Origin of the sequence: Kitasatospora sp. NPDC005748, from assembly GCF_040630735.1 — a bacterium.
GTDB lineage: Bacteria > Actinomycetota > Actinomycetes > Streptomycetales > Streptomycetaceae > Kitasatospora.
This window is the reverse complement of record NZ_JBEXYD010000005.1, coordinates 112990-170660: the sequence shown is the minus strand read 5'-3', so window position 1 is coordinate 170660 and position 57671 is coordinate 112990. Positions and strand designations below refer to the sequence as shown.

Here is a 57671-nt window from a genome sequence, read left to right as displayed (position 1 = left end):
CTGGATCGGCCCGCCCGGGGACCTCTTCCAGACCGTGACGAACTGGCCGGCCTTGGTGGGGGTCGTCCTGGCCGCGCGGAAGCGGACCGGGCGGCCGTCCAGGGTGAAGGCGTGGGCGGCGTAGTCGGCGCTCTCGGCCTCGGGGACCGGCCGGGTGCAGGTGAACCCGCAGGGGTCGTAGACGAGCGCCTTCGCCGCACGGAGATCGCCGTGGAGATCGCCGGGGACCTGGTCGGTGTCCGACCACGGTTCGAGGCGGCCCGCGCGGGGACCGGCCGGGTGCTCGTCGTTCGTCGCCATGGCTTCACCCTGTCACAGCCGCCCGGCCCGCCCGGACCGGGCAGGCGACCGCTCAGGTCTCGCGCCGGGGGTGGTACTCCGCCTCGGGTATGCCGAAGGTCCAGGCGACCCCGGCCCGGGCCGTGCGGGTGCTCGGCGGGACCCGCAGCCAGTAGGTGCGGAAGGTGCCGTCCGGCTCGGCGGTGGAGTTGACCACCTCGACCATCACCACCGCCTCGTCGTCCGGGAGTTGGATCCGCCAGAGCACACCGGTCTCGTCGCGGTGCAGCGGCTCGGCGCCGGAGTCCGCCAGGTACCGCTCGTAGCCGTAGTGCTCCAGCAGGACGCGGCGCAGCTCGGCGTTCTCCTCCGTCCGGATCCGCTCGACCGTGACGCCGCCGAGGCCGGACAGGAAGTCGGCCGGGACGGGCATGCCGCGCCAGGCGTGCAGGGCGAAGCCGTCGGCGAAGCCCAGGGCCGGGCCGTCGGCCCGGTCGAGCCGACCCGCCTCGTCGCGGTGCAGCGCGACCGGCCGCTCGCTGACCAGGGCCACGCCCTCGTACGGCCACCACCAGCCGGCCTCGCCCGCGACCTCGGCCAGCGCGTCGATCCCGGCCGGCGCGTCGATCCCGGCCCGCTCCGCCGGTGCACCGGCGAGCACGCCGGCCGCCTCGAAGGCGGCGAACCACGGCGCGTCGTGCTGGCCCCGGACGGCGTCCAGCAGCGCCAGCCGGACGGCGGTGCGACGGGCGCGGGCCACGTCGGCCTCAGGCTGGTCGACCTCGTCGAGGTCGGGCTCGGGGGCGAGCCGGTCGAGCACCGCGTCGCGGATCCGCCCGGCCAGCGCGTTGGTCACCGGGCCGATCTCCCCACCGGTCAGGGACCAGAGCGGCGCCCACCCGGCCGGCCCGACCCGCTCCACGGCCCGCCGCCTGGCGGCCTCCCACGGCAGCGTCCGCACGGCCTCGCGGACGCTCACCGCGCCGGCGGCCCGCAGCTCCAGGGCCGCCTGCGCCGCCGCCGGCGGCGAGCCGAACCAGCGGACCTCGGCCGGCTCGGCCAGCCCGGCCGCCCGGTAGGCGGCCCGCACCGCGCGCTCGACCGCGACCCGGTCGGCCGCCCCGGTGGCCGCCGCGCACGCCCGCCAGCGGGCCGTCACCCCGGCCGGCCCGACCGTCTGCTCCGTCACCATCACCTGCTCCTGTCCCGGCCGGGCCCGTGCCCGGCCGACCCACTCGTTCCGTCCACCGCCACCACCCCGGGAGCCGCCGGCCCCCGGCCCGCCTCGCCGCCCGCGGGCCCCGCCCGCCCGGACCTCGTCAGTCCGCGACGACGCGCACCGCGCCCGGCACGTACTCGCGCTGGCGCACCACCCGGTACCAGCCCTTGGGCAGCGGTATCGCGGCGTGCTCCTCGTGCACCACCCGACCGCCCTCGGGCAGGTGCAGCCAGGCGGCGCCGAACGGCCCGGCCTCCCGGCGCAGCTCCCCCGGGCCGACCACAGCGTGCGCGTGGCCGGTGACCTCGCCGAGCGCCAGCACCAGCCGGCCCCGCGCGTCCCGGGGCTGCGCGGCCAGCGCCGCCACCCGCGGGGGCACCGCGGCCTCCGCCGTCGGCACGATCAGCACGTCACCCTGGCGATACATCAGTCCTCCCTGACCGACCCGACGGGCGTCGGAATCTCACGGTCCGAAACGTAGAACAGGGGTCCGACAAACGCGCCCGGGTCCGCCCCGGCGACCGGTTTGTCGGACCCGGCTGGTAGACAGTTGTTCGGCCCGCATCCCGGAGGAGCAGCGCATGACGGTCGGCAAGCACATCGAAGAGTTCCACGGCCTCCCGGTCCTCGACTTCGTCCAGGCGGTCGAGGACGGCACCGCCCTGCCCGAGGCGGCGGCGGTCGCCTGGAAGGTCGGCATCGAGTTCGACTCGCCCACGTCGTTCGTCGAGCGCTGGCAGCAGTTCCTCGACGCGGTCGACACCGAGCGGGTCACCGCCGTGGTGGTCGGCGAGTGGTCCTCCGACGGGCCGGAGAGCTTCACCGGGCCGCTGGCCGCGATCCTCGCCGCCGCCGACCGGCTGCCGGCCCTGCGCGCCCTGTTCATCGGCGACATCACGTACGAGGAGAACGAGATCTCCTGGATCAACATGGTCGACGTGACGCCGGTGCTGACGACGTACCCGCTGCTCGCCGAGCTGGTGGTGCGCGGCGCCGCGGGCTCCATGGTCGAGGACGACGGGATCGCCCTCCAGGCGCTGCGTCACGAGCACCTGAAGGCCCTGCGGTTCGAGTCGGGCGGTCTGCCCGCCGCGGTGCTGCGGGCGGTCGCGTCCAGCGACTTCCCCGCGCTGGAGCGGCTGGAGTTCTGGCTCGGGGTCGAGAACTACGGCGGCGACTCCTCCCTCGACGACCTGGCGCCCTTCCTCGACGGCGCCCGGTTCCCGGCGCTGCGCCACCTCGGCCTGCAGAACAGCGAGATCCAGGACGAGATCGCCGCCGCCGTCGCGCACGCCCCGGTCGTCGCCCGGCTCGACTCGCTCAACCTCTCGATGGGCGTCCTGACCGACCAGGGCGCCACCGCCCTGCTGGAGGGCCAGCCGCTCACCCATCTGCGGGCCCTCGACCTGCACCACCACTACCTCACCGACGCGCTCCAGGAACGGCTCCGGGAGGCCCTGCCCGGGGTGGCCCTCGACCTCTCCGAGGCCGGGAGCCCGGACGACCGGTGGCGCTACGTCGCGGTCGCCGAATAGCCGGGCACCGCCCCGCCACACCTTCACCGCTCACCGCTCGCCGCTCGCCGCCCACCACTCACCACCTGCCGCTCACCGGCAGCGCACGCAGCACAGGGGACCGTATGCACGCCTACCAGCACCAGCGGGAGTTCCACGGGCTCCCCGTGGTGGAGTTCTCCGGCGAGGCCGGTGCCACGGGCGACCGGCCGGCGCCGGGCGCCGCCGCGTGGCGGCTCGCCGTGCCCTACGGCGCGGACACCGGCTTCGACGCGCTCTGGAACACCTTCCTCGACACGGTGGACCCGGACGAGGTCCGGGCGCTGCTGATCGGCCCCTGGTGGACGGACGGCTACGGGCCGGTGACCGACGCCCTGGCCCGGCTCGTCGGTGACGCCGCGCGGCTCCCCGCCCTCGAAGCGCTCTTCGTCGCCGACGTGACGTCCGAGGAGTGCGAGATCTCCTGGCTGGAGATGTCCGACGTCACCGTGGTGGCGGCGGCCTTCCCCCGGCTCACCGAGCTGGTGGTGCGCGGTGGCGGCGGGCTGGCGCTCGCGCCGTTCCGGCACGACCGGCTGAAGGCCCTGCGGTTCGAGGCCGGCGGGCTGCCCGGCACGGTGGTGCGGGCCGTGGCCGGCTCCGAACTGCCCGCCCTGGAGCGGCTGGAGCTCTGGCTCGGGGTGGACGAGTACGGCGGCGACTCGACCGTGGACGACCTGGCGCCCCTCCTCGACGGCGCCCGGCTCCCGGCCCTGCGCCACCTCGCCCTGGCCAACAGCGAGTACCAGGACGAGATCGCCGCCGCCGTCGCGCACGCGCCGGTCGTGGCGCAGCTGGAGGTGCTCGACCTCTCGATGGGCGTGCTGTCCGACGAGGGCGCCGCCGCCCTGCTGGAGGGCCAGCCGCTGACCCATCTTCGGCTGCTCGACCTGCACCACCACTACCTCTCCGAGGAGCTCCGGCAGCGGCTGCGCGAAGCCCTGCCGGGGGTGGAGCTCGACCTCGACGAGGCCGAGGCGGAGTACGAGGACGACCCCGAGGACCGCTACGTCGCGGTCGCCGAGTAGCCCGGCGCGGTCCGGATGAGCACCCCCCAGACGGCCTCCCCGCAGCCGGCCTCCCGCTTGGCGGCCACCCCGCAGGCGCCCATGCCTCAGGCGACCACCCCGCAGGCGCCCAGGCCTCAGGCGCTCCGGCCGGCCGCGCCCCCGGCCGGTGCCGGGGAGGACGCGCCGCTGGCCGTCCTCGGCAATCCCGGGCACCGGCGGGTGGCGCTGTTCGCCGCCGCCGCCCGCGCGGCCGGCCTGCCCGAGCCGGTCGTGCTGCCCTGGATCGACGTCCTGCGCGGCCGGTTCGTCGTGCCCGCGGGGAGCCTGCTGCGGATCGAGTCGCCCGGCGAGGACCCGGCCGTGGACGAGCTGCTGCGCGGCCCGGCCCTCGGCCCCTCGTACGCGCCGACCAGGGTGGAGGGCGGCGCGGCCTGGTACACGGGGGTGGTGGACGCCCTGCGCGCGGTGGCCCGGGTGCCGGGGGTGCGGCTGCTCGGCGATCCTGAGGAGATCGCCGTGATGTTCGACAAACGGCGGGCGCACGCACTGCTGGCGGGCGCCGGGGTGCCGGTGCCGCGCGCGCTCGACGGCGCCGGGATCACCGGCTGGGCGGACCTCCGGGAGCGGCTGCGGGCCGCCGGGCTGCGGCGGGTCTTCGTCAAACCCGCGCACGGCTCCTCCGCGTCCGGCGTGGTGGCGCTGGAGTTCGGCCCGCGCGGGCAGGTGCTCGCCACCACCTCGGTCGAGCTGGCCGGCGGGCAGCTGCACAATTCGCTGCGGGTCCGCCGCTACCGGGACGAGCGGGAGGCGGCCGAGCTGGTCGACCGCCTGGCACCGGACGGGCTGCACGTCGAGCAGTGGATCCCGAAGGCCGCCCAGGCGGGCCGCTCGGCCGACCTCAGGGTGGTGGTGATCGCCGGGCGGGCCACCCACGTGGTGGTGCGCACCAGCGCACAGCCGATGACCAACCTCCACCTCGGCGGCGCCCGCGGCAGCCTCGCCGTGGCGCAGCAGGCCGCCGGCCGCGCCTGGCCGGGCCTGCTGGAGACGGCCGAGCGGGCGGCGGCCTGCTTCCCCGGTTCACCGATGGTCGGCGTCGACGTCCTGCCCACCGCCGGGTGGCGCCGGGCCGTGGTCGGCGAGGTGAACGCCTTCGGCGACCTCCTGCCGAACCTGACCGGCCTGCCCGGCGGCCCGGCCGAGGGCCTGGACACCTACGCCGCCCAGATCTCCGCGCTACGACACCCGGGCCACCGGCCCGGGCCCAGGAACGACGCACCGACGACGGAACCGATGGAACCCACGCGATGAACCACCAGCACGACCACCGGGCGCCCGCGCCGGCCGCGCCGCCGACACCGCCGACACCGCCGACGGCCGCCGCCGCGCCCGACATGAACGCCGTCGTGGGCACCCACGACCTGCTCCTCGTCACCCTGGACACCCTGCGGTTCGACGTCGCCGAGGAGCTGGCCGCGGCCGGCCGGATCCCGCACCTCGCCGCCGTCCTCCCCGGTGGCCGCTGGGAGCGCCGACACTCCCCGGGCAGCTTCACCTACGCCGCGCACCAGGCGATCCTGGCCGGTTTCCTGCCCACCCCCGCCGCTCCGGGCGGTCCGCACCCGCGGCTGTTCGCCGCCCGCTTCGCCGGGTCGGAGAGCACCGCTCCGCGCACCTGGGTGTTCGACGCGCCCGACCTGCCGGGCGCGCTCGCCGGGCACGGGTACCGGACGGTCTGCATCGGCGGCGTCGGCTTCTTCAACAAGCAGGGCCCGCTCGGCTCGGTGCTGCCCGGGCTGTTCCAGGAGAGCCACTGGTCGCCGGAGATGGGCGTCCCCTCCCCCACCTCCTTCGAGGCGCAGGTCGCCAGGGCCGAGCAGGTCGCCGCCGAACAGCCGGCCGGGCAGCCGCTGTTCCTGTTCCTCAACGTCTCGGCGCTGCACCAGCCCAACTGGTTCCACCTGCCGGGCGGTACCCGCGAGGACGGGGACTCCCGGGAGAGCCACGCCGCCGCCCTGGAGTACGTGGACGCCCACATCGGCCGGCTCTTCGCGGCGATGAGCGCCCGCCGGCCGTGCTTCGCGATCGTCTGCTCCGACCACGGCACGGCGTACGGCGAGGACGGATACACCGGCCACCGGATCGGCCACGAGGTGGTCTGGACGGTGCCGTACGCGCACTTCACCCTCCCGGCCCGCCCGGCACCCGCCCCGACCGCAGCCACCCGCCCGACAGCCACTGCCACCGCCACCGCCACCGCCACCGCCACCGCCACCGCCGAGGAGACCGCATGACCACGGCCGCGGCCCCCACGACCGATTCGCCCTACCGGTCGTACGTCTACGCCTACCCGCACAAGACCGCCTACCGGCGGCTGCCGGAGCGTCCCGCGCTGCGCGAGCTGTGGGCCGGCGAGCCGCAGCACGCGCTCTCGCTCTACCTGCACATCCCGTTCTGCGAGGTCCGCTGCGGCTTCTGCAACCTGTTCACCCGGATCGGCAGCCCCGAAGGGCTGACCACCGCCTACCTGGACGCGCTCGACCGCCAGGCCGCCACCGTCCGCGAGGCCCTGGACGACGGCGCCCGGTTCGCGCTGGCGGCGTTCGGCGGCGGCACACCCACCTACCTCACCGCCGGCGAGCTGGAGCGGCTCTGCGACATCGCCGAGCGGCGGACGGGCGTCGACCTGCGGGCGGTCCCGCTCTCCGTCGAGGCCTCCCCCGCCACCGCCACGGCCGACCGCCTGGAGGTGCTGGCCGCCCGCGGCGCCACCCGGCTGAGCCTGGGCGTGCAGTCGTTCCTCGACGAGGAGGCCCGCTCCGCCGTCCGCCCGCAGAAGCGCGCGGAGGTCGAGGCCGCCCTGGGGCGGATCCGCGCCGCCGGGTTCCCCGTCCTCAACATCGACCTCATCTACGGCATCGACGGCCAGACCGAGACCGGCTGGCTGCGCTCGCTGGACGCCGCGCTGGCCTGGGAGCCCGAGGAGCTGTACCTCTACCCGCTGTACGTCCGGCCGCTGACCGGCCTGGCCCGGCGCGGCGAGCAGGAGAGCCCGGCCGCCTGGGACGCCCGCCGGCTCGCGCTCTACCGGGCCGGCCGGGACCACCTGCTCGCCCGGGGCTATCAGCAGGTGTCGATGCGGATGTTCCGCCGCGCCGCCTCCCCGCAGGCCGGGAGCGGCGAGTACGCCTGCCAGACCGACGGCATGGTCGGCCTCGGCTGCGGGGCCCGCTCCTACACCTCGCGGCTGCACTACTCCTTCGACTACGCGGTGAACGCCACCGAGGTGCGCGGCATCATCGACGACTACGTGGCCACCACCGACTTCCGGCACGCCGAGGTCGGCCGGTACATGACGCCGGAGGAGGCCCGCCGGCGTCACCTCGTCCAGTCGCTTCTCCAGGCCGAGGGCATGCCGCTGGCGGACTACCGCGCCCGGTTCGGCAGCACGCCCCTCGAGGACTTCCCGGCCGAGCTGGCCGCGTTCGAGGCCCGGGGCTGGCTGGCGCGGGACGAGCTGCGCCTGATGCTCTCGCCGGAGGGGCTGGCGCACTCGGACGCGGCCGGTCCGATGCTGTTCTCGCCCGAGGTCCACCGGCTGATGGCCGAGTACGAGGCGAAATGACCTTCCTCGGCATGCCCGCGCCCCGGCCGGCCACCGGCGACGCCCGGTCCGGCCCCGACCTCGTACCGGCGGCGGCCTCCCGGCCCGCGCCGGACGACGGCGGGGTCGACCTCACCCTGCTCTACCGGGGCCCGCTGTCCTCCTGCGACTACGACTGCCCGTACTGCCCGTTCGCCAAGCGGCGTGACACGCCGGAGCAGTTGCGGGCCGACCGGGCGGCGCTGGAGCGGTTCACCGGCTGGGCCGCCGGACGGGCCGGTACCGGCGACACGCTGTCCGTGCTCTTCACGCCCTGGGGCGAGGGCCTGGTGCGGTCCTGGTACCGGCGGGCGCTGGTCGAGTTGAGCCGGCTGCCGCACGTGCGCCGGGTGGCGATCCAGACCAACCTCAGCTGCCGAACCGGCTGGCTCGCCGAGGCCGACCCCGACACGCTGGCCCTCTGGGTGACGTACCACCCCGGACAGGTCGACCACCGGCGGTTCCTCGCCAAGTGCCGCGAGCTCGACGCGCTCGGTGTGCGGTACAGCGTCGGCGTGGTCGGCCAACCCGGGCACCTCGGGGAGGCCCGCCGGCTCCGCGCCGCGCTGGACCCGGCGGTCTACCTCTGGATCAACGCCGCCGAGGGGCTCACCTACAGCGACGCCGAGGCCGCCGACTGGACGGCGCTCGACCCGTATTTCGGCTACAGCCGGCACCCCCACCCCAGCGCCGGTCGCCCCTGCCGCACCGGGGAGTCCGTGCTCTCGGTGGACGGCGACGGCACCGTCCGCCGCTGCCACTTCGTCCGGGGCGTTCTGGGCAACCTCTACGACGGCTCGTACCGGCGCCAACTGCGCTCCCGGCCCTGCCCGTTGCCGGTCTGCGACTGCCACATCGGCTATGTGCACCTGGAGACCCTGCCGCTCTACGACCTCTTCGCCGGAGGCGTCCTGGAACGGGTGCCGCACGCCTGGTGACGCGGCGCACCCGGCCGCTCACCGCCCGCGCGGTAGCGGCCCGCCACCCTCCGGGCACACCGGGCTTCCGGCGCCGCCGGCCCTGGGCAGATCGGCCCCGGCGTATCTAGCCTGGAGGGAGGAGGCGATGGCAATGCTTGGAGACGCACCGATGGTGGCCATCATCCCGGCGGCGGATCTCGCCCGGGCGAAGCGCTTCTACACCGACACCCTCGGCCTGAAGCTCACCGATGAGAACGAGCAGGACGTCAGCTTCGAGTGCGGCGGCACGGAGTTCGGCATGTACGAGACGCCGAGCGCCGGGCAGGCCGCGCACACGCTGGCCAGCTTCAAGGTCCCCGACCTCGACGGCGAGATGGCGACGCTGCGCGGCCGCGGGGTCACCTTCGAGGAGTACGACATGCCAGGTCTGAAGACCGTCGACGGCGTCGTGGAGGCCGAGGGCATGCGCGCGGCCTGGTTCAAGGACAGCGAAGGGAACATCATCTGCCTGAACGAGCGGACCGCGTGAGCGCACGGGCCGCCGGGTAGCACCCGCCCCCCGGCCCGCACCGTCGGCTCGTACCACCGTGCCGGGCACTACCGCCACGGTGGCGCGGGTGTCGGCATGCCGCAGCCGCCTCGCCGGTGGACCGGCTCCGGCGAGGCGGCCGGGCCCGTGCCATGGCGCCGGTACCGCCGACTGCCGGCACCGGGGCCACGAGGTCCGGCGTACCCGCCCGGGCGGACCCGGGCGGACCCGGCGCGCCGCCCCGGGCGCACGGGGGACCGCACCGGTGCTACCTACCGGCCGCCCATTCCTGCGCCAGGCGCTGCTTCCACCCCTTCGGGGCCGGCCAGGCCACTCCCCAGGCGGCGAGCTGGGCCCGGGTCCAGCCGCCTGCCGCCGTTCGGGCCGCCTCGACCTCCGCCGGGGAGGGCACGACCCTCGGCTGTGGGGACACCTCCGGAAAGAGGGGGATCGGCTCCGTCCCCGGCGACGGCGGCGAAGGCGCGGGGGCGTCCGGGGCGGGGGCGTCCGGGGCGGGGGCGGACACCGGAGTGAAATCCGATGCCGGAGCCGGATCCGACAGCGGGGCGGGAACGCTCGCCGGTGCGCCGCCCCGCAGCCGGTAGGGGTGGGTGCGCCAGACCCAGCCGCGCCGGAGCACCAGCGCGGCGAGGTCCAGCGACTTCAGTGGCAGGGCCCCTGCGGCAGCCCTGACCTGATGCCAGGTCAGTTCGCCGCCCCTCGCCAGCGCTTCGTCCAGCGCGGCCTCCAACCGGCCGTCGACCGGGCGGTCCTCCAGGAGTCTGCGGGTCCTCCAGCCGTCGGTGGCCACCAGACCCCACCCGCGGGCCCGGCAGAGTGCCTCCACCGCACGGTACTTGGCGACGTTGACGGCGGTCGCCATCTCGTAGACCGGTTTGACCTCGATCAGGACGCAGCGCCCGTCGGTGGTGGCCACGAGGAGGTCCGGGTAGTAGGTGCGCCGGCGACCGTCGAAATCGTAGCCGATGGCCAGGGGCTGTTCCTGGTAGTACGCGATCTGCGGGGCGAAGCTGAGCAGTTGGACGACCCGCCACTCGGTCTCCGACTCGTAGGCGACCTCGCGGCCCAGCTTGGGGCAGTGCCAGGACCCGGAGCGCCCGTCCTCCCCGGCCGTGTCCCGCAGGGCCGCCAGCTCCCCGCGCGGCGGGGCGGGCTGGGGCGCCCCGAACCAGCTGACTTCGGCCTCCAGTGCGGCCCAGCGTCGGGCGGCGCGTTCGATCCGCCCCTGCCGTGACAGTTCGCGACGCGCGGCGTCGTGGCGAAGGGCGCGCACGGTCACGGCCTCGGCTGCCAGGTTCTCCGCGCGCAGCTTCCGAGCGCCGGCCAGTTGGGCGATCACCAGCGCGGCCTGCCGCACCGGGACCGCCGGCAGCAGCACCTCCGCGAGGTCGAGCAGTCGGGCCGACGCCGGGGGGTCCGCCACCGCTGCACCGGCGGTCCGGGAGCCGTCGAGCGGATCCGGCCCGTCCCCGGCGGGCGAACCGTCGGGGCACGGTGGATCATCGACCCGGCTCAGCCCGGCGAGCAGGGTCCGCAGGCTCCGGGTCGCCGGCGCGGCGGTGCTCGCCATGCCGCGCACCGCCTTCACCTGGAGCTGGCGGACCCGCTCCCGCGAGATCCCGAACACCTCCCCCACCGCCGCCAACGACTCGGCCGGTCCGTCGTGCAGCCCGAGGCGGCGGCAGACGATCTCGCGGCTCCGCCCTGCGGGTATCTCCGCCGCCGCGGCGGCGGCCAGCTCGCGGAGCAGCAGCACCGTGTCGGGGTCGCGCTCGGCGATCGGCGCCCAGTCGGTCGTCAGCCTCGACGCCCCGGGGCAGAGGCACTCCAGGAGCCAGTCGTCCAGCAGCAGACGCGCCTCGCCCTCCCACAGCCGTCGGGCGGCCGCCTGCCGCAGCGGGGCGGCTACGACCGCCAGGTCCGCCACGACCGGACGCGCGACGAACTCCGCCCGGCGCTCGGCCCGCAGCCGGTGCCCGATCGTCCGCTCCCACTCGGCCCGCACGTCATCGAGCCGGGCCGACCACTGCGGCCCGGCGGCGGGCTCGCCGCGCGTGGGCCCGGCCGGGGCCGGCTCCCCGGGGGTGGCCGCCGGAGCGTGACCGGCGGCCCGTCGCCGGCGCAGCCCGCGTGGGGGACGGCGGCGCGCGTCGAACACGCTCCGCCACGGATAGTCCGGGTCGGCGGCCAGGCGCGCTCGGAGCCACTCCAGCTCGGCGCTGCCGACCAGCGCGACACCGGAGGCCGGTCCGCCGCCGGAAGCCGGACTGTCCTCGACCAGCTCGGCCTCGGGCACGAGGCGGGCCAGCCGGGCGCCGATGGCCCCGGTCGTCCGGCCGTGCCGCCCGGCCAGTTCGGACAGGTCGAAACCCTCCCGAACGCCGTCGACAAGCCGCCCGGTCTCCTCGTCGCTCCACGCGCGGCCCTGCCGCGACGCGGGTGCCGGACCCTCCACGTTCCCCCCCCGGGTTCGTTCACGAGGGATCCAGTATGCCCGCCGCCACCGACTGGACGCCGCCGCACCGGCGGGCCCGGCCGGTCAGCCTTCGGCGCCGTCGGCGTCAGCCTTCGGCGCCGTCGGCCAGGAGCGCGGAGTCGAGCGCGCCGGTCACCCGGTTGAGCAGGGCTCGCAGGTCGGCGAGGTCCTCGACCGGCAGGCCGGTGGCGGCGAGCAGCCTACGTGGCACCTGCCCGGCGCGGTCGCGCAGCTCGCGCCCGGCGTCGGTGAGGCTGACGGTGACGGAGCGCTCGTCCTCGGGGCTGCGCTCCCGGCGGACCAGGCCGGCCGCCTCCAGCCGCTTGAGCAGCGGCGAGAGGGTCCCGGAGTCCAGGCGCAGGTGCTCGCCGATCCGCTTCACGGGCAACTCGCGGTGCTCCCAGAGCACCAGCATGACCAGGTACTGGGGGTAGGTGAGCCCCAGGTCCTTGAGCAGGACGCGGTAGACGCCGCCGAACGCGCGCGAGGCGGCGTTCAGCGAGAAGCAGATCTGCTGGTCGAGCCGGAGCAGGTCCTCGTCGCGGAGCGGCTGCTCGCCGTGGAGCAGGTCCGCGACGGGCGCTCCGGAGCGGGCGGCATCGGCGGAAGCGGTATCGACGGAAGCGGCGTGGACGGGCAGGGCGTCGACGGACGGCGCGTCGGCGGCGGCGGTCTCGGGGGGTGTTGCCATGACTCAATGATAGCGGCCGTGCGCACCATTGAGTTGTGCGCAATTGAATTGCGTGCTCTACTTGTACCCGGAAGGCGGCCCCACCGGCCGCCGGGGACAGAAGCAGTACGGACGCAGGACGAAAGGGACCCGACCCATGGACGCGATCTACACCGCTGTGGCCACCGCGAACGGCCGAGAGGGCCGCGCCGTCAGCTCCGACGGACAGCTGGACCTCGCGCTGGCGATGCCGCCCGCCCTCGGCGGCAGCGGCCAGGGCACCAACCCCGAGCAGCTGTTCGCGGCCGGCTACGCGGCGTGCTTCGCCAGCGCGCTGAGCCTGGTCGGCCGACAGGCCCGCGTCGACACCAGCGAGGTCTCGGTCACGGCCGAGGTCTCGATCGGCAAGGACGGCGCCGGCTTCGGCCTCGCGGTCGTCCTGCGGGTCGAGCTGCCGGACGCGCTGGCCGGCGAGGGCGGCGAACTCCTGGTCAAGCAGGCGCACGAGGTCTGCCCCTACTCCCGCGCCACCCGGGGCAACATCCCGGTGGAGCTCGTCGTCGAGTAGCAGCACCCGCCCCCCGGCACGTCAGGGCCCCGCCGCGCCGTCGGCGGGGCCCGCGGCGTCATCCGCCGCCGGGCGGCTCCCCGGCGGCGGCCTCACCCGGTCCGCCGGCGTCCCGCAGGACGTCCAGGCGGTGCCGGTACTCCTCCGTGTCGATCTCGCCGCGCGCGAACCGCTCGGCGAGCAGCTGCTCGGCCGTCGGCGAGACCGCCCGGCGCGGCGGCCCGGCCGGCCCGGTCGCGGCCCACGGGCCCGGCGGCACCGGCCGCGCGCCCCGCGAGGTTCGCGACAGGTGGCGGACCAGCGCGACGGCCGCCAGGACGAGGACCGCCAGGACCAGTAGCAGCAGGAGGGCCAGCAGGCCGTAGCCCCAGCCGCCCAGGACGTGACCGTGGCCGTGCCCGTGGCGCGGCCCGTTCCAGTGCCCCATCACGGCCTCCTCCTCCGGCCCCGCAGGGCCCATCGAGGTGATCGGCGCCTCATCACCATCCTGCGCCCGCAGGTGCTCCGGCGGACCTGAGGATTGTCTGAGAAACGCTCGCGACGCGCCGATCGTGCCCGTCGGGGTAGCGTTGCGGCCCATGGACCACCACCCGCCGGCCGACGACCGCGAGCGGCTCGTCGCGGCCGGGGTGCTCCGCCGCTACGAGGACCGACGCCTGCATCCGGCCCTGCGCCACTCGCCGATCTTCTACGTCTCCAGCCGGCTCTGGGCGGAGCTCACCGCGCTCGCCATCGCCCCGGAAGCGGCCGCCGCCACGGCGCACGCGCTGCTGGCCACCATCGCCGACCAGGCCGTCGACGCCGCCCTCGCCCCCGGCAACGAAGGCGCCCCGCGCGACGACCTGTACGTGACGCACCCCGCCCACATCGGCCCGTACCGCCGGGTGGTCTGGTTCCAGCGCACCGGCCCGCGCGGCCTGATCACGGCGACGTTCCCGCCGGACCGGTGAACCGCGCTGCCCCCGGGCCGACGACTCCGACCCGGGGGCAGCCGCGCGGCCTTCGTCAGCGCTCAATCCGCAGGCTGTGGCAGGTCCAGCTCAGCCGGTCCGGACCCGTGGCCGGGGGCCGGTCGTGGTACGTGCCGTCCGCCACCGAGAGGTTGACGATCAGGTAGGCGTGGAAGTCCGGCCCGACCCCGCGCCGGTCCGCGTGCACGAGCGTGTCGCCGACGAACCAGTCCACCGAGCGCGCGCCCAGCACCGCCCGCAGGTCGAAGGTGGCGCCGGGGGCTATCCCGGCGTCGGCGCCGTGCCAGTACCGGGAGCCGCCGCGAACGTGGTTCGAGACCTCCAGCAGGTCCGGATGGTCGGGGTGGTACTCGAAGACGTCCACCTCGTTGCCGCCGTCCCGCCAGGTCCAGATGGCCGGCCAGGCGCCCGTCTCGACGGGGAGCGTGACCCGCGCCGTGAGCACGTCGCCGGTGCGCACCTGGAACGCCTCCGGGCTGCCCTCGGTGGTGAGCAGGCTGCACGTCCACAGGTCGCCGCCGTGCCGCCGGACGGCGGCGAACACGCCACCGGGGCAGTAGGAGCGGCTCAGGAAGTCCAGCTTGTGATCGCCCCGGTTGGTCGGCCCCATTCGGGGATAGGCGCTGCTGCGGCCCGCCACCCACTGCCTGGTCGAAGTGAAATCCGCGTCGAACACGACTGCCACGGCCGCCTCCCGGGTCACCCGGCGCGTGCGGCGGCCCGCTGCCGCCGCACACAAGGAGTGACTTACCCGATACTCTCCGCAGTATGCGAAGCGGACGCTCCGGGTCCGTGGTCAGGACGGCGGGACGCGACGGGACGCCACGGGACAGCGCCCGGCCCGGGCCGGAGTCAGCCGACGACGGCGGCCTCGTCGCTGCTGCCGAGGCGGTCCGTCACCGACACCACGCCGTCCACCGAGCGGCAGAGGCTCAGCACGATCGGCACCAGGTGCGGCGCCGGCACGCTGCCGCTGAGCACCACCCGGCCCTGGTCGACCTCCACGCCCACCTCCGCCGGGCTCACGCCCTCGATCCGGCCGAGCACCTCCTCGACGATCTCGCGGCGGATCACCCGGTCCTCGCGCAGGAAGACGCGCAGCAGGTCGCCCCGGCTGACCATGCCGAACACCCGGCCGTCCTCGTCCAGCACGGGCAGTCGCTTCACCCCGTGCCGGCTCATCAGCCGCGCGGCCGCCACCACACTGGTGCCGGGGGTGACGCAGACGGCGGGGCCGGTCATCAGGTCCGCGGCGGTGACGGCCCCGCCCGGCCCCGTCCGGGTCAGCTCGGGCGGCGGCACCAGGCTTCCCGGGTCCTCCTGAGCGGCCAGGGTGAGCAGCAGGTCCGCCTCGGAGACGATGCCGAGGGGCCGCCCGTCGGGGTCCACCACCGGGACACCCGTGATGTCGTACTCGGTCAGCACGGCGACGATCTCCCGGAACCCGGTCTCGGGCGCGACCCGCACCACGGGACTGGTCATCACTGATTCGACGGTGGCATGCAGCACGCCGGTCACCTCGTCCACGAGCGATGTCGGCCGGACGACCGCCGTCCGGCCGGATATCTGGAGCATCCCTCCCGGCCGCGCCCCCGGCCAGGGGCCGAAGGGGCTGACATCCCGGGACCAACGGCACTGCCGTCCGACGCTCCCCTCACAGCGTACGGCGGTGCGGTCCGCTCGCCCGGCCGTCGAGCCCGGCCCGCTCCGGACGGCGGCCCGCGCGGGCGGGTGCCGGGCCGGTGCTGTGGCGGCCCGGACGGCGGGCGGCGAAGCTGGCGGAGGGCGCGTGCGGCCCGCCCGCCGGCGCCGCCGCGCCGAACCCCGCACCCCTGACGCGGCTTTCTGGGAGGCACCATGGCCGGACCGAGCACCCCCGACGCCCCGCTGCGCTGCCTGGTCACGGGCGCCACCGGCTACATCGGCGGCCGGCTCGTCCCCGAGCTGCTGGCCGCCGGGCACTCCGTCCGCTGCCTGGTCCGCGACCCGGGCCGGCTGCGCGACCACCCCTGGCGGGCCTCGGTCGAGGCCAGCGCCGGGGACGTCACCCGGCCGGAGTCGCTGACCGGGGCCTTCGCCGGCATCGACGTCGCCTACTACCTGGTCCACTCGCTGGGCACCGGCCGTGACTTCGAGGCGACCGACCGGGCCGCCGCCCGGGCCTTCGGCGAGGCGGCGGCCCGGGAGGGGGTCCGCCGGATCGTCTACCTCGGCGGTATCAACCCCGCCGGGGTGCCGGCCGCCGAGCTGTCCCCGCACCTGCGCTCGCGCGCCGAGGTCGGCCGCCGGCTGCGGGCGAGCGGGGTGCCGACCGCCGAACTCCGGGCCGCGGTGATCATCGGATCCGGTTCGGCCTCGTTCGAGATGCTGCGCTACCTCACCGAGCGGCTGCCCGTGATGGTGACCCCGAACTGGGTCGACACCAGGATCCAGCCGATCGCCGTCCGGGACGTCCTGTACTACCTCACCGCGGCGGCCCGGCTGCCGCCGGAGGTGGACCGGGCCTTCGACATCGGCGGCCCGGACGTCCTCACCTACCGCGAGATGATGATGCGCTACGCCGCCGTCGCCGAGCTGCCGCGCCGGCTGATCGTCCCGGTGCCGGTGCTCACCCCCCGGCTCTCCAGCCACTGGGTCGGCCTGGTGACGCCCGTCCCCAACTCGCTCGCCCGCCCGCTGGTGGAGTCGCTGCGGCACGAGGTGGTCCGCGGCGAGGACGACCTCGCCGAGTACGTGCCCGACCCGCCCGGGGGCCCGACCGGCTTCGACGAGGCGGTCCGGCTGGCACTGCGGCGGATCAGGGACGCCGAAGTGGCCACCCGGTGGTCCTCCGCCACCCTGCCCGGCGCGCCGAGCGACCCGCTGCCCACCGACCCGGACTGGGCCGGCGGCAGCCTCTACCAGGACGTCCGGGAGCGCGACGTGGGCGCCCCGCCGGACGCGCTCTGGCGCGTGGTGGAGGGCATCGGCGGCGAGAACGGCTGGTACTCCTTCCCGCTCGCCTGGGCACTGCGCGGCCGGCTCGACCGGCTGGCCGGCGGCGTCGGCCTGCGCCGGGGCCGGCGTGACCCGGCCCGGCTACGGGTCGGCGACTCGCTGGACTTCTGGCGGGTGGAGGAGATCGAGGCCGGGCGGCTGCTGCGGCTGCGCGCCGAGATGCGGCTGCCCGGGCTGGCCTGGCTGGAGCTGTCCGTCACCCCGGACGGCCTCGGCGGCAGCCGCTACCGGCAGCGGGCACTGTTCCACCCGCACGGGCTGGCCGGGCACGCGTACTGGTGGTCGGTGGCACCGTTCCACGCCATCGTCTTCGGCGGGATGGCGCGCCGGATCACCGAACGCGCCGCCGGATCCCGGAACACCGCCCCGGACGGCGCAACCATCACATGATCGACTCGTTGGACCGTCCGCCACCACACGACAGACGGCTCCGGGGAGAACGCCTTGGCAGGACGGATAGACGGCGGCGCACCGCCCCGGGGCGCGGGCGCGCGTCCGGTGGCCCGGGCCGAGGCGACCCTGGTCCGCCACTACCGCCGGCTGGTCCGGCTCGCGTACCTGGCCCTGCCGGCCGACCGGGACCGCCACAGCCGGGTGCTCGCCGCGCACGCCGCCGTCCAGCGGGCCCTGCCCTCCCGTTGGAGCAGGCTGCGGGAGCCGGCCGGCACGGACGAGGACCCGCTGTACGCCGCCCTGCGCCTGCGGGTGCTGCGCGGCGCGCTGCACCCGCGGCCCGCCGACCGGCTGCGGGCGCCCCGGGTCTGGGGGCTGCGGCTGTTCACCCCCGGCGGCGGTGACCGGGACGCGGCACTGGACCGCGAACTGGCCGCCCTGGGGGCGCCCGCCCGGTCCGCGTTCGCGCTGCTCGCCGTGGAGGAGCTGACGCCCGAGCAGGCCGCGGAGGTGCTGCTTCAGGCCGGTGCGACCGACCCCGGGCAGGCCGTCGACGAGGCCGCACGGCTCTGCGCCGGACCGGATCACGGCCTGTCGGCCTTCGACCCCTGCGCGGTGCGCGTCCAGCCGACCGACCTGCTGCGCCGCCGCCGGGCCTTCGGTGCCTCGCTCGCGGTGGCCGCGCTCGCGCTCACCGGTACCGCCGCCGCGCTGGCCGTCCCCGGTGCCCCGGCCCCGGCCGGCGCGCCCGTCCGTCCGCTCGCCGTCCCGCCGGGCGGAACGGCGCCCGACCCGGCCCGGCTGCTCCGGGTGGCAGCGGACCAGTGGCAGCACACCGCCCGGATCGACTTCTCCGCCTGGCCCGCCCGCGGCGACCGCCGTGACGACACCGCCCTGCTCGGCCGGGCGCTCGCCGCCTGGTCGGGCCCCGGCCCGCGGACCAGGCCCGAGCCGGGCACCCCGGCCGCCCCGCCGCAGGGCCCGCCCCAGTTGCTGTTCGCCGGCACCGTAGACGGCGCGGCCGTGGTGGTGCTCTACGACGGCGGCCGGCTCGCCCGCTGGACCGACGGACCCGGCGGCGGGCTGGACCTCGCCCGTGCCGACGACTCCTCCGTCACCACCGCCGGCGCGGTGGTGCTGCACCGCCAGGGGGCGACCGCCCGCTACCTGCTCGCCCCATGGATCGACGCGGCCGACACCCGCCGGATCGACCAGCCGGACGTACCCGCCAGGGCGCTGGACCGCGTGGACGGCGTGACCGCTGCGGCACCCGGCGCGAGCACCCCCGGTTCGCGCTCCCCGGGGGCGCTCGCGGACTGCCTGGGCGCCACCGTGCTCCAGTTGCGCTCCTCCACCACGATCGCCGAGAAGCACTCCTTCCTGCTGGCCGACCTCGGCGGGCTGGTGCCCGCCCACCTCAGCTACACCCCGCCACCGGACCGCACCCAGCCGGCCCGGCAGCCCCGCGAGGCGGTCGGCCAGGACGCGCTGCTGGCCTGGGCCCGCGCGGGCTGCGCCGTTCCGGACGGCACCCCCGGTGTCAAGCAGCTCAACCTCTGGGCCTTCGCGGTGCAGCAGCTGCCGCAGAACGCGGGCGCGGCGTCCTGGGTCTGCCTGCGCGCCGACCGCTGGAACGGCGAGGGCAGCGCCGCGACCGCCGTGCTGCTGCCGAACGCCCGGGGCCCGCAGCGCACGGGCGGCGGGCCGGGCCGGGCGTGCAGCCGGTTCGAACAGGACACGGTGGGGTGGACGTGGTGGCGCTCGCCGCAGGGCACCGAGTTCCTGCTGGCCGCGGGCAGCCGGCGGGTCGGCCGGATCACGGCCAAGGGACCGGACTGGTCGGCCGACCGGGCCACGCCGGACCACACCCTGGCGGTCGAGCGGCCCGGCCGGGCCGCCGTCACGCTGGAGGCGGTACTGGACGGCGGCAGCCGGATCGCTCCGCTGCGGTGAGGGCGGCCGCGGGAGCCTCCCCCTCGGCAGCCGCCCCCGGTGCGCCCGCCGGCCGCAGGCGCACCGACGCCCGACGGTGTCTCAGGCCGCCCAGCGGGCCCGGACGTCCAGGCGTCGCAGCAGCGGATGCGCGTCCCCGGCGGTCGCGGACCCGGTCCGCCGTCCCGTCACGCGGCGCGCCCACCAGGCGGACGCCAGGTTCGAGGAGAGCAGCGGGCGCCCGCTGGTGTCCTCCCGCGCGAGCTCGGCGAGCGCACCGAGCGTCCCCATCCCGGTCCCGGTGAACAGCAGCGCGGAGTCGTCGGGGATCCCGTTCTCCTGCTGGTGGGCCCGTATTCGCTCGCGGATCCGGCCCGTGGTCACCTCGTAGGGGTCGAAGTGGTCGGACCCGTCCGGGGCCGTCCCGGCGGGCACGAGGACGACGCCGTCCACCGTGAGCCCGGCCCGCTCCCAGAAGGCGCGGGAGGTCGCGGTGAGCCACGGCTGGTAGGGCGAGACCAGGGTCAGCCGGTTCACCCCGAGCGCCTCGCAGGCGGCCAGGATCGCCTGCGTCGAGGAACTGACCGGGAACCCTGAGCGGTTCGACATCTCCTCGCACAGGGCGCGGTCGCCCGCCGGGTCCAGCAGGTAGTGCGAGGCACTGCAGGCGACCACGGCCGCGTCCAGCCGCATGCCGCCGAAACCGTCGAGGGTGTCGGGAAGGACCCGGTTGTAGGTCTCCAGCATCTCCCGGAGCTCCACCCCCGGCGTGGTGGGGAAGCGGGAGGTGTACACGTGCACGGCGGCACCGATCAAGCGGTTGAACTCCGGCTCCGCCGTGGGGTTCTCCGGGGGGACGACGACTCCGAGTCTGGGCAGCGAGAAGAGATCCATGGCCGCACAGTAGGCCGAACGCCGAGACAGGGGACAGATCCGCCGACGTTAAGCGACAGACCACTCACAAGCGCTTTGCACGCCGTTCCCGTTATTGACATTCCTTGACACTCCCCCACACATCCCTGACCCGAATCCCCTTGTCCGCCACATCCGTTCGGTGAACCCTGGTGATCACAGCCGCCCCGTGGACCGGACCGCACACGCGTGGCCACGCGGCCGGCCTCCCTGGGGCCGGCCCTTCCCCGAAGGAGCAAGCCCCGTGCCTGCCGCCGCAGAACACGCCGGAAGGAAGCAGGTGCACCTCGCCGTGCAACTGCCGGCCATCCACAACGTGACCGTCTGGTCGGACCCCCGTTCCGAGAGCCAGATCGCGATCGACTCCTTCATCCGGCTCGCACGGACCGCGGAACGCGGCAAGTTCGACTTCTTCTTCCTGGCCGAAGGGCTGCGGTTGCGCGAACATAAGGGCCAGGTCTACGACTTGGACGTGGTGGGCCGTCCGGACAACCTGACGGTGCTCGCCGCGCTCGCCGCCGTCACCGACCGGCTCGGGCTCGCCGCGACCGTCAACACCACCTTCAACGAGCCCTACGAGGTGGCCCGCAAGCTGGCGAGCCTGGACCTGCTCAGCGGCGGCCGGGCGGCCTGGAACGTGGTCACCAGCTACGACGCCTTCACCGGCGAGAACTTCCGCCGCGGCGGCTTCCTCGCCGAGGCCGACCGCTACACCAGGGCGGCCGAGTTCCTGCAGACCACGCGCGAGTTGTGGGACAGCTGGGCGGACGGCGACGTACCCGCCGACGCGGCGGCCGGCCGGTTCGTGCGCCCCGGCGCCGGCACCTTCGCCCACCGCGGCACGCACTTCGACATCGCGGGCCGGTTCACCACCCCGCGCGGCCCGCAGGGCCACCCGGTGATCATCCAGGCCGGGGAGTCGGACGTGGGCCGGGAGTTCGCCGCCTCCGACGCCGAAGTCATCTTCAGCAAGTACAACCGGCCCGACGAGGCCCGGGCGTTCTACCGGGACGTGAAGTCCCGGCTCGCCGCGTACGGCCGGCGCCCGGACGACCTGAAGATCCTGCCCACCGCGACCGCCGTGGTGGCCGACACGGACGAGGAGGCCACCGCGTACGCGGACGAGATCACCCGCGCGCAGGTGAGCCCGCAGACCGCGATCGCCCACCTGGAGGGCGTCTGGGGCCGCGACCTCTCGGCGTACGACCCGGACGGGCCGCTGCCCGACATCGATCCGGAGCCGGACGCCCTCCTACTGAAGGGGCACTCGGTGTTCCGCAAGGGCCGTGAGGAGACGGCGCGGCGGTGGCGCAAGATCGCCGAGGAGCGCGGGCTGAGCATCCGTCAACTGATGATCGAGGTCCACGGCGGCCAGAACTTCGTCGGCAGCCCGCAGACCGTCGCCGACACGATCGACCGCTTCGTGCAGAGCGAGGCGGCCGACGGATTCGTCCTCGTACCGCACCTGACGCCCGACGGCCTGGGCGACTTCGTGGACCGGGTGGTTCCGCTCCTCCAGGAGAAGGGCGTGTTCCGCGAGGAGTACACCGGAACGACGCTCCGCGACCATCTCGGCCTCGGCTCCCCGAAGGAGACCTCGTGACCGCCACCCCGTCCGACTCCCCGCTGCACCTGGCCGTCGCGCTCGACGGCGCGGGCTGGCACCCGGCCGCCTGGCGGGCCCCGGACGCCAGGCCGTCGGAGCTGTTCACCCCCGGCTACTGGGCGGGCCTCGTCGCCGAGGCCGAGCGGGGGCTGCTCGACTTCGTCACCCTGGAGGACGGCCTCGGTCTGCAGTCCGAGCCCTTCCACCGCCCCGACGACCGCACCGACCGGGTCCGGGGCAGCGTCGACGCCGTACTGCTGGCCGCCCTGCTCGCGCCGCTGACCGACCGCATCGGCCTGGTACCGACCACGAACGTCACCCACACCGAACCGTTCCACCTGGCGACCGCCATCGCGACCCTGGACCACGCCGCCCGCGGCCGGGCGGGCTGGCGGCCGCAGATCGCCTCCCGCGCCTCGGACGCCGCCCACTTCGGCCGCCGCACCACCCCGCAGCTCACCGACGACGACATCCGCGACCCCGAGCTGATCGCCAAGCGGCTCCGCCCGCTCTTCGCGGAGGCCGCCGACGTGGTCGAGGTGGCACGACGGCTGTGGGACAGCTGGGAGGACGATGCGGAGATCCGGTCCGTGCCGACCGGCCGCTTCATCGACCGCGACAAGCTGCACCACATCGACTTCGAGGGCGAGCACTTCAGCGTCCGGGGGCCGGCGATCACCCCGCGCCCGCCGCAGGGCCAGCCACTGGTCGCGAGCCTGGCCCACGCCTCGACGCCGTACGAGTTCGCGGCCCGCGCCTCGGACGTCGTCTTCGTCACCCCGCACGACCGCCCCGGCGTCGAACGGATCCTCGCGCAGGTCGACGAGGCCGTCGCCGCCACCGGCCGTGACCTGCGGGCCAGGCCGCTGCGGCGGTTCGCGGACCTGATCGTGCTGCTGGACGACAGTCCGGCGGCCGCCGCCGACCGGAAAGCCCGGCTGGACGAGCTGGCAGGCGCCGAACTCGCCTCGGACGCCGTGGTGTTTACCGGCACCGCGGCCGCTCTGGCCGATCTGCTGCTCGACTGGCGCTCGGCCGGGCTGGACGGCTTCCGGCTCCGCCCGGCGGCGTTGCCGCACGACCTCGAAGCGATCACCCGCGCCCTGGTACCGGAGTTGCAGCGCCGGGGTGCCTTCCGCGCGGCCTACACGGCGACGACGCTGCGCGGGCACCTGGGGTTGGAGCGCCCGGCGAACCGGTACGCGCGGGTCTGACCTCGGCCCGGTGCGCTCGGGGGTGCGCCGCGGCGGGCCTGCTCAGCGGTGCGCCGAGGCGGGGTCGCCCGCCGGCTGTCGGCCGAGGGCCTCGCAGCCGCGGCGCACCGCCTCCACCGCGGTGAGCCGGCCGCCCTGTGCGAACGCCGCCGCGAAGGCGGCCGCCCCCAGGACCTCCACGGCGGCCGCGGCGATCCGGTCCGTGTCGCCGCGCTCGGCGGGCGGCAACGGGGCCCCCACACCCCGGCGTGCCGCGTCCGCGGCGCCGAGCAGCAGGGCCGCGCACTCGGCGCCGCGCCGCCCGGCCGCGCCCCGGCCGGCGACCGCGGCCGCGCCGGCCAGGCCCTCCAGGGAGAGGGCCAGCGCGCGCGGCTCGTCGAGGGAGCGGGCGACCGCCCAACCGCTCAGGTGCCGGTCGGCCGCCAGGTCGGCGTCGCCCCGGAGTTCGGCGACGAAGCCGAGCTCCGCGAGGAGCAGGTGGTCGCCCGCCTCCGAGGACACCTCCGCGTAGCCGTCGCGGATGTGCACCAGATGGGCCTCGGCGGCGGCCAGGTCCCCCGAACGGCGGGCGCCGAGCGCGAGGCCCATCTCGGAGTGGATCTCCCCGTACTTGTAGCCCTGTTCGGCGGCGATCCGGCGGGCCTGTTCGTGCAGCTCCCGGCCCCGTTCCCAGTCGTGGGCCAGCAGGGCGAGCCGGCCCAGCCCGGACAGCCGGGCCGACACCTCGGCCTCCAGCCCCAACTCCCGAGCGATGTGCAGCCCTTCACGCTGGCGGCGGGCCGCCTCCGGGTACTCCCCCTTGATCTCGGCGAGCGCGGCGAGCGGGGAGACCGTCTGCAACTCGCCCCAGCCGTCGCCCAGTTCGCGGAAGAGCGCGGCACTGCGCAGACCGTCGCGGCCGAGACCGGCGAGGTCGCCGCGGACCAGGGCGAGGGTGGCCCGCAGGCCGAGTGCGGCGGCCGTGCCCCACTGATCGCCCTCCTCGGCGAAGACCGCGAGGGCGCGCGCGTTCAGCTCCTCGCCCTCGGCGGCCTCGCCCGCGCTGAACAGGCCGTACGCGCAGAGCCACAGGGCCCGGGCGCGGCGCACCGGGTCGGGCACCGCACCGGCCGACGCGACCGTGCAGGCGAGCGCGTGCGCCTCCGCGCGGTCGCCGGTGAGGAGCGCGAACGCGCCGTGCAGGAGCGCGAGTTCGGAGCTGGGCCGGGGAGCGGCGGCGAGCGCGGCGGCCAGGCTGCGGCGGCCCTCGGTGAGCCGGCCGCGCAGCAGCCACCACCAGGCCAGGGCGGTGGCCAGCCGGACCGCCTCGTCGCCGTCCCCTTCCGCGGTCCGGCGCAGCGCCTCGTCGAGGGCCGCGCGCAGGTTGCCCGCCTCGGCGTCCAACCGGGCGAGCCAGGGCCGCTGGTCCGCGCCGCGCAGCCGGGGCTCGGCGCGCTCGGCGAGCGCGAGGTAGTGGCGCAGGTGGCGGCCGCGCACGGCGGCGAGGTCCGCCATCTCGTCCAGGCGTTCGGTGGCGTACGCGGCGACGGACTCCAGGAGGCGGTAGCGCCGCCCGGTGGGCTGGTCGACGACGACCACCAGGGAGCGGTCGACGAGCCGTGTCACCAGGTCGAGGACCTCGTAGCGGGTCACGCCGTCGCCCGCGCAGGTGGCCTCCGCGGCGTCCAGGTCGCAGCCGTCGCTGTGCACCGCCAGGCGGCGCAGCACGATCCGTTCGGGTGCGCTGAGCAGCTCCCAGCTCCAGTCGATCACCGCGCGCAGGGTCTGCTGGCGGGCCGGGGCGCCGCGGCGGCGGGAGCTCAGGAGCCGGAACCGGTCGCCCAGCCGGGTCGCCAGCTCCCGGACCCCCAGGGTGCGCACGCGGGTGGCGGCGAGTTCCAGGGCGAGCGGGATGCCGTCCAGCCGGCGGCAGATCTCGGCGACGGCCTCGCGGTCGGCGAGGTCGCCGCCGTCCGGGTCGCGGGGGAAGCCGGGGTCGTGGGCGGCGGCGCGCTCGCTGAACAGCCGCACGGCGTCGTCGGTCGGCAGCGGCTCGACGAGGAACACCGCCTCGCCCGTCAGGCCCAGCGGCTCCTGGCTGGTGGCCAGCACCCGCAGGTCCGGTGCGGTGCGCAGGAGCAGCTCGGCGAGTTCCGCCGCCGCGTCGACGACGTGCTCGCAGTTGTCCAGGACCAGCAGGGTGCGGCGGTCCCGCAGCGCCGTGGCGAGCCGGTGGACGGGCGAGGCGGGCCCCGCCCCGCCGCCCGTGCCCGGCGGCGCGGGGGCGTCGTCCCGGACGCCGAGCGTGGTGGCGACGACCTGGGCCAGGTCGGCGGCGGTGCCGCCGCGGACCCCCGCGAACTCCACCAGCCAGATCCCGTCGGGGCGGTTCCCGGCCGGCTCCCGAGCGGCCACCGCGGCGGCGGCCGCGACGGCCAGCCGGGTCTTGCCGACGCCGCCGGCGCCGGCCAGGGTCACCAGGCGGGTGTCGTCCAGGAGCCGGGACACCTGGGTGACGGCCGCGTCCCGTCCGATCAGGCGGGTCAGCGGGACCGGCAGGTTGGGGTGTTCGCCGGCGGGCGGGGCGGGGGCCACGGGCGGGGCGGGCGTCGGGGTGGCGGGGGCTACGGGCGCGGCGAGCGAGGCGGCGGCGGCCGGTGCCGAACCGGCCCGCGCGGTGCCCGGGCCGGGGTCCAGGCCGGGGTCCAGGCCGGGGTCCTGGCGCAGGACGGCCTGGTGGAGGGTGGTCAGCGCGGGGGCCGGGTCGACGCCCAGCTCCTCGGCGAGTCGGGCGCGGAGGTCCTCGTAGCTCGCGAGCGCCTCGCTCTGACGGCCCGCGAGGTAGAGGGCGCGCATCTGGACGGCACGCAGCCGCTCGCGCAGCGGGTGCCCGGCGACGAGGGCGGCGAGCTCGCCGGCGAGCAGCGCGTGGTCACCGGCGAGGAGCCGCGCCTCGGCCTGGTCCTCCAGGACGGCGAGCCGCTGCTCGGCGAGGCGGCACGCCGCCGACCGGACGTAGTCCTCGTCGGCGAAGTCCGCGTACGCCGGCCCCCGCCACAGGTCGAGGGCCTCGGTCAGGAGTTCCGCCCGGGCGCGCGGGTCGCGGACGCCACCGGCGTCGGCCACCAGGGCGCCGAAGCGGTCGGCGTCCAGCTCGCCGGCGCCGCGGTCCAGCCGGAGGCGGTAGCCCGCGCCCTGGCGCAGCACCCGCTCCCGGCCGAGCACCCGGCGCAGCTGGGAGACCTTGCCCTGGAGCGCGCCCTCGGGTTTCCCGGGCGGTTCGTCGCCCCACAGGTCCTGGATGAGGCGGTCGGCGGAGACCGGTCCGCCGCCGTGCGCCAGCAGGTCGGCGAGGAGTCCCCGGACCTTGACCTCGGGGACGGTGATCTCCTCGCCGTCGTCGCCCCACACCACGAGTGGTCCCAGTACCCCAAACCGCATGTCGGTCACCGTACCGCGCCCCGGTGGCGCCAGACCGGCCCGGGGGGATCTTCGACGGGCCGTCAGCCGGCCGTCAGCGCACCCTCAGCGGATCCACAGCGGATCCGCAGCGGCCCGGAAGGACCCTCGGGCAGGGTCGGACCCACCGAGTCGCCGAGCGGCGGGAAGGAGTGACCGACATGACCAGGTACGCGGGCCGCCGGGCCGTCGTCCTCGGCCAGGACACCGACATCGGCCTGGCCATCGCCAAACGCCTGGTGGAGGGCGGGGCGCTGGTCCTGCTGGCCGCCCGCACCGCCGGGGAACGCGCCCGGGCCAGGGCCGAGCTGGGCTCCACCGCCACCGTCGTCGAGCGCGCCGAGGACGGCGGTACCGGTCTCGACGACACCGACCTCCTGTTCGCCGATGCCGTGGCGGGGGTCCGCCCGCTGCTGCCGTACCTCCGGGACGGCGGCGCGGTGGTGCTCACCGCCCCGGCGCCGCCCTCCGACGCCGTGCGGGCGCTCGCCGCCGAACTGGTCTCGCGCGGCATCCGGGTCAACGCGGTGGCCCCCGGCTGCATCGAGGCGGCGCCCGCGGGCGGCCCGGCGCTGCCACCGCTCGGCCGGCTCGGCTCCGCCGAGGAGGTCGCCCGCGCCGCGCTCTTCCTGGCCACCGACGCGACCTTCACCACCGGCGCCCGGCTCCCCGTCGACGGCGGGCTTGGCCACGCCTGGCCCGCCCCGTGACCTCCTCTTCGCACCACCCGTCCGCCCCGTCCCCTGGAACATCCGGAGCACGCCCCATGAGCACCTCACCCGACATCACCGACGCTCCCGGCGCGGAGACCCGCTCCTCGCCCCCCGCGGCGGCGGGGGGCGAGGAACCGCAGAAGCTTCCGCTGCTCGCCCTGATCGCCCTCGCCACCGCCGTCTTCATCACCAGCCTCACCGAGACCCTCCCCGCCGGCCTGCTCCCCTCGATGAGCTCGGACCTCGCGGTGAGCGAGTCCGCGACCGGCCAGACCGTCACGATCTACGCGATCGGCACCGCCCTGACCGCGATCCCGCTCGCCTCGGCCACCGCCGGCTGGCGGCGCAAGCGGCTGCTCCTGACGGCCATGGCGGGCTTCGCCGTGGCCAACACCGTCACGGCGGTGTCGTCGATCTACGGGCTGACGATGGTCGCGCGGTTCGTCGCCGGTGTCGCCGCCGGCCTGGCCTGGGCGCTGCTCGCCGGCTACGCACGGCGGATGGCTCCCGTGGCACTCCAGGGCAAGGCGATCGCCATCGCGATGGCCGGCATCCCGGTCGCGCTCTCGCTCGGCGTCCCGGCCGGCACCTTCCTCGGCACCCAGACCGACTGGCGCGTGCCGTTCTTCGTGATGACCGGCCTCACCGTCCTGCTGCTGGTGTGGATCTCCGCCACCGTGCCCGACTACCCCGGCCAGCAGGCCGGCGAGCGGCCGAAGATGCTGCGGGCGCTGAAGGTGCCCGGGGTGACCCCCGTGCTCTTCGTGACGCTGGTCTTCGTCCTGGCGCACACCGTGCTGTACGCCTACATCGCCACCTTCCTCGACGACCACGGCCTGGGCGACAGCACCGACCTGGTGCTGCTGGTCTTCGGCGGCGCCTCGCTCGCGAGCATCTGGATCGTCGGCTCGCAGATCCACGCCAAGCTGCGCGCGCTCACCGTCGCCAGCACCCTGCTCGTCGCGGTGGCCGCGCTGCTGCTCGCGGTGCTCGCCGACACCACGGCCCTGGTGTACATCGCGGCCGCCCTGTGGGGTCTGGGCTGGGGCGGCATTCCGACCCTGCTGCAGACGGCGGTGGCCGACGCGGGCGGTGACCAGGCCGACGCGGCCCAGACCATGCTCGTGACGCTGTGGAACGTCGCGATGGCCGCCGGCGGCATCATCGGCGGTGTCCTGCTCGACGTGAGCGGCAGCGACTCCTTCCCCTGGACGGTGCTGCTGCTCCTGCTGCCGGTGCTCGTGGTGGTCCTGGTGGCCCGCAGCCACGGCTTCCCCGCCAAGCGGCCCACGCCCCAGGGCTCGTAGGCTCCCAGGCTCGCAGGCCTCCTGGGGCTCCTTGAGCTCCTGGAGCGCGACCGGGCGGGGTCCAGTGATCCCGCCCTCCCCGGAACGGCCACCGAAGGCAACCTGACCCCCGGGCCTTCGGTGGCTTCCGGCGTTCCACCGGCCTCTTCGCTCGCCTCTCCGCGTACCCGCCGTACCCGCCGTACCCGCCTGCCTCCCGCTCCCCGCCGCGCCCCTCCGTGCCGCGCCGTGCGGCCCAAGTTCCGGGTGTCGCGGCAGATTTCATGAGCTGTTGACACGAGCGCCGGGGCTGCCGTCCGTGCCCGCCCGAGCCGGAGCCGCCGCCCGCCCGCCCCCAGCCCGCTGACCAGCGGCCGAAGGACTTCGGGTACGCCCGCGGCCAGTGGCCGCCGGCCGGGCGGGCAGCCTCGCCGGATCTGTGCCGGGAGCATTTCCACAGCGTGTCTCCGCAGGTCGGAGCGGATATCCGGCCGGTCGGCCGGGTTCCGCCTGGTTGCCGTGCCAAGCGGTACTTTTGTTGTGCGAACGACGCCCAGGGCCGCGACCCGGGGAGCGGACGAGGGTGGGCACGGAGGGGCGTGGCGTCCGGAGGAGGAGCAGGGAAGATGAGGACCGTACTCGTGGTGGAACGGGAGATCAGCTCCGCCGAATCGATGGTGCGCGACCTGCGCCGGCAGGGCTTCGTCGCCCGCAGCGTGGGCACCGGCGCACAGGCCCTCCGCACGTACCGCGAGGCCGATCTGGTGCTGCTCTCGCTGGAACTGCCGGACGTCGACGGCATCGAGGTGTGCCGGAGCCTGCGGACCGAGAGCGACGTCCCACTGATCGCCTTCACCCGTCGCGACGACGAGTTGGAGCGGGTGCTCGCCCTGAAGGCGGGAGCCGACGACTGCGTCGCCCAGACCTGGGGCTTCCGGGAGATGGGGGCCCGCATCGACGCGGTACTCCGCCGGTCCTCCCGCCGCTCCGGGCCGGCGGCGCCCGAGGCCATCTCGCTGCTCCCGCTGCACATCGATCCGCGGACCCGCGAAGTGCGCCTGCGCGACCGGCTGATCGAGGTGACGTCGAAGGAGTTCGAGCTGCTCTACATCCTCGCCGCCAACTCCGAGACCGTGGTGTCGCGCAAGGAGTTGATGGCGAAGGTGTGGGGCAGCGACTGGGGGCAGGCCAGCCGCACCATCGACACCCATGTGAGCACCCTGCGCGCGAAGCTCGGCTCCAGCCGGTGGATCATCACCGTCCGCGGGATCGGCTACCGGATGGGACACGCCGCACGGTCGAAGGGACCGGCGCCCGGCGACCCGTCCGGCGCCGCGGCCGCCCCGCACGAGGGGGCCGCCGAGGATCAGCGGGTGGCGAACTCGGTCTGGTAGTCGGGCAGGGCGATCGTGCTGCTGACCTTCCGGCCCAGCTCCAGCATCCGGTTCAGGACCCAGCGCCGGCCCAACAGTCCGTCGCGCAGCCGGAGCCCGGCCGCCGTGCCCGGCGCCAGGAAGGGCCCGGTCCGGTCGCCGCCCCGCTGGCAGCCCTCGGCGTAGCCGCGCACGGCGTCCTCGTACCGGGTGAAGGCGGTGCGGTGGTCGCCCCGGGCGCGGGCGAGTTCGCCGGCCAGGACGTACGCGGCGACCATCGCGGTACCGGTGCCCATGCCGCCGATGGTCGCGCCGCAGGCGGCGTCCCCGACCAGGGCGATCCGGCCGGCGGACCAGGCGGGGACGTCCGCCCGGCTGATCGAGTCGAAGTACAGCTCCGGGGCCTCGCGCAGACTCTCCAGCAGTCGTGGCACCTCCCAGCCGAGACCCGCGAAGGCGTCCGCGAGCAGCGCCTTCTGCTGCTCCTGGTCGTGCCGGTCGTAGGGCAGCTCGGGTGAGGCGAACAGGAAGAAGGCGCCGGCCCGGGTCCGGTCCCGGTGGTCCGCGCCGACCGCGGCGAGCCGCCCGGGCACGTTGAGGCCGACCGAACCGGGCGGCAGACCGGAGTAGTTGGGCAGTTGCCAGGTGGCGGCGTAGTAGCCGAGGTGGCGGACGAAGCGCTGCTCGGGGCCGAAGGCCAGCCGGCGGACGGTGGAGTGCAGACCGTCCGCGCCGACCACCAGGCCGAACTCGCGCGGCGACCCGTGGCGGAACTCCACCCGGACGCCGTCGGGCGTCTCCTCCAGCGCGGTCACCGTGTCGCCGAAGACGTACTCGGTGGACGGCAGGCTGTGCCGGTGGAGCAGCCGGGCCAGTTCGCCGCGCGGCACCTCGACGTCGCCACCGGCGAAGTCCGCCGGCAGGTGGAGCCGGCGCCGACCGTGCCGGTCGACGAAGTCCATCGGGCTGCCACCGGTGTCGATCCGGCGCAACTCGTCGAGCAGGCCCATCCGTTGCAGCACCGTCAGGTGCGCGTCGCCGCGGAAGTCGACGGCCTGGCCGCCGCCGCGCAGGGCGGGAGCCAGCTCGACGACGGTGGGCTCGAAGCCGTACTGCCCGAGCCAGTACGCCAGTGCCGGGCCGGCGATGCTCGCGCCCGAGATGAGGACTTTGGTACCCATGTGAACCACTCCGTCCGGGAGAGCCGAGAAACTGTGTCTACTGGACACTGATTGCTGCTGTGTACGGTAGACACAGTTAGGTCGGTTCGGCAAGGGCCGACCCGGAACGGGACGGGAGCGGGAGCTTGAGCAGCACATCCGGCGACGGGGCCGAGGCGACGGCACGGCTGCTCTGGGGGCCGCCCCCGAAGCCGACCCGCGGGCCCAAACCAGCGCTCAGCCTGGACCGGATCGCCCGAGCCGGGATCGGGATCGCGGACGCGGAGGGACTGGGCGCCGTCTCCATGCAGCGGGTGGCCGGCCTGCTCGACTACACCAAGATGGCGCTCTACCGCTATGTGCCGGGCAAGGCCGAACTGGTGGCCCTGATGGTCGAGACGGCGATCGACGAACCGGCCGGGGCCGTACCGGGGGCCCCGGCGGCGAACCGGGAGCTGGCGGGCGCCTCGCCCGCCTGGCGCGCCGAACTCCACTCCTGGGCGGGCCAGTTGGCCACCACCTTCGGCGCGCACCCCTGGCTGATCGACGCCACCGTCGGCCCCCGGGTGCTCGGCCCGAAGGAACTCGGCTGGCTGGAGCGGGTGGTGGCCGCCCTCGACGGCACCGGACTGACCGGGCCGGAGCGGATGGACACCGCCGTCCTGCTGGCCGGCCACGTCCGCAGCATCACCGCACAGGCGCGCGCGGCCGGACCGGGCGGGGAGCCGGAGTCCCGGCTGCTGGCCGTCGTCGGCGGGCTGGTCCAGGAGCACGCCGACCGCTTCCCGGCGCTCGCGGCGGCGATGGCCGTGCGGGACGGGCGTGACCGGGCGCTGGAGTTCGGCCTGGAGCGCATCCTGGACGGCCTGGCGGCCCTGATCGCCCGGCGGAACGGGCTGACGAGCTGACGGGCGTCCGGCCGTCAGCCCACGTCAGCGGTGGCGCGGGCTACGCGGGTTACGCGCGGGTCCGCGCGGGTTACGCGGGTCGGCGCGAGTGGCGCAGGTCCTCCAGCTCGGTGGTCATCCGGCCGAGGAAACGGGCCACCGCCGCCAGCTCCACCGGGGTGAACTCGCCGCGCACCGCCTCGGTGCGCCGGGCCACCGGCGCGAACCACTCGGCGGCCATCCGCCCGGCACCGGGCAGGTAGTGCACCAGGACCTGCCGGCGGTCGGCGGCGTCCCTGGTCCGGCGGATGTGTCCGGCCCGCTCCAGCCGGTCCAGTACGGCGGTGACCGCCCCCGAGGTGAGGGCCAGCTCCTCGCCGAGCCGGCCGGGGGTGATCCCGCCCCGGCCGGGCTCGGCCCGCATCACGGCGAGCAGCGCCTGGACGTCGGTGGCGTGCAGCCCGCTGGCGGCGGCGAAGCCGTGCCCGAGCAGGTTCATCTCGGAGGCGAGGGCCTGGAGGAGCCGCCCGAGCGCCGGGGTGTCGGAGGGTACGGTCGCTGACGGGTCCGCAGGCGCCGGGCTGTCGGACGGTGCCGGGGCGGGCGGGGGCGTGCTCGGGTCCTGCTCCGACAAGGTCATCCGCTCCGGTCGCCTACGGTGTTCCACCCGCTGTTACCCGTTCAGCCTAACCGGCCGGGCACCCTCGGGCGGGCTCGCCGACCGGCTCGGGCGCCGCCGTACCGACCGCCGTGCGACCCGGCCGGGCCGGCCACCAGACCCGCTCGCCCAGGTCCCGGACCAGCGCGGGCACCAGCAGCGAGCGCACCAGCAGGGTGTCCAGCAGCACGCCGAAGGCGACGATGAACGCGATCTGGGCCATGAAGGCCAGCGGGATCACACCCAGCGCGGCGAAGGTCGCGGCCAGCACCACCCCGGCCGAGGTGATCACTCCGCCGGTGGCCGTCAGCCCGCGCAGCACCCCCTCCCGGGTGCCGACCCGCATCGTCTCCTCACGGACCCTGGTCATCAGGAAGATGTTGTAGTCCACCCCCAGCGCGACCAGGAACACGTACCCGTACAGCGGCACGGAGGGGTCGATGGCGGAGAAGCCGAAGACGTGGTCGAACACCACCGCGCTGACGCCGAGCGTGGCGAGGTAGGACAGCGCGACGGTACCGGCGAGCAGCAGCGGAGCGAGCAGCGAGCGCAGCAGCACCACGAGCACGGCGAGGATGCAGAGCAGCACGACCGGCATGATCAGTGCCCGGTCGCGCTCCGCCGTGATCCGGGTGTCGTACTGCTGCGCGGTGTAGCCGCCGACCAGCGCGTCCCCGCCCGGCACCGCGTGCACGGCCTGCCGCAGGCTCCGGACGGTGGCGATGGCCGCGTCGCTGTCGGCCGGGTCGGCGAGCGTGACGTCCAGCCGGACCCGCCCGTCCACCTCCGCCGGGGCACCGCCGGGCGCACCGCCGGTGTACGGACGGACGCCGGCCACCCCGGGGACGGCTGCCGCGGCGGCGACCGCCTCGGCCCGCCCGGCGGAGGCGATCACCACGGCCGGATTGCCGGCGCCGCCGGGGAAGTGCTTCGAGAGCAGCGCCTGCCCGGCCGCCGAGGGCTGGGCCTTGATGAAGAGTTCGCTCTGCGGGACGCCGCCCGAGTCCAGGGTCGGCGCGAAGGCGGCCAGCGCGGCGAGCACGGCCAGGCCGGCGGCCCAGGTGACCCGCGGCCGGCTCCCGACCAGGGCGGCCACCCGCTGCCAGACGGCGTTCACCGGGGCGCGCCCGTCGGCGGCCGGCCGGGCCGGCCAGTAGGCGGCGCGGCCGAGCAGGACGAGCGCGGCCGGCAGGAAGGTCAGCGCGGAGAGCACCGCGCAGCCGATGCCGATCGCGCCGACCGGGCCGAGCGCCCGGTTGTTGGTGAGGTCGGAGAGCAGCAGGACGAGCAGGCCGAGGGCGACCGTCGTCCCGGAGGCCGCGATCGGCTCGACGGACTGCCGCCAGGCGGTGCGCATCGCCGCGAACCGGTCACCGTGGAGGTGCAGTTCCTCGCGGAAGCGGGCGGAGAGCAGCAGTCCGTAGTCGGTGGCCGCGCCGATCACCAGGATCGACAGCAGACCCTGCACCTGGCCGTCCACCCGGACCAGGCCGTGGTCGGCGAGCAGGTAGACCAGCGCGCAGGAGACTCCGAGGGCGAACACCGCGCCGAGGATCACCAGCAGCGGCAGCAGCAGGCTGCGGTAGACGGCGAGCAGGATCAGCAGCACCACGCCGAGGGCCACGCCGAGCAGCAGTCCGTCGATGCCGGCGAAGGCACTGCCGAGGTCGGCCGCGACCGCCGCCGGACCGGCCAGGCCGACGGTGGTGTCCGGGACCTGGTCGGCGAGTTCGCGGACGGCGCGGACGCTGTCCCCGGTCTGCCGGCCGAGGTCGGAGCGGAGCTGGACGACGCCCTGGAGCGCCCGGCCGTCCTCGGACGGCACGGCGGGCGACACCCGGCCGGTGGCACCGGGAGCGGCCGAGGCCTCCTGCAGCGCCCGGCCGGCGGCGGCGCGCTGGGCCTCGCCGACCGCTCCGGTGCGACTCTCCCAGACGACGATCACCGGGAGCGTGGCCGCCGTCCGGAAGTCCTCCCCGAGCCGGGCCACCTCGGTGGACTCGGCGCTGCGGGGCAGGAAGGCGGCCCGGTCGTTGGTGGCCACCTCGGAGAGCTTCCCGGCGTAGGAGCCGAAGGCGCCGCCCAGGCCGAGCCAGACGGCCAGCAGGACGAGCGGAACCAGCAGTCTGGTTCGACGCCGGGAGGCGGGGCGGGGAGCGGCTGGACCGGTGCGCATCGCGGAGCGCCCTTCGGGCGGGGGCAGGTGACGGACCTCCGCATCATATCTCTCGATGATTGAGAAACTTGGCCATCAAGAGGTATGGCGGCCCGACGGCTGCTTCCGACTCCCCCCGAGCAGCCCGGCCACCGAGAGCGCACCCCAGCCGACGGAGACGGCCACCGCCATCACCCGGTGCCGGCGCTCCGGCAGCGCGGTGGCCAGCAGGGCGGCATCGCCCAGGTCGGAGGCGATCCGCACCAGGGTGGCCGCGCGCAGCGCGGAGTCGTCGGGTGCGAACGCCATCGCCAGGCCGCAGGCGGCGTCCCGGAAGGCGAGCGGGCGCAGACAGGCCGCGGTGGAGCGCGGCAGCGAGCCGTCGGCGGCGGTCAGTCCGGAGGGGGCGGCCAGCAGGGCGGGCCGGCGGGTCACGGCGAGGCCGTAGACGGCGGTGGCGGCGCCGGTCAGCCGGAGCAGACGAGAGTTCATGGCGCGGATCTCCCTGAGTCGGTGAGCAAGGTCGGTGAGCGAGGTCGGTGAGCGACGTCGGTGAGCGACGTCGGTGAGCGAGGTTCGTGGACGGCCCGTGGGTCCGGGAGGAAGGCTGGGCGGTTCGCGGCGCCTGCGGGCCGGATGTCCCACCGCCGTCAGTGGTGGCCGTGCCGGCCGAGGGTCTCCTCCGGGGTCGCCCCCGGGCGGGTCCACATGTGCTGATAGGCCACGAGTTCGTCGCGGCCCTGGAACAGGTCCGGGAACGGGACGGGGCCGTCGGGGCCGACGACCTCGACCGTCCCGTCGAGCTCCACCATCGGCAGCCGTCGCCGGGCCGCGGCGATGGCGTCGGCCTCGCGGGTGTGGGCCTTCTCCCGGACCAGCAGCTCGTCCCGGGCGGCCTGCCAGGTCGCCAGGTCGACCACGGGCGGGCGCCCGGGCAGCGAGGGGGCCGAATCGTCCCACGTGGTCGTCATGGTGTCCTCCGTGGTGTCGTGGTGACCGGGCGGCGGCGTTCGCCCTCCTACGACACCAGAGAGGTCCGACAACACCCGGCCGGACGCGCGCGCCCGGCCGAAATCCGCCACCCCGACTCGGCGACCCGACCCGCCGCACCGACCCGCCGACCCGACCCGATGCCCGACGACAAGCCCCCGGCCCGACCGAACGGCCCGCGCACCCCCTCGGGGTACGCGGGCCGCGAGCAGGATCTACCGGGTCAGCCCGTGATCGGCTTGGTGTCGAGGCGGACGTGGTCGACGGCCCAGAACCAGTTGTTGCCGGCGTCGTACATCCGGAACTTCAGGGTCACCGAGCGGGCACCCGCCGGAACGGCGAACTGCTTGGTGACGAAGGCGTTCTGGACGTCCTTGCCGGCGTTGTCGTTACCGGTCGGGTCGCTGCTGTAGTAGACCAGCCGGGTCTCGGTGCCGTTGTCGAAGACGGCGGTGACGGCCGCCTTCTGCGGGGCCTCCTGCCGGTAGTGCGAGTCGAAGGCGAGGTGGAGGGTGCTCGCGCCGGCCGGCAGCTGGACGGCGGGCGAGACCAGGGTGGAGTCGAAGACCCCCTTGCGGGACGGCGAACCGGTGTCGTCCCAGTCGTCCGGGTCGGCGACCGCGAGGATGCCCAGGCCGCGGCTGAAGTTGCCGCGGTCCTGCCCGGCCGGGGTGGACCAGGCGCGCTTGGTGTGGAACGTCCAGCCCTGGAGTCGGGTGGTGCCCTGCGGCATGGCCGGCGCGTTCACCACCGACCAGCCCTGCGGCGCCTGCGGCGTCCAGCCGAGCACGCCGGCCAGCGGCTGGAGGGAGCCGGCCAACGACTCGAAGTCCTCGCCGAGCAGGTGACCGGCCATCACGGGAGCGGTGCGCGCCGCGATCTCGCCGTCGGCGATCGCGAAGCGGCTGCCGGCCGCCGCGCGGGCGGTGACCAGGATCCGGTGGGTGGCGCCGTCCGGCAGCACGGTGGGCGGGGTGACGTCCCACTCGGCGGTCGCGGTGGCACCGGCGGCGAGCGAGGCGGGCGGCGGGGTGACGGCGGTGACCGTCCAGCCGGCCGGCACGACCGGCTGGACCTCGATCGCGGTCAGCGCGGCGGTCGCGGTGAACCGGGCGGCGACCCGGGCCGGACGGCCGGGCAGCAGGATCGCCTCGTCGATCGTGGTGGACGCGGCCTTGAGCGTGACGTCCAGGGCCAGCGGGTCGGCGAGGCCCATCGCCGGGTCGGTCACCAGGTGGTCGCCGTCCCACGGGAAGCGCCCGGCGATCCGGCGGCGGAAGCCGAGCTCGCCGCGGACGCCCACCGCGACGTCGTACCAGCCCTCCGGGCCGACCTTGACGTTGACGGTCCGGTCGTCGCCCGCCGCGACCCGCACCTCGCGCAGCCCGTCGCCGTAGGCCAGGTCGCCGACCAGGAAGGTCTGGGCGGTGCGGGTGCGGTTGATCACGTCGACCTCCAGCACCTTGCCGTTCTGCTCTTCGGAGAGCGAGATCTCGTACGCCGAGGCGGCGTCCCCGCGCAGGTGCCAGAGCGCGCCGTTCGGGCCGTGCACCCGCAGGTCGTAGCCCTCGGGGCCGACCGTCCAGACGTCGGAGAGGCGGCTCTTGGCGCCCACGGTGTAGTGGCGCGGCGCGGTGCCGGGCGCCGGGTAGACGGCGAAGACGGCGGCCTGGCGGCCCTGGTTGATGAAGTCGACGGTCAGCTCGTCGCCCTTGAGCTTCGGCTTGACCAGCAGGTCGTACGGGCTGATCCGGGCGGTGCGGGTGCCGCGCTGCTGCTGCGGGAAGGCCTGCGGATCGGGCACCGTGGGCGCGGGCAGCTTGCCGGTGTCGACGACCTTCTGCCGGTTGCCGCTGGTGTCGGGCAGCTGCGGCCAGACCGGGTTGCGCCCGGAGAAGTCGAAGACGTTGGTGAGGTCGCCGGTCACGGCTCTGCGCCACGGGCTGATGTTGGGCTCCTCGATGCCGAAGCGCTGCTCCAGCAGGCGCAGCACCGAGGTGTGGTCGTAGACCGTGGAGTCGACCACGCCGCCGCGCGTCCACGGCGAGACGACGATCATCGGGACGCGCACGCCCAGGCCCATCGGGTACGGGCCGGAGACCAGGGTCTCGCCCGCGGGCAGGGTGTCGGACCAGGAGAGCGAGCCGTCGGCGGCCTTCACCCGGTACCTGCCGTCCTGACCGACCACCCGGTGGTAGGTCGAGCCGCCCTTGGAGACCCGGACCACGACCTCGCCGTCGACCGGGACGGTCGACTTGCCGCGCCCGGCGGCCAGCGGCGGGACGGGCGGCAGCTGGTGGTCGAAGAAGCCGCCGTGCTCGTCGTAGTTGAGGATGAAGACGGTCTTCTCCCACACCTCCGGCTTAGCGGCGAGCGCGGCGAGCAGCCGGGCCGTCAGGTGCTCGCCGTTCGGCGGGGCGTAGTTGGCGTGCTCGGAGAGCGCGGCGGGCGCGACCAGCCAGGAGACCTGCGGCAGCCGGTCGGCCTGGACGTCGGCGGTGAACGCCTCGACGAGGGCGTCGCCCATCGCGAAGGGGTCGTCCTTCTTCGCCGGGTCACCGACCGCGCGCAGGCCGCGCTCGTAGAGCGGCTCGCCCGGCTTGGCCTTGACGAAGGGGGTGAACCAGGCGAGCGCGTTGTCGTCGAAGTTGTCCAGCGCCTGGTAGGTCTTCCAGCTGATCCCGGCCTTCTGCAGCCGCTCGGCGTAGGTGGTCCACTCGTAGCCGCCGGGGATCTCGGTGTTGTCGGTCACCGGGGTGTCCCGCACCGTGCCGCCGCTGGTCCCGGTCATCAGGTGCTCGCGGTTGGTGTTGGTGTTGCACTGCACCGACGCGTAGTAGGCGTCACAGGTCGTGAAGACCGAGGCGAGCGCGTTGTAGAAGGGCATGTCGGCGGGCTCGTAGTAGCCCTGGCCGAGCCAGCCGCCGGAGCGGCGGGTGACCGAACCGTCGGCGCGGCCGTCGTTCCAGGCGTTCATCGAGTCGACGAAGCCGAACGCCGGGGCGCCCTGCTGGTAGGCGTTGGTGTGGGCCGCGTTCATCGGGAACGGCAGCAGGTGGCCCTCCTTGCGCCCCGGGTCGGGCTGGTGGAACACCGAGCGCCCGTTGACCCCGCGCACCGCCGTCCGGTCGCCGAAGCCGCGCACGCCGGGGAGCGTACCGAAGTAGTGGTCGAACGCGCGGTTCTCCTGCATGAACACCACGACGTGCTGGATGTCCGCCAGCTTGCCGGGGCGGGCCGGCGCGGCGAGCGCCTCACGCACACTGAGCGGGAGGGCGGACAGCACGGCGGCCGCCGCCGCGCCGCCGAGCAGGGTGCGGCGCGACAGTTCGGGCATCGGAATCATCGGGGGACGGCTCCTTGATCACGGATGCTGGGCCTCCGTTTCGGCCCAGACCCGTTATGTATAGGCGTCCGAGATCAACGGAAGTGGACCGGTTCGATGGCGTTTCGATGACGGACAGAGAACCCCGAGCTGTACAGACAACTTGACTGCACCTGTCATCCCTCCCGCCGCCGCCCGCGCAGCCACCCCCGACCGCCGTCGCCCCCGGTCCGGCCCCGGTCCGAACCCGCCGTCGGGGCGGCCCTCAAGACCGCCACCGGGACGGCTTGTGGCGAAAGGTAGTTGACGAACCGTCGGACCGCCCCGCCCGGGTCGTGAACAACCCTTGACGAGGCATGTGGTCTGTGGAAATCTCACGACAGGTCCAGGCCAATGATCTTTCCACGGGGGAGAAGATCGGACCGCTTGACGCATCAGGGGGGAACCTGGGAGTCGGGTCGGCCTTGCTCCAGCGGCCTGTCGACCGGTCCGCGGGGCGGCCCGGACCGCATCCGACGGCCGCGCCCTCCACCGGGCCGCACCGTCGCGGCGGAACCCGGTCGGACGGGTCACCGCAGCCCCGCCCCCGACTCCCGAATCGAGCCCGCCATGTCCCCCTCCCCCGCCGACTCCGCCGCCACTCCAGGCTCGTCCGCCGCACCAGTCTCCTCCATCACACCGGGCCCGTCCGCCGCACCGGAGGAGGAGCCCGCGAGAGCGGCGAACACTCCGGCCCGGGCCGGGCGCCCCGCCTCCCCCGCCCAGCACGGGATCTGGCTGACGACCAGGCGGACCGCCGTCCCCGAGGCCTTCCACCTCGCCCTGCGGTTCCGTTTCGACCGGATCGACGCCGACGCCCTGGCACGGGCCGTCGCCGCCACCGTCACCCGCCACCCCGCGCTCGCGGCGGCGCTGGTCGAGGAGGACGGCCTGGTCCGCGAGGTCCCGGCGGGGCGGCCGCCCGCCCTCACCGTCGTCGACGCGACGGCCGACAGCGGCGAAGGCCTGGCCAAGCGACTGGCCGAGGAACTGGCCCTCCCGTTCGACCTCGCCGCCGGACCGCTCGCCCGGTTCACCCTGCTCCGGCGGGCCGGTGGGGCGGCCGACCTGCTGGTGGTGGCCCACCACGCGGTGTTCGACGGGCACTCCAAGGACGTCCTGGCCGCCGACCTCGCCACCGCCTACGCCGCCGCGCGAGCCGGCGGACCGGCCGCCACCGACTCCCCCGCCACCGACCCGGTGCTGCCCCACGGCCCCACGTCCCTCGACCCCGCCGCCCCCGACGACCGGCGCGACGCCCTCAGGATCGAACCCGGGCCCGAGGCCGTCCGCCGGGCGGCCGCCTTCCACGGCCCCCGGTGGGCCGCCGCCACCGACCCGGTGCTGCCCCACGGCCCCCGGGCCACCACCGACGCCGGCCGGGGCGAGGCCGTCAGCTGGCGGCTCGACGGCGCCGGCCGGACCGCCCTGGTCGACGCCGCGCGCGACTGCGGGGTCACCGTCTTCGAGTTCCTGCTCGCCGGCCTGCACGGCCTGCTGCGGCGCTACGGCGGCGAGGCCGTCCCGGTCGCCGTCCCCTTCGCCACCCGCTGTCCGGAACGGCGCGGCGACATCGGCCTCTTCGTCAACGAGCTGCCGGTGCACGCCCCGGCCGGCGCCGGGGAGGACGTGACGTTCGCGGAGTACGCCCGGGCCGTCCGGGCCGAGGTCCGCCTGGTCTCGGACCACCGCGCCGTCCCGTTCGGCGCCGCCGTGCCCGGGCTCACGCCGCGGACCGGGCTGGCGCCCGTCTCGTTCGGCTACCGCCGCCGCACCACCGCCGACCCGGTGTTCCCGGGCAGCACCACCCGGGTCGACTGGACGGTGTTCCCGCACGCCTCCCGCAACACGCTTCACCTCCAGGCGGTCGAGGACGCCGGGGCCGTCGGCTTCTCCCTCCAGTACGACCCGGCCGTCCTCTCCCCCGCCGCCGCCCGGCGCATCGCCGGACACCTCACCGCCCTGCTCGCCGCCGCCACGGCCGACCCGGGAGCGGCCCTGGCGGACCTGCCGCTGCTCGACGAGACCGAGCAGCGGCTCGTCACGAGCACCTGGAACGCCACCGAGCACGCCTACCCCGCCGACCGGACGGTGCTCGACCTGGTCCGCGAGCGCGCCGGCGCCACGCCCGAGGGCCTCGCGGTGGTGGCCGGTGCCGAGCGCCTGACGTACCGGGAGCTGCTGCGGCGCACCGACCGGCTGGCGAACGCGCTGACCACGGCCGGCGTCGGCCGGGACGACCTGGTCGCTCTGCACCTCGGCCGCACCGCCGACCTGCCGGCCGCGCTGCTCGCCGTGCACACCGTCGGCGCCGCCTACCTGCCGCTCGACCCCGGCTACCCGGCCGAACGGCTCGCCCTCGTCCTGGCGGACTCCGGCGCCACGCTGCTGCTGGCCGACCGCGAGCCGGCCCCCGAGGTGGCCGCCGCGGCCCCAACGCTGCTGCGGCTCACCCACGCGGCGGGCGACACGGCGGGCGACGCGCCGGCAGACGACCCGGCCGCCACCCGGACCGCGCCCGGCCGGCTCGCCTACGTGCTCTACACCTCCGGCTCGACCGGCCGCCCCAAGGGCGTCGAGATCGGCCACCGCGCGCTGGTCAACCTGCTCTCCGGCTTCGCCGACCGGCTCGGCTCGGCCCCCCGGGACGTCTGGCTCGGCCTCACCTCGCTCTCCTTCGACATCTCCGCGCTCGAACTGCTGCTGCCGCTGGTCACCGGCGGGCGGCTGGTGCTCGCGCCGGACGGCCTCGCCGTCGACGGCCCGGGCCTGCGGTCGCTGGTGGAGCGCGAGGGCGTCACCCACGCCCAGGCCACCCCCTCGGGCTGGCGGGTCCTGCTGGGCGCCGGACCGCTGCCGCCCGGCCTGACCGCCCTGGTCGGCGGGGAGGCCCTGCCGCTGCCGCTGGCCCGCGAGCTGCGGGCGGGCACCGACCGGCTCCTCAACGTCTACGGACCGACCGAGACCACCGTCTGGTCCACCTGCGCCGAGGTCCCGGCCGCACCGGAGGCCGTCCGAATCGGCCGACCGATCGCCAACACCCGCGCGTACGTGCTGGACGGGCGGCGCCGGCCGCTCCCGATCGGTGTGCCGGGCGAGCTGTACCTCGGCGGCGACGGCGTCGCCGAGGGCTACCTGGACCGGCCCGGGCTGACCGCCGAACGCTTCGTTCAGGACCCGTTCGGCGCGCCCGGCGAGCGGCTCTACCGCACCGGCGACCTCGTGGCCTGGACCGCCGACGGCGAACTGGAGTTCCTCGGCAGGCTCGACGACCAGGTCAAGATCCGCGGCCACCGGATCGAGCTCGGCGAGATCGAGTCGGCGCTGCTGGCCCACCCCGCGATCGCCGAGGCGGCCGCCGCCGTCCGGCGGGACGAAGCGGCCGGCGACGCGGAGCCGTTCGTCGCCGGTTACCTCGTCCCGGCGCCCGGGGCAGTCGTGCCGGACGCCGCCGAACTGCGGGCCCTCCTCCAGCGGACGCTGCCGGCCGCCGCCGTACCGCAGCGCTTCGCGGTGCTCGACCGGCTGCCCCTGACGCCGAACGGCAAACTGGACCGCCGTGCGCTGCCCGTCCCCCCACGCCCGGCCGACGCCGCGAGCCAGGGCTCGACCGGGGCGACCGGAGCAGCCGGGCAGCAGGAGCACGACGAGGTGCTCGACGCCGTGCTCGGGATCTGGGCCGAGGTGCTCGGACTGCCCGACCTGGGCGCCGAGGACGACCTGTTCGAGCTCGGCGGGCACTCCCTGACGATCATCCAGATCACCGCCCGGATCCGCGACCTGCTCGGCGTCGAGCTCGACTTCGACGTCTTCTTCGCCACCCCGACGCCGCTCGGCATCGCCGCGGCCGTCCGCGACCTGCGCTGACCTCCCGGGCGGGCGCGCTGCACCGCGCCCGCCCGCTCACCCCGCGGCCGCTCCCGCCCCGAGGGCACCGCCACCTCCGACGTGCGCCGAAATGGATCACCGATGACCGACATCCAGGACCCCTCGGCCGGGCTGTCCGCGACCAAGCGCGCCCTGCTCGCCCAGCGGCTGCGGACCGCCTCGGCCCCCGCCAGAACCGTGCCGGCCAGACCGCCCGGCACCGCCCCGCCGCTCTCCAGCGGCCAGGAACGGCTCTGGTTCATGGACCAGTTCGCCCCCGGCTCCACGGCCTACACGCTGGCCCCGGCCCGCCGGCTGCGCGGGCCGCTCGACCGCGACGCGCTGGACGCCGCCCTGACCGACCTGGTCGCGCGGCACGAGGCGCTGCGGATGACCTTCCCCGGCACCCCCGAGGGCACCGCCGAGGTCCGCGTCGCCGAACCCGCCCCGTGCGCGGCCCGGTTCGTCGACGCCACCGCCGACCCGGACCCGGCCGGGCGTGCCACCGCCGAACTCGGCGCCCTGGTGGCCGAGCCCTTCGACCTGGCCGCCGGGCCGCTGCTGCGCGCCCTGCTGGTCCGCATCGCCCCCGACGAGCACGTGCTCGCGCTGGTGATGCACCACATCGTCAGCGACGGCTGGTCGCTGGACATCCTCCACCGCGAGCTGGACGCGCTCTACGCCCGGCACGCCGACGGCACCCCGGACGGCCTGGCGGCCCCCGCCGTCCGGTTCGGCGACTACGCGCACTGGCAGCGCGAGCGGCTGACCGGCGGCGCGCTGGCCGCCTCCCGCGCCTACTGGCGGACCGAGCTGCGCGACGTCCCCGTCCTCGACCTGCCCACCGACCGACCGCGGCCCCCGGTGCTGACCTTCGACGGCGCCGCCCTGGAGTTCCACTGGGGTACGGAACTCGGCAGCGGCGTCAACGCCCTGGCCCGCTCCGCCAACGCGTCTGCGTACATGGTGCTGATGGCCGCGCTGCAGACCCTGCTGGGCCGGCACACCGGCTTGCGGGACTTCGCCGTCGGCTCGGCCGTCGCGGGCCGCCTCCACCGCGAACTGGAGGACGTCGTCGGGCTGTTCGTCAACATCCTGCCGATCCGGGCCCGGTTGGAGGGCGACCCGACCTTCACCGAGCTGCTAGGCCGGGTCCGCGAGACCACCCTCGAGGCGTACACCCACCAGGAGGTGCCCTTCGAGCAGATGGTGGCCGACCTGGAGATCGAGCGCGACGTCAGCCGGTCGGCCGTCTTCCAGGTGAGCTTCGCCTTCCAGAACTACGGCGACCGCACCGCGAGCAGCACCCACACCAGCACCGGCACCAACACCCGCCCCGGTGGCGCACCGGCCCGGGAGGGCTTCGGCCACGAGGCCACCACCACCCGCACCGACCTGGCGCTCTACCTGCGGGAGAAGTCCGACGGCGGCCTGTACGGGCTGCTCACCTACCGCACCGACCTCTTCGACGCCGCGACCGTCCGGCGCCTGGTCGAGCGGTTCGAACTGCTCCTCGCCGCCGCGGTGGCCGACCCGGCCCGCCCGGTCTCCCGGCTGCCGCTGCTCACCCCCGGCGAACGGCGGGACGTCCTGGAGACTTGGGCCGCCGGCCCACCGCTGCCCGCCACCGCCGGTGCGCCGGACACCCTGACGGCGCTGCTCGCCGCCACCGCCCGGGACCACCCGGAGCGCCCGGCCGTGGTCCTCGGGGACCGCACGCTCGACTACCGCGAGCTGGAGCAGCGGGCCACCGGCCTCGCCCGGCGGCTGCGGGCGCTCGGTGTGCGGCCCGACGACCGGGTCGCGGTCTGCCTGGAGCAGTCCCCCGAACTGGCGGCGGCCCTGGTCGGCGTGCTCAAGTCCGGCGGTGCCTACCTGCCGCTGGACCCGGAGCAGCCGCCCGCCCGGCTCGCCCACCTGGTGGCTGACGCCGAGGTCCGGGTGCTGGTCACCGACACCGCGCTGCGGGGGCGCTTCCCCGGCTACACCGGCGCCGAGTTGCTGCTCGACCCGGGCCCGCCCGGCCCGGAGCCCCTCACGCCCGACCCGGAACCGCTGGACGAGGCCGCCGGCCCGGACCACCTGGCCTACGTGATCTACACCTCGGGCTCGACCGGCGCCCCCAAGGGCGTCGCCGTCCAGCACCGGCAGATCCTCAACTACCTGGCCGGGGTGCGCGAGCGGCTGCGGATCGAGCCCGGCGCGAGCTACGGGCTGCTGCAGTCGCTGTCCTTCGACTTCAGCATCACGATGCTCTACCTGGCGCTGAGCAGCGGCGGCCGGGTCCACCTGCTCCCCCGCCGGATCGCCGGCGCCGAACTCGCCGAGCAGATCGAGGCCCTGGAGCTCGACTACCTCAAGATGACCCCCTCGCACCTGGCCGCGCTCGGCTCCGACGCCCCGCTGGAGCGGCTGCTGCCCCGCCGGGCGCTGGTGCTCGGCGGCGAGGCCTCGGCCTGGCCGTGGGCCGCCGAACTGGCCGCCCTGGACCGCTGCGCGGTGTTCAACCACTACGGCCCCACCGAGGCGACCGTGGGCGTCACCGTCCACGAGGTCACCGCCGGCACGGCCGGCCCGGGGAGCACCCCCATCGGCACCCCGCTCGCCGGGGCCCGCTGCCACGTGCTCGACGAGGCGCTGCAGCCCGTGCCGCCGGGCGTCACCGGCGAGCTGTACCTGGGCGGCGACCGGCTCGCCCGCGGCTACCTGGGCCGCCCCGACCTGACCGCCGAGCGCTTCGTCGAGGACCCGTTCGGGGCGCCCGGTGACCGGCTCTACCGCACCGGCGACCTCGCGCGCTGGCGGCCCGACGGCGCCCTCGACTACCTGGGACGCGGCGACGACCAGATCAAGGTGCGCGGCTACCGGGTGGAGCCGGGCGAGATCGAGGCCGCCCTCACCGCCCTGCCCGGCGTCACCCAGGCCGTGGTGCTGGCGCGCGGCGAGGGACTGCGGCAGGCGCTGGTCGGCTACCTCGAACACCCGGGCGGGGGCCCGGCGCCGGCGCCCGCCGAGCTGCGCGAGGCCCTCGCCGAGGTGCTGCCCGACTACATGGTGCCGGCCCGCTTCGTCGTCCTCGACCGGCTCCCCCTGCTGGCCCACGGCAAGGTCGACCGCCGCTCGCTGCCCGAGCCCGAGGAGCCCGCCGCCACCGGCGAGTTCGTCGAACCGCAGGACGAGGCCGAGCGGTTCCTCGCCGGGCTCTGGGCCGAACTGCTCGGGGTCCCCCGGGTCGGCGCCCTGGACGACTTCTTCGAACTCGGCGGGCACTCGCTGCTCGCCACCCAGGTGGTCGCCCGACTGCGCCGGGCCTACCCCGAACTCCCCACTCCGGTCGGGGTGATGGACCTCTTCAAGTACCCCACCGTCCGGCGCCTCGCCGCCCTGCTCAGCGACCCGGACGCCGACCGCGGCCCCCGCCGCCTGCTGCACCGGCTCACCCCGGCCGGCCGCCGGACCACCGCCAGCATCGTCTGCACCCCGTACGGCGGCGGCAGCGCGCTCATCTACAAGCCGCTCGCCGACGCGCTGCCCGCCGACTGGGCGCTGCACTCGCTGGCCGTCCCCGGCCACGAGCTGGGCGAGGAGGCGATGGACATCGACGAGGTGGCCGCCCGCTGCGCCCAGGAGATCGTCGACACCGTCGAGGGGCGGATCGTCCTCTACGGCCACTGCGGGGTCGGGGTCCGGCTCGCCGTGGAGGTCGCCCGCCTGGTCGAGGCGGCCGGGCGGGAGATCGAGGCCGTGCACCTCGGCGGGATCTTCCCGTTCGCCCGGCCGCGCGGGCGCGGCGCCGCCGTCGGCGAGCGGTGGGCGCGGATCGCCGACCGGCTCCGCAGCGACCAGGGCATGGTCAACGCCCTGGCGGCGGCCGGTCTGGACACCGACGAGGTCGGCGCCGAGCAGCTGCGCCTGATGGTGCGCAACCGCCGGACCGGCACGAAGGAGGCCGAGCAGTACTTCACCCGGCTCTTCGAGAGCGAGGACGGCCGGATCTCCGCACCGGTGATCGCGGTCTGCGGCGACCGGGACCCGGCCACCGAGTTCTACGAGGAGCGGTACCGGGAGTGGCACCGGCTCAGCGACACCACCGGTGTGGTGGTGCTCGACGAGGCCGGCCACTTCTATCTCAAGTACCGGGCCGCCGAACTCGCCGAGATCCTGACCACCGTGCACCGCTCGGTCGCGGCGGGGCGGGAGCGGCGGCACGAACGGGCCGACGGCGCCACCTGGTGGCTGGCCGGCCTCTCCCGGGACGGCGCCGACCAGAGCGCCGACGCCCGCCCCGCCGCGCCCGGCGCGCGCACCCCGGCCGGCGCGAAGAGCCCGGCGGCGGCACGGCCGACCATGCGGCGGTTCCTCGGCGTCGCCGCCGGGCAGCAGATCTCCATGATCGGCTCGGCGCTCACCGAGTTCGCCCTGCCGGTCTGGATCTACCTGACCACCGGTTCCCTCGCCCAGTTCGGCCTGCTGGCTGCCTGCGGGCTGGTGCCCGGCATCCTGGCGGCGCCGATCGCCGGCGCCGTCGTGGACCGCGGCGACCGGCGCCGGATCATGCTGTACGGCGACGTCGCGGCCGGCCTGACCCAGGCGGTGATGCTGCTGCTGTTCCTCGCCGACGGCCTACGGGTCTGGCACGCGTACGTCCTGATCGCGGTGCTCTCGACGGCGCTCACCTTCCAGCGGCTGGCCTGGAACTCGGCCGTCCCGCAGCTCGTGCCGAAGCGGTTCCTCGGCCGGGCCAACGGCATCGTCCAGATGGCCTTCGGGCTGGCCCAGTTCCTGGTGCCGCTGTTCGCCGTCGGACTGCTCGCCGCGCTCGGCCTCGGCGGCATCCTCGCCCTCGACGTGGCGAGTTACGTGGTGGCCACCGCCGTCACGCTGGCCGTGCGCTTCCCGGACGTGATGGCGGCCCGGCGGCGGGAGAGCGTCGCCGCCGAGATCCGGGCCGGGTTCCGGCGCGCGCTGGGCAGCCGGCACTTCCGCGCGATGCTGCTGTTCTTCGCCGTCCTCAACATCTTCCTCTCCCCGCTGTTCCTGCTCACCACCCCGCTGGTGCTCTCCTTCGCCCCGCTCGCGGCGGCCGGGTGGGTCGCCGTCGCCGCCGGCCTGGGCGCCGTGCTGGGCGGTCTGACCCTGCTGGTCTGGGGCGGGCCCCGGCGGTTGCGGCTGCGCGGCGTCCTGTTCGCCACCCTCGGGCTGGCCGGCGCCTGCCTGGTGACCGGTCTGCGGCCCTCGGTGCTGCCGGTGGCGCTCGGCGCCTTCGGCATGGCCTACGCACTGGCCCTGGTCAACGGCGTCTACGCGACGATCGTGCAGACCAAGGTCCCGCTGCGGTTCCACGGCCGGGTGATCGCGGTGAACACCATGGTCGCCTGGTCCACCCTGCCGGTCGGCTTCGCCGTGGTGGCGCCGCTCGGGCCGCGCCTGGTCCAGCCGTGGGTCGACGAGGACGGCGCGCTCGCCGGCACCGTCGGACGGCTGATCGGCACCGGCGAGGGGCGCGGCATCGGCCTGCTCTACCTGCTGTTCGGCCTGGCCATGGTGCTGCTGGTGCTGGCCTGCCTGGCCGTTCCCGCGCTGCGCCACTTCGACCGCGACGTCCCCGACGCCGAGCCCGACGACCTGGTGGGCCTGGCCGCCCTGACCGGCCGCGCCACCACGACCGCCCAGCCCACCCCGACTCCCACCCCCACCCCCACCGCGCCCGCCGACACCCCGCCCGCGCGCCGTACCGGAACCGAGGCCGCCGTCCGATGACCAGCACCGACCAGACGACCGGCGCCGCCCGCCCGACCGAGGCCGCCCACCCGCTCACCGAGGAGCAGCGGCGCCTCTGGTTCCTCCAGCAACTGAACCCCGCCGACACGGGCTTCACCATGTACCTCTGCCGGCGCTGGAGCGGTCCGCTCGACCAGGGCGCGCTGCGCGCCGCGCTGGACCGGCTGACGGCCCGCCACGAGACCCTGCGCACCCGGTTCGCCCTGGACGGCGAGGCGCCCGTCCAGCTGGTCGAGCCGCCCGCGCCGGTCCAGCTCGCCCTGGTCGAGCTGGCCCCCGGCGCGAGCGAGCGCGACTTCACCGAGGCCTGCCGGCCGGCCGTCAACGCGCCCTTCGACCTGGCCGAGCGGCCGCCGCTGCGGGCCGTCCTGGTCTCCGCCGGGCCGGACGAGCACGCGCTGGCCGTGGTGGTGCACCACATCGTCTCGGACGGCTGGTCGTTCCGGATCCTCTGGCGCGAACTGCTCGCCCTCTACCGGGAGGAGACCGGCGAGGCGCCGGCCGGCCTGGCACCGCTCGCCCTCCGGTACGGCGACGTCGCCCGCGCCGAGCGGGAGCGCGCGGCGGCCGGCGGCGCCGAGGCCGCGTTCCGCTACTGGGCCGAGAAGCTGGCCGGCACCGGCCGGCTGCGGCTGCCGCTGGACCACCCGCGGCCGGACCACCCGCGGCATCCGGCCGGCTTCGCCCCGGTCGAGCTCGGCCCCGGACTCACGGCGGCCCTGGACGCACTGGCCCGGCGCGAGCGCTGCACCCCGTTCATGGTGCTGCTGGCCGCCTACCAGTGCGTGCTGGCCCGCTGGACCGGCACCCGGGACTTCGTGGTGGGCACCCCCCTGGCAGGTCGGACCGAGGCCGCCCAGGAGGCACTGGTCGGCTACTTCGCCCGGACCGGGATCATCCGCGCCGACCTCACCGGTGAGCCGGACTTCCGGACGGTCCTGCACCGGGTGCGGACGGCCACCCTGGGCGCGCTGAGCCACCAGGAGGTACCGGTGGAGCGGCTCGCCGCCCACCTGGGCCTGCCCGCCGAGGCCGGCGCCGCGCCGCTCTACCAGGCGGTGTTCGTCCACCAGAGCCAGTACGACCTGGCCGGCGGCGACGGCGGCGCCGACCTGCCGGCCGGGGTGCGCACCGCCTCGATGGACTCCGGCTTCGAACGCGCCAAGACCGATCTGCTGCTCGACAGCTGGCGGACGCCGGACGGCGGTCTGACGCTCTCCTTCGCCTTCGACCGGGAGGTCCTCGACGACACGACGGTCGCCGCGCTGGGCGCCCGCTGCCGGGCCCTGCTCGCCGCCGTCGTCGAGGACGCGGCGCTGCCGCTGCACGGCGACTGGCTGATCGGGCCGGAGGAGGAGGCCGAACTCCTCGCGCTCGGCACCGGACCGGTGCCCGGCCACGCCGGGCCGGTGCGCCCGTGGCTCCTCCGCTTCGCGGAACGCGTCGCCGCCGCGCCGGACGCCCCGGCCCTGGAGTGCGACGGCCGCACCCTCTCCTATGCCGAACTCGACCGGCGGGCCGACGACCTGGCCGCCCGGCTCGGACCCGTCGCCGGTCAGCTGGTGGCGGTCCGGCTGGCGCCCTCGCTCGACCTGGTGGTCGCGCTGCTGGCGGTCTGGAAGGCCGGGGCCGGCTACCTGCCGATCGACCCGGCGCACCCCGAGGAGCGGCGGCGGCTGATGCTCCGCGAGTCGGGCGCCGTCCTGCTGCTCACCGACGAGAACAGCGAGGGCGACGGCGAGGGCGAGGGCGACAGCGAGGGCGCCGAGAGCGGCGCGGGCCCGCGGATCGTCCCGGCCGCCGCGCCCTCCCCGGGTGCGGACCGGGCCGGGCTGGCGTACGTCCTCTACACCTCCGGCTCCACCGGCACCCCCAAGGCGGTGGCCGTCGACCACCCGGCCCTCGCCGCCCGGGTCGACTGGATGGCCGGCCCGGACGGCTACCGGCTGGCGCCCGGTGACCGGATCGTCCAGTTCGCCTCGATCGGCTTCGACACCCACGCCGAGGAGCTCTGGCCCGCCCTCGCCGCCGGCGCCTGCGTGGTCCTGCTCCCGGGCGGCGGGCGCACCCTGCCCGAGCTGCTCCGCGGCCCGCACGGCCGGTCGGTCACGGTGCTCGACCTGCCCACGGCGTACTGGGAGGAACTGGTCTCCCTCGACGGGCGGACGCCCTGGCCGGCCGCCCTGCGGCTGGTGGTGCTCGGCGGCTCCGAGGCCCGCGCGGACTCCGTCGCCCGCTGGCGGGAGCGGCACGGCGACGCCGTCCGGCTGGTCAACACCTACGGCCCGACCGAGGCCACCGTGATCGTCACCGCCGCCGACCTCACCGCCCCGGACACCACCCGGCGCCCGCCCCTCGGCCGCCCGCTCCCCGGCGTCCGGCTCTACGTCCTCGACGAGCACGGCGCCCTGCTCCCGCGCGGCGCCGCGGGCGAGCTGCACATCGGCGGCGCCGGCCTGGCCCGCGGCTACCTGGGCCGCCCCGACCTCACCGACGCCGCCTTCCGCCCCGACCCCTTCACCGGCACGAGCCCCGGCGCGCGGATGTACCGCACCGGCGACCGGGCCCGCTGGCGCGCCGACGGGCAGTTGGAGTACCTGGGCCGCACCGACGAGCAGATCAAGCTGCGCGGGTACCGGATCGAACCGGCCGAGATCGAGGCCGCCCTCAGCGGCCACCCGGAGGTGGCCGGAGCGGCCGCCGTCGTCCTCGCCGGCCGCCGCCTGGTCGGCTACGCCGTCCCGGCCCCCGGCGCCGAACCCGCACCGGCCGCCCTGCGCGAGCACCTGGCCCGGTCGCTGCCCGCCTACCTCGTCCCGGACACCGTCGTCCTCCTCGACCGGCTGCCGCTGACCCTCAACGGCAAGCTCGACTCCGCTGCCCTCCCCACCCCCGACCCGACCGCCACCGCCGAGTACCTGGCCCCGCGCACCGACGCCGAACAGCTCGTCACCGACCTCTGGGGGGAGGTCCTGGGCCTCCCCCGGGTCGGCGTCCTCGACGACTTCTTCGCCCTCGGCGGCGACTCCCTCCTGGTCACCCGCGTGGTGGCCCGGATCCGCGCCGCCGTCGGCCTGGACGTCCCGATCCGCGACGCCTTCGAACTCTCCACCGCCGCCGCCCTCGCCGCCCGGATCGAGGACCTGCTGATCGCCGAGATCGAGGCCCTCAGCGAGGAGGAGGCCGCCGCCCGGCTCACCGACTGACCGCCCGGAGCGCGTGACGCCGGTCGCCCCGCCGGAGGTTCGGCGGGGCGACCGGCGTCACGGGTGGCTACGGGGCCGGGGTGGCGGGCGGGAGGAGGGGACCGGTGAGCAGGGTGCCGGTCTCGGAGTAGGGCCAGCCGTTCGGGACGCACCCGTGCAGGCCCTTGATCTGTTGCATCATCACCGGCGCCGGCTGACCCGGGCCGGGGCAGTCGACATGGCCGAGGCCGAGGATGTGGCCGACCTCGTGGTTGACCGCGAGCGCGTGGTACTGCTCCGGCTGGCCGGTGTAGAACTCGGTCAGCTCGTTCCAGCGCTTGGCGTTGATGACCACCTGGTGGCCCACCCCGCAGTTCACCGACCCGCCGGTGTCCAGCCCGTACTGGCCGCATATCCGGTCGGTGGTCTTCGGGCTCGCCAGGTAGACGGTGAAGTCCACCGGGTCGGCGGGCATCCGCTGGAAGGAGCGCGTGCCGTCGGCGGCCCAGCCGCGCCGGACGTCACCGAGGACGGCGTCGACCGCGGCGGCGAACTGCTCGGGGCTCTCCTTGAGCCCCTTCTCGGCCCGGACCTTGTAACGGTAGACGTGCTCGCCGCTGCCGAAGGGCGGGGAGCCCCCGGTGGCCGTGGTGAACGCCATCGGGTCCAGCGCCTTGGCGGCGGGCGGGGCCCAGGGCTTCCACCACAGCAGGCCGGCGGTCAGGGCGCCGATCAGCACCACGGCGAGCCCGCCCGCCCAGAGCTTCGCTCCGGCGGGCAGGGAGCCCCCGCCGCGCCGGAGCCCCCCGAGGCCCCTCATCGGCCGCTCCCCGCCGTGGGGCGGCCGCACCGGAGCGCCGGCCGTGGCACCCGGGGCGTCGGAAGGACGGTGGCGGCGGGTCGGAGGCGGTCCGAGGTCTGCGGCGACATGGTGGGGCGAGACTCCTGTACGAAGGGACGAACGTATGCACGATTGTGCAGGAAAGAACGGACGCCGACGGACGACCGGTTCAAATCGGCCGCTTCCGCCCGCTGCCGACACCGTGCACGCACCCCTTCCGCCTCCTCCTCACCCGGCCTCCGGCAAGCGGGCCTCCAGGGCCTGCGCCAGCTCCGCGACGGTCTCCGGAGCGAAGGCGTGCTCGTTGTAGCGCAGCCAGCAGACCAGCCCGCCGTCCGGCTGCTCGACCGCCGCCAGCTCCGGCACGTGCCGGTCCCCGCCCGGCATCGGGTACGGCACGGTCGCGCTGCGCGGCACCTCCCAGGCGGTGCAGGCCAGCCCGGGCAGCTGGGCCGGCGCGCTCCAGCTCTCGTAGCGGAGCCAGGCGGCGAACGGCACCCGGGGGCTGAACTCCGCGAACGGGTAGAGCTGGTGGTCCAGGGCGGCCGTCGAGGCGGTCCGGACCCGGGCCAGCAGTTCGGCGAACCCGGGTGCGCCCGTCGCGTCGATCCGCAGCAGCAGCGACTGGACGAAGCAGCCCACGGCCCACTCGGCCGCCGGTTCGGTCCGGCCCGGCACCGGGGTCATCAGCACTAGGTCGCCCTGGCCGCTGCGCTCCGCCAGCAGGCCCAGCCAGACCGCCGCGAGCGCCTGGAAGGGCGTCGCGCCCGCCTCGGCCGCGCGGGCCCGCAGGGCCGCGGCCCGCTCCGGCGCGACGGCCAGCCGGTGGGCCGCGCTCAGCACGACCTCGGTGGACCGCCGCCCCGGGAACGGCTCCACCGCCGGCGGCGCGGCCGCCAGGGTGCGGGCGAAGTGGGCGCGGGAGGCCGGCCAGTGGGCGTTGGACCGGGCGACGAGCTCCCGGTACTCGGGTCCCGGCCGGGGGGCGGGCGCCGACCGGCCGCGCCGCAGCGCCGAGTAGAGCACGCCCAGCTCGCGCAGCAGCACCCCGATCGACCAGCCGTCGGCGACCATGTGGTGCACCGCGAGCAGCACGGCGTGGTCGTCCGGGCCCCGGGTGACCACGGCGAGGCGGGTCATCGGCCCCTCGGCGATGTCGGTCAGCCGGTCCCGGACGGCGACCAGCCGGGCGGAGACCTCGTCGTCGCTCTCGCCCGGGGCCTCGACCGGGACGACCTCCACGCCCGGGTCCGCGTCGACCACCGCGCGCCGGATCCCCGGCTGCCCGGCTCCCGGTACCGGGACGAACCGGGTCCGCAGCGCCGGGTGACGGCGCGCCACCTCGTGCAGCGCCTCGGCCAGCAGGTCGGTGCGCAGCGGCTCGGTGACCCGGAACATCACGGCCACCGATCCGACGTTGCGGCCCTCGGCCTCGGCCGTCCAGCGCAGGAAGTTCTCCTGCTGGGAGGTGAGCGGGACGTCGTGCGGCTGGGCGCGCAGCTCCCGGAGGAAGTCCGAGACCTCCTCCTCGGCCGGTGGGCCCGGCTCCCGAACCGTCGTCGGCGCCTCCTTGAGCCAGGCCGCCTGGGCGCGCAGCGAGGGCCGTTCGAAGACCAGGGCGGTGCTCGCCGTGACGCCGAACTCGGCGGAGATGGCGGCGGCCAGCTGGACGGCCCGGAAGGAGTCCCCGCCGAGGGCGAAGAACTCGTCCTCGACAGCCCGCACCGGGCGACCCAGCACCCGTCGCCAGAGCCCGGCCAGGGCGACCTCGCGGTCGGTGGCGGGCGGGGTGCCGGGGGCGGGGTCGGCCGATTCGGTGAACCGGGCCCGCAGTTCGTGCTTCACCACCTTGCCGCTGGGGTTGCGCGGCAGGCGGTCGGTGACCAGGATCCGGACGGGCAGTTCGGCGCGACCGAGCCGGGCGCTCAGGAACAGCCGCAGCTCGTCGAGGTCGAGGCCGTCCGCGGCGGGCACCACGGCGGCGACCGGTACGGCGCCCATCACCGGGTGCGGGACGCCCAGCGCGGCCGCGTCCGCGACCCGCGGGTGGGCGTGCAGCACGTCCTCGATGCGCAGCGTGGAGACCTTCAGCGCACCGGACTTGATGAGGTCGCTCTCCCGGTCCACCAGGTAGAGGTAGCCGTCCGCGTCGAGCCGTCCGAGGTCGCCCATCCGCACCCAGCCGTCCTTGAAGACGGCGGCCGACTCGCCCGGTCCGGCCACGTAGCCGCGCGGCGGGCCGGGCTGGCGCAGCCAGACCTCGCCGACGGCGCCGGGCTCCACCGGGTGCCCGTCCGCGCCGAGCAGCCGCAGGTCGGCCGGGTTGGCCGGGCGGCCGACCGAGCCCGGCCGGCGGGCGTCCACGACGGCCGATATCTGGGCCGGGGAGGACTCGGCGGAGGTGTAGGTGTTGACGACGGTGGCGGTGGGGAGCGCGGCGGTGAGCGCCGTCGCGACCGGCGCGGGCAGCGCGGCCGCCGAGGAGCTGACCAGCAGCACGCTGCCGAGGTCCCGGCGGTGGGCCACGCCGGAGTTCAGCAGTTCCACGGCCATCGAGGGCACCAGGAAGACGGTGCCGACCCGGTGTTCCTCGACGGTCCGGCCGAACTCCTCGGCGTCGAAGCGCGGCAGGCAGATCGTCGTGGGCGCCGCGACCAGGGCGTTGACCAGGACGACCTGGGCCGCGTTGGTGCCGATCGGGAAGGCGTGCACGGCGTGCGCCGAGTGGGCGTACGGCCGGGGTCTGGGATCCAGCCGCTGCCCCGCGGTGAGGCTGGCGTGCGCGGCGTGCACGCCCTTGGGCGCCCCGGTGGTGCCGGAGGTGCCGATCACCTGGGCCAGGTCCTCGGGGCGGGCCCGGTGCGGCGGCTCGTCGGGGGCGCCGGTCACCGCCTCCAGCGCGGCGAGCGGCAGGCAGGGCACGCCGGCCGCGGCCGCCCGGGGGTCCTCCGCCGGGCCGGCCACCGCCAGGCGCACCGCGCTCGCCGTCGCGAGCCGCGCGGTGTCCTCCGGGCCGAGGTCCTCGCGGACCACCACCCCGGCCGCGCCCGCGTAGTGGACGGCGAGGAAGGCCACCGCGTACGCGTCCCAGCCGTGGTTGGGGAACAGCAGCAGCACCCGGTCCCCGGGCCGGACCCCGGCGCGGGCGAGTCCGTGGGCGGCGCGGACGGCGCGCTCGCGCCACCGGCGGTAGTCCAGCGGCGCGCCTCCGGGGACGAACAGGGCGGTCCGTCCGGGGTGCCGGGCCGCCCGGTCGTCCAGCAGATCGGGCAGGGTGAGCGGGGCGCTGACGGTGGATCGGGTGTTGATGACGACTCCCGGAAGGGCCTGGACGGGGACTGCGGCCGATCGGCCAACGGGTGAATGGTCCAGACCGTAGCGGCTGTGCGGGCCGGCCCGCCAGAGCCACCGGCCGGCCGGCGCCGATCGAAGCGGAACGGCGCCGGGCCCGGTCCGACCGTTCCCGCCGCACGCGGCGGCGGCGGTCGGACCAGCTCTAGCCCACCCGGCGGGTATCGGGTGTGTCGCGCCGTCAGCTCCCGGCCCGCCCCCGCCGCGCGCCCTAGCGTGACCACCCGCAGGCCGCCACCGGAGGGAGAGCCGTGCCGAGACCACGTCACCGGGCCGCACTCGTCCTGGTCCACTTGCTGACCCTGGCCCTCGCCGCCTGCGGCAGCGGCGCCGACGGGGGCGGCGGACCGGTCACCCTCGACTGGTACAACTTCCCCGACGACTCCGGCGCCCTTCAGCAGGCCGCCGACTCCTGCGGCCGCGACTCCGGCGGGCGCTACTCGATCCGCTACAACAAGCTGCCGCGCACCGCCGACGGCCAGCGCCAGCAGCTGGTGCGCCGGCTCGCCGCGCACGACGCCGGGGTGGACATCATGGGCCTCGACGTCACCTGGGCGCCCGAGTTCGCCGAGGCCGGCTGGATCCGCGAGTGGACCGGCGCGCTCAAGGAGCAGGCCGGCGCGGACACTCTGGCCGCCGCGCTGAAGACCGCGACCTGGAAGGACCGGCTGTACGCCGTCCCGTACAACTCCAACACCCAACTGCTCTGGTACCGCGACGACCTGGTCCCCACCCCGCCGCGCACCTGGGCCGAGATGCTCGGCATGGCCGACGCGCTGGCCAAGGCCGGCAAACCGCACTTCGTCGAGGTCCAGGGCGCCCAGTACGAGGGCCTGACGGTCTGGTTCAACACCCTGGTGACCAGCGCCGGCGGTTCGGTGCTCACCCCCGACGCGACCGCCCCCTCGCTCGGGCCGCCGGCCGTCACCGCCGCCGGCGTCATCCGGGACCTCGCCCACTCCCCCGCCGCCGACCCCTCGCTCTCCAACCAGATGGAGGACCAGAACCGGCTGGCGATGGAGTCCGGTTCCGCCGCCTTCGAGCTCAACTACCCGTTCGTCTACCCGGCGATGAAGGCCGACCAGCCCGAGCTGTTCCCGCACTTCCGCTGGGCGCCCTACCCGGCCGTCCTCCCGGACCGCCCGGCGAGCGTGACCATCGGCGGGATCGACCTCGCGGTCGGTGCCTACAGCCGGCACCCCGAGCTGGCCCAGGAGGCCACCCTCTGCCTGCGCAACCGCGACAACCAGCTGACCAACGCGCTCAAGGGCGGCTTGCCGCCGTCGCTGCGCAGCCTCTACACCGCCGCCGAGCTGACCGACAGCTACCCGTTCGCCGCCGACGTGCTGGCGGCGCTGGACTCCGCCTCCGTCCGGCCGCAGACGCCCGCCTACCAGAACGTCTCGATCGCGATCTCGCACGCGCTCTCCCCGCCGTCCGCCGTGCAGCCGGAGAGCACCGTCTCCGCGCTGAACGGCCAGCTCAGGGACGCGCTCGGCTCGAAGGGGCTGATCCCGTGACCAGGCCGCCCACCCGCCCCGCGACAGCCCCGAAGGGCCTGTCCGAGGGCTCGCGCCAGGAGCGCCGGCTCGGCTGGCTGCTCTGCGCCCCGGCCGTGCTGGTGATGACCGCCGTGACGGCCTACCCGGTCGGCTACGCCGTCTACCTCTCCCTCCAGCGCTACGACCTGCGCTTCCCCCAGCAGGCGG

Annotated in this window: 39 protein-coding genes and 1 pseudogene (2 of these 40 only partly in view); 22 read left to right on the top strand and 18 right to left on the bottom strand. The window is 75.7% G+C overall.

The genetic code is table 11. The features are described from left to right. From ABZ495_RS06560 to ABZ495_RS06550, 3 genes are all read right to left on the bottom strand, one after another. On the bottom strand, positions 1–300 hold the 5' portion of the coding sequence (locus ABZ495_RS06560) for a MepB family protein (protein WP_359834740.1). The gene continues 282 nt to the left of window position 1, outside the view; only the first 300 of its 582 coding nucleotides appear in the window; its start codon is at positions 298–300; the stop codon falls past the left edge of the window. A 52-nt stretch (positions 301–352) separates the two neighbouring features. Beyond that, positions 353–1471: a DUF6745 domain-containing protein gene (locus ABZ495_RS06555; protein ID WP_359834737.1), complete on the bottom strand. Its 1119-nt coding sequence runs from the start codon at positions 1469–1471 to the stop codon at positions 353–355. 127 nt (positions 1472–1598) lie between these two features. Further along, entirely contained in the window at positions 1599–1925 is a 327-nt protein-coding gene (locus tag ABZ495_RS06550) for a hypothetical protein (RefSeq protein WP_359834735.1), read from the bottom strand. Between the two features lie 154 nt (positions 1926–2079). On the opposite strand from ABZ495_RS06550, the gene ABZ495_RS06545 reads away from it, so the two are divergent. From ABZ495_RS06545 to ABZ495_RS06515, 7 genes are all read left to right on the top strand, one after another. Next, positions 2080–3033, top strand: coding sequence for an STM4015 family protein (locus ABZ495_RS06545; protein ID WP_359804669.1), 954 nt, complete (start codon positions 2080–2082; stop codon positions 3031–3033). 104 nt (positions 3034–3137) lie between these two features. Further along, positions 3138–4079 carry an STM4015 family protein gene (locus ABZ495_RS06540; RefSeq protein WP_359834733.1) on the top strand — a complete coding sequence of 314 codons (942 nt, stop codon included), beginning with the start codon at positions 3138–3140 and terminating at the stop codon, positions 4077–4079. 15 nt (positions 4080–4094) lie between these two features. Then, positions 4095–5372, top strand: coding sequence for an STM4014 family protein (locus ABZ495_RS06535; protein ID WP_359834731.1), 1278 nt, complete (start codon positions 4095–4097; stop codon positions 5370–5372). Positions 5373–5455: 83 nt separating this feature from the next. Next, positions 5456–6355 (top strand): STM4013/SEN3800 family hydrolase, encoded by a 900-nt coding sequence (locus ABZ495_RS06530; RefSeq protein WP_359834789.1) that lies wholly within the window; start codon positions 5456–5458, stop codon positions 6353–6355. Beyond that, entirely contained in the window at positions 6352–7686 is a 1335-nt protein-coding gene (locus tag ABZ495_RS06525) for an STM4012 family radical SAM protein (RefSeq protein WP_359834729.1), read from the top strand. Before ABZ495_RS06530 ends, ABZ495_RS06525 begins: the two co-directional genes overlap by 4 nt. Beyond that, positions 7683–8642 (top strand): STM4011 family radical SAM protein, encoded by a 960-nt coding sequence (locus tag ABZ495_RS06520; RefSeq protein ID WP_359834727.1) that lies wholly within the window; start codon positions 7683–7685, stop codon positions 8640–8642. The genes ABZ495_RS06525 and ABZ495_RS06520 overlap by 4 nt, the downstream gene beginning before the upstream one ends. 127 nt (positions 8643–8769) lie before the next feature. Next, a complete protein-coding gene (locus ABZ495_RS06515) occupies positions 8770–9153 on the top strand; it encodes a VOC family protein (protein ID WP_329491376.1) in 384 nt (127 codons plus the stop codon). Positions 9154–9421: 268 nt separating this feature from the next. Here ABZ495_RS06515 and ABZ495_RS06510 read toward each other — a convergent pair whose 3' ends face one another. Both ABZ495_RS06510 and ABZ495_RS06505 read right to left on the bottom strand, forming a co-directional pair. Beyond that, on the bottom strand, positions 9422–11629 hold the full coding sequence (locus ABZ495_RS06510; protein ID WP_359834725.1) for a TnsA endonuclease N-terminal domain-containing protein: 2208 nt from the start codon (positions 11627–11629) through the stop codon (positions 9422–9424). A 106-nt stretch (positions 11630–11735) separates the two neighbouring features. After that, positions 11736–12218, bottom strand: a complete 483-nt coding sequence (locus ABZ495_RS06505; RefSeq protein WP_329492377.1) for a MarR family transcriptional regulator — start codon at positions 12216–12218, stop codon at positions 11736–11738. 259 nt (positions 12219–12477) lie between these two features. Here ABZ495_RS06505 and ABZ495_RS06500 point away from each other — a divergent pair, with 259 nt between their 5' ends. Next, the gene (locus ABZ495_RS06500; RefSeq protein WP_359834723.1) at positions 12478–12888 is read left to right on the top strand and encodes an organic hydroperoxide resistance protein; all 411 of its coding nucleotides are present in this window, start codon (positions 12478–12480) and stop codon (positions 12886–12888) included. Positions 12889–12946: 58 nt separating this feature from the next. Here ABZ495_RS06500 and ABZ495_RS06495 read toward each other — a convergent pair whose 3' ends face one another. Further along, a complete protein-coding gene (locus ABZ495_RS06495; RefSeq protein WP_359804657.1) occupies positions 12947–13315 on the bottom strand; it encodes an SHOCT domain-containing protein in 369 nt (122 codons plus the stop codon). A gap of 151 nt (positions 13316–13466) precedes the next feature. Between ABZ495_RS06495 and ABZ495_RS06490 the strand changes: the two genes are divergently transcribed. Then, positions 13467–13838: a hypothetical protein gene (locus tag ABZ495_RS06490; RefSeq protein WP_352290761.1), complete on the top strand. Its 372-nt coding sequence runs from the start codon at positions 13467–13469 to the stop codon at positions 13836–13838. 55 nt (positions 13839–13893) lie between these two features. On the opposite strand, the gene ABZ495_RS06485 is transcribed toward ABZ495_RS06490, so the two are convergent. Together ABZ495_RS06485 and ABZ495_RS06480 are read right to left on the bottom strand one after the other, a co-directional pair. After that, positions 13894–14544 (bottom strand): beta-glucanase, encoded by a 651-nt coding sequence (locus ABZ495_RS06485; RefSeq protein WP_359804655.1) that lies wholly within the window; start codon positions 14542–14544, stop codon positions 13894–13896. A gap of 167 nt (positions 14545–14711) precedes the next feature. Further along, positions 14712–15434, bottom strand: coding sequence for a CBS domain-containing protein (locus ABZ495_RS06480; RefSeq protein ID WP_359834721.1), 723 nt, complete (start codon positions 15432–15434; stop codon positions 14712–14714). Positions 15435–15716: 282 nt separating this feature from the next. On the opposite strand from ABZ495_RS06480, the gene ABZ495_RS06475 reads away from it, so the two are divergent. Together ABZ495_RS06475 and ABZ495_RS06470 are read left to right on the top strand one after the other, a co-directional pair. Continuing rightward, positions 15717–17246 (top strand): SDR family oxidoreductase, encoded by a 1530-nt coding sequence (locus tag ABZ495_RS06475; protein ID WP_359834719.1) that lies wholly within the window; start codon positions 15717–15719, stop codon positions 17244–17246. Between the two features lie 54 nt (positions 17247–17300). Next, positions 17301–19202, top strand: coding sequence for a hypothetical protein (locus tag ABZ495_RS06470; protein WP_359834717.1), 1902 nt, complete (start codon positions 17301–17303; stop codon positions 19200–19202). 81 nt (positions 19203–19283) lie between these two features. Here the strand turns inward: ABZ495_RS06470 and ABZ495_RS06465 are convergent, their stop codons facing one another. Beyond that, positions 19284–20075 (bottom strand): arylmalonate decarboxylase, encoded by a 792-nt coding sequence (locus ABZ495_RS06465; RefSeq protein ID WP_359804647.1) that lies wholly within the window; start codon positions 20073–20075, stop codon positions 19284–19286. Between the two features lie 262 nt (positions 20076–20337). Between ABZ495_RS06465 and ABZ495_RS06460 the strand changes: the two genes are divergently transcribed. Both ABZ495_RS06460 and ABZ495_RS06455 read left to right on the top strand, forming a co-directional pair. After that, on the top strand, positions 20338–21696 hold the full coding sequence (locus ABZ495_RS06460; protein ID WP_359804645.1) for an NtaA/DmoA family FMN-dependent monooxygenase: 1359 nt from the start codon (positions 20338–20340) through the stop codon (positions 21694–21696). Further along, positions 21693–22913 (top strand): LLM class flavin-dependent oxidoreductase, encoded by a 1221-nt coding sequence (locus ABZ495_RS06455; RefSeq protein WP_359834715.1) that lies wholly within the window; start codon positions 21693–21695, stop codon positions 22911–22913. The genes ABZ495_RS06460 and ABZ495_RS06455 overlap by 4 nt, the downstream gene beginning before the upstream one ends. A 42-nt stretch (positions 22914–22955) precedes the next feature. On the opposite strand, the gene ABZ495_RS06450 is transcribed toward ABZ495_RS06455, so the two are convergent. Continuing rightward, the gene (locus ABZ495_RS06450) at positions 22956–26333 is read right to left on the bottom strand and encodes a BTAD domain-containing putative transcriptional regulator (RefSeq protein WP_359834713.1); all 3378 of its coding nucleotides are present in this window, start codon (positions 26331–26333) and stop codon (positions 22956–22958) included. A 179-nt stretch (positions 26334–26512) separates the two neighbouring features. Here ABZ495_RS06450 and ABZ495_RS06445 point away from each other — a divergent pair, with 179 nt between their 5' ends. From ABZ495_RS06445 to ABZ495_RS06435, 3 genes are all read left to right on the top strand, one after another. Beyond that, positions 26513–27061 carry an SDR family oxidoreductase gene (locus ABZ495_RS06445; RefSeq protein ID WP_359834711.1) on the top strand — a complete coding sequence of 183 codons (549 nt, stop codon included), beginning with the start codon at positions 26513–26515 and terminating at the stop codon, positions 27059–27061. A 56-nt stretch (positions 27062–27117) separates the two neighbouring features. Further along, complete coding sequence (locus ABZ495_RS06440) at positions 27118–28371, top strand: MFS transporter (RefSeq protein WP_359834706.1); 1254 nt, start codon at positions 27118–27120, stop codon at positions 28369–28371. 605 nt (positions 28372–28976) lie between these two features. Beyond that, positions 28977–29744: a response regulator transcription factor gene (locus ABZ495_RS06435; protein ID WP_359804635.1), complete on the top strand. Its 768-nt coding sequence runs from the start codon at positions 28977–28979 to the stop codon at positions 29742–29744. Here ABZ495_RS06435 and ABZ495_RS06430 read toward each other — a convergent pair. Continuing rightward, on the bottom strand, positions 29717–30904 hold the full coding sequence (locus ABZ495_RS06430; protein ID WP_359834704.1) for an FAD-dependent monooxygenase: 1188 nt from the start codon (positions 30902–30904) through the stop codon (positions 29717–29719). The two genes, ABZ495_RS06435 and ABZ495_RS06430, sit on opposite strands and share 28 nt — an antisense overlap. A gap of 125 nt (positions 30905–31029) precedes the next feature. Between ABZ495_RS06430 and ABZ495_RS06425 the strand changes: the two genes are divergently transcribed. Then, on the top strand, positions 31030–31791 hold the full coding sequence (locus tag ABZ495_RS06425; protein ID WP_359834703.1) for a TetR/AcrR family transcriptional regulator C-terminal domain-containing protein: 762 nt from the start codon (positions 31030–31032) through the stop codon (positions 31789–31791). A 70-nt stretch (positions 31792–31861) separates the two neighbouring features. Here the strand turns inward: ABZ495_RS06425 and ABZ495_RS06420 are convergent, their stop codons facing one another. From ABZ495_RS06420 to ABZ495_RS06400, 5 genes and pseudogenes are all read right to left on the bottom strand, one after another. Next, positions 31862–32410 carry a MarR family winged helix-turn-helix transcriptional regulator gene (locus tag ABZ495_RS06420; protein WP_359834701.1) on the bottom strand — a complete coding sequence of 183 codons (549 nt, stop codon included), beginning with the start codon at positions 32408–32410 and terminating at the stop codon, positions 31862–31864. Between the two features lie 46 nt (positions 32411–32456). After that, complete coding sequence (locus ABZ495_RS06415) at positions 32457–34604, bottom strand: MMPL family transporter (RefSeq protein ID WP_359834699.1); 2148 nt, start codon at positions 34602–34604, stop codon at positions 32457–32459. A 75-nt stretch (positions 34605–34679) separates the two neighbouring features. Beyond that, complete coding sequence (locus tag ABZ495_RS06410; protein WP_352295246.1) at positions 34680–35075, bottom strand: hypothetical protein; 396 nt, start codon at positions 35073–35075, stop codon at positions 34680–34682. Between the two features lie 212 nt (positions 35076–35287). Next, positions 35288–35554, bottom strand: a pseudogene (locus tag ABZ495_RS06405) (DUF899 family protein); the annotation flags it as partial. 242 nt (positions 35555–35796) lie between these two features. Further along, positions 35797–38919: a phosphocholine-specific phospholipase C gene (locus ABZ495_RS06400; RefSeq protein WP_359834697.1), complete on the bottom strand. Its 3123-nt coding sequence runs from the start codon at positions 38917–38919 to the stop codon at positions 35797–35799. Positions 38920–39507: 588 nt separating this feature from the next. Between ABZ495_RS06400 and ABZ495_RS06395 the strand changes: the two genes are divergently transcribed. From ABZ495_RS06395 to ABZ495_RS06385, 3 genes are all read left to right on the top strand, one after another. Further along, positions 39508–42804 carry an amino acid adenylation domain-containing protein gene (locus ABZ495_RS06395; protein ID WP_359834695.1) on the top strand — a complete coding sequence of 1099 codons (3297 nt, stop codon included), beginning with the start codon at positions 39508–39510 and terminating at the stop codon, positions 42802–42804. Positions 42805–42906: 102 nt separating this feature from the next. Then, positions 42907–48564 carry an amino acid adenylation domain-containing protein gene (locus tag ABZ495_RS06390; RefSeq protein WP_359834694.1) on the top strand — a complete coding sequence of 1886 codons (5658 nt, stop codon included), beginning with the start codon at positions 42907–42909 and terminating at the stop codon, positions 48562–48564. Further along, positions 48561–51791, top strand: coding sequence for an amino acid adenylation domain-containing protein (locus tag ABZ495_RS06385; RefSeq protein ID WP_359834692.1), 3231 nt, complete (start codon positions 48561–48563; stop codon positions 51789–51791). Before ABZ495_RS06390 ends, ABZ495_RS06385 begins: the two co-directional genes overlap by 4 nt. Positions 51792–51858: 67 nt before the next feature. On the opposite strand, the gene ABZ495_RS06380 is transcribed toward ABZ495_RS06385, so the two are convergent. Continuing rightward, positions 51859–52590, bottom strand: a complete 732-nt coding sequence (locus ABZ495_RS06380) for a DUF3152 domain-containing protein (protein WP_359834690.1) — start codon at positions 52588–52590, stop codon at positions 51859–51861. Positions 52591–52839: 249 nt separating this feature from the next. Next, positions 52840–55872 carry an AMP-binding protein gene (locus tag ABZ495_RS06375; protein ID WP_359834787.1) on the bottom strand — a complete coding sequence of 1011 codons (3033 nt, stop codon included), beginning with the start codon at positions 55870–55872 and terminating at the stop codon, positions 52840–52842. Positions 55873–56213: 341 nt separating this feature from the next. Here ABZ495_RS06375 and ABZ495_RS06370 point away from each other — a divergent pair, with 341 nt between their 5' ends. Next, positions 56214–57482: an ABC transporter substrate-binding protein gene (locus ABZ495_RS06370; RefSeq protein ID WP_359807174.1), complete on the top strand. Its 1269-nt coding sequence runs from the start codon at positions 56214–56216 to the stop codon at positions 57480–57482. Beyond that, positions 57479–57671, top strand: the beginning of a protein-coding gene (locus ABZ495_RS06365; protein ID WP_359834688.1) for a sugar ABC transporter permease. Its footprint extends 731 nt past the window's final position; the window shows 193 of its 924 coding nt (coding positions 1–193); its start codon is at positions 57479–57481; its stop codon lies off the right edge, out of view. The genes ABZ495_RS06370 and ABZ495_RS06365 overlap by 4 nt, the downstream gene beginning before the upstream one ends.

Excerpts from the sequence above, each read along its gene's own strand:
- ABZ495_RS06555 (WP_359834737.1), bottom strand. The coding sequence starts at position 1,471 with ATGGTGACGGAGCAGACGGTCGGGCCGGCCGGGGTGACGGCCCGCTGG.
- ABZ495_RS06550 (WP_359834735.1), bottom strand. The coding sequence starts at position 1,925 with ATGTATCGCCAGGGTGACGTGCTGATCGTGCCGACGGCGGAGGCCGCG.
- ABZ495_RS06545 (WP_359804669.1), top strand. The coding sequence starts at position 2,080 with ATGACGGTCGGCAAGCACATCGAAGAGTTCCACGGCCTCCCGGTCCTC.
- ABZ495_RS06540 (WP_359834733.1), top strand. The coding sequence starts at position 3,138 with ATGCACGCCTACCAGCACCAGCGGGAGTTCCACGGGCTCCCCGTGGTG.
- ABZ495_RS06535 (WP_359834731.1), top strand. The coding sequence starts at position 4,095 with ATGAGCACCCCCCAGACGGCCTCCCCGCAGCCGGCCTCCCGCTTGGCG.
- ABZ495_RS06530 (WP_359834789.1), top strand. The coding sequence starts at position 5,456 with ATGAACGCCGTCGTGGGCACCCACGACCTGCTCCTCGTCACCCTGGAC.
- ABZ495_RS06525 (WP_359834729.1), top strand. The coding sequence starts at position 6,352 with ATGACCACGGCCGCGGCCCCCACGACCGATTCGCCCTACCGGTCGTAC.
- ABZ495_RS06520 (WP_359834727.1), top strand. The coding sequence starts at position 7,683 with ATGACCTTCCTCGGCATGCCCGCGCCCCGGCCGGCCACCGGCGACGCC.
- ABZ495_RS06515 (WP_329491376.1), top strand. The coding sequence starts at position 8,770 with ATGGCAATGCTTGGAGACGCACCGATGGTGGCCATCATCCCGGCGGCG.
- ABZ495_RS06500 (WP_359834723.1), top strand. The coding sequence starts at position 12,478 with ATGGACGCGATCTACACCGCTGTGGCCACCGCGAACGGCCGAGAGGGC.
- ABZ495_RS06495 (WP_359804657.1), bottom strand. The coding sequence starts at position 13,315 with ATGGGGCACTGGAACGGGCCGCGCCACGGGCACGGCCACGGTCACGTC.
- ABZ495_RS06490 (WP_352290761.1), top strand. The coding sequence starts at position 13,467 with ATGGACCACCACCCGCCGGCCGACGACCGCGAGCGGCTCGTCGCGGCC.
- ABZ495_RS06480 (WP_359834721.1), bottom strand. The coding sequence starts at position 15,434 with ATGCTCCAGATATCCGGCCGGACGGCGGTCGTCCGGCCGACATCGCTC.
- ABZ495_RS06475 (WP_359834719.1), top strand. The coding sequence starts at position 15,717 with ATGGCCGGACCGAGCACCCCCGACGCCCCGCTGCGCTGCCTGGTCACG.
- ABZ495_RS06465 (WP_359804647.1), bottom strand. The coding sequence starts at position 20,075 with ATGGATCTCTTCTCGCTGCCCAGACTCGGAGTCGTCGTCCCCCCGGAG.
- ABZ495_RS06450 (WP_359834713.1), bottom strand. The coding sequence starts at position 26,333 with ATGCGGTTTGGGGTACTGGGACCACTCGTGGTGTGGGGCGACGACGGC.
- ABZ495_RS06445 (WP_359834711.1), top strand. The coding sequence starts at position 26,513 with ATGACCAGGTACGCGGGCCGCCGGGCCGTCGTCCTCGGCCAGGACACC.
- ABZ495_RS06440 (WP_359834706.1), top strand. The coding sequence starts at position 27,118 with ATGAGCACCTCACCCGACATCACCGACGCTCCCGGCGCGGAGACCCGC.
- ABZ495_RS06435 (WP_359804635.1), top strand. The coding sequence starts at position 28,977 with ATGAGGACCGTACTCGTGGTGGAACGGGAGATCAGCTCCGCCGAATCG.
- ABZ495_RS06430 (WP_359834704.1), bottom strand. The coding sequence starts at position 30,904 with ATGGGTACCAAAGTCCTCATCTCGGGCGCGAGCATCGCCGGCCCGGCA.
- ABZ495_RS06420 (WP_359834701.1), bottom strand. The coding sequence starts at position 32,410 with ATGACCTTGTCGGAGCAGGACCCGAGCACGCCCCCGCCCGCCCCGGCA.
- ABZ495_RS06415 (WP_359834699.1), bottom strand. The coding sequence starts at position 34,604 with ATGCGCACCGGTCCAGCCGCTCCCCGCCCCGCCTCCCGGCGTCGAACC.
- ABZ495_RS06410 (WP_352295246.1), bottom strand. The coding sequence starts at position 35,075 with ATGAACTCTCGTCTGCTCCGGCTGACCGGCGCCGCCACCGCCGTCTAC.
- ABZ495_RS06400 (WP_359834697.1), bottom strand. The coding sequence starts at position 38,919 with ATGATTCCGATGCCCGAACTGTCGCGCCGCACCCTGCTCGGCGGCGCG.
- ABZ495_RS06395 (WP_359834695.1), top strand. The coding sequence starts at position 39,508 with ATGTCCCCCTCCCCCGCCGACTCCGCCGCCACTCCAGGCTCGTCCGCC.
- ABZ495_RS06390 (WP_359834694.1), top strand. The coding sequence starts at position 42,907 with ATGACCGACATCCAGGACCCCTCGGCCGGGCTGTCCGCGACCAAGCGC.
- ABZ495_RS06385 (WP_359834692.1), top strand. The coding sequence starts at position 48,561 with ATGACCAGCACCGACCAGACGACCGGCGCCGCCCGCCCGACCGAGGCC.
- ABZ495_RS06380 (WP_359834690.1), bottom strand. The coding sequence starts at position 52,590 with ATGAGGGGCCTCGGGGGGCTCCGGCGCGGCGGGGGCTCCCTGCCCGCC.